The sequence below is a fragment of the Prolixibacter bellariivorans ATCC BAA-1284 genome (assembly GCF_000621705.1).
Classification (GTDB): domain Bacteria; phylum Bacteroidota; class Bacteroidia; order Bacteroidales; family Prolixibacteraceae; genus Prolixibacter; species Prolixibacter bellariivorans.
Genome location: NZ_KK211332.1, coordinates 465,666 through 523,336, shown reverse-complemented (window position 1 = coordinate 523,336; position 57,671 = coordinate 465,666). Strand labels below are relative to the sequence as shown.

Genomic DNA, 57,671 nt, shown 5'->3' with positions numbered 1-57,671 from the left:
GGATTACCGGAGATGATCCGAACAGCAAAATCGGGCAATACTGGTATACTCGTTATCGCGCTGAAGCAACTGTTTATTTGCAACAACTACTCGATGCCGGGATGAAAAAACAGGTATTTGAGAAAGTGAAATGTCCGGTCTTTCTGGGCTACTATTACAAAGACGAAGAGCACCAGGATCCAACCGTCGATGTGGGTGCTGAATTGAAAATGTTTTCCGAAATCGGGACACCATCCGGTGAGAAGGTTAAAAAAGCATTTCCGGAAGCAGGCGTACACACCATCGCATGTAAACTTACTTCCGGAGCTGTTCCGCAGGTTGAAAAAGCTACATGGCATTTTGCCGACGATGTACTACACATGACGCCGGCTCATCCATAACGTTTTTTCAGAGTTTTTCCAGTTCCAGTTTTAATTCATCGACAGCGGCGTTACATTGCTTGTCGAACTCCTTTACGTAATCGGCGTAAGTTTCTTCGCCTTTGCCGTCTAGCGTAAGAAGTTGGAGCGTTTTCAGATCCTTTGCCAGTTGTTCCATTCCGACAACCAAAACAGATGATTTGGCTTTGTGGGCCTCTTTCCCCAGTTCAAGAAATTTCTTTTCAGCCAAAAAGTTATTCATGTTTTCCGAAAACTCCGGAATCTGGCTGATGAACAATTCAATCATTTCACGTATAATTTCGGATTCGCCACCCGTCACATTGCGCAGGTAATTCAGGTCTGTATATGCCATGTTTTCTCTTTTAGGGGAATATTCTACCACATGTAAATTACAAAATCAAATATACAATCAAAAGAACCTTATGTCAAGTTGATAATTTTCAGCTTTCCCGGCAGGAAAAATGCTTAGCTTTGTCTACATCACAGCAAAATGATATTGTAAAAACAAAAATAGAAGTGCGATGCAAGGTTCACAAAATAAGTTCTTTCCATCGTTTCTTCGGGCAAATGTAAAATAGCAGCGAAATGAAAAGAACCGCATTTTTCGACATTCATAACAGCAACGGGGCTAAAATAGTTGAGTTTGCTGGTTTCGAAATGCCAATCGAATATTCCGGAATTAAGGATGAGCACATGACCGTGCGCAATGGTGTTGGTGTTTTTGATGTGTCGCACATGGGAGAGTTTTGGGTAACGGGTCCGCATGCTTTGGCCTTTATTCAGAAGGTAACTTCCAACGATGCGTCCAAGTTAGCACCCGGACAGGCACAGTACTCTTGCTTACCTAACGGGAAAGGCGGCATCGTGGACGATTTAATTGTTTATTGTTTCGAGCCGGAGAAATACCTGTTGGTGGTTAACGCTGCCAATATTGAAAAAGACTGGCAGTGGCTGGTTAGCCAAAACACGGAAGAGGCAGAGATGCTGAATGCTTCCGACGAAATTAGCCAATTGGCTATTCAGGGACCGAAAGCAACCGGTATTCTTCAGAAACTGACAAAAGTCGATTTATCATCCATCAAATTTTACACTTTCACGGTAGGCGAATTTGCCGGAGTTCCTGATGTGATTATTTCGGCAACCGGGTATACTGGGGCAGGAGGCTTTGAGCTTTATTTCAATAACAAGGATGCTGAAGCTATCTGGAGCGCTATTTTCGATGCTGGTAAAGAAGAAGGTATCAAACCCATTGGCCTGGGGGCACGCGACACGCTTCGTCTGGAAATGGGATATTGCTTGTACGGAAACGATATCGACGATACCACATCACCGATCGAAGCCGGCCTGGGTTGGATTACAAAATTCACCGACGAGAAAGATTTCATCGATAAGGATGTACTGGCCCGCCAGAAAGAAGAAGGCGTAACCCGCCGTTTGCGTGGTTTTGAAATGATTGACCGTGGCATTCCCAGACATGGTTACGAAATAGTGAATGAGAATGACGAAGTAATTGGTGAAGTGACTTCCGGAAGTATGTCACCGGTTCGTGGCATCGGAATTGGCATGGGCTACCTGAAAACTGGTTATACCAAATTGGGAACGGAAATATACATCCGCGTACGAAATAAGAAATTGAAAGCAAAAGTGGTCAAATTGCCATTTATTTAAATTGAATGGTTTAAAATACTGTAAATTTTAAGATCATTTATCCTGATAATTGTCAGGAAATTCATATTTGTTATAATTTTACAGTCTTTAATAAAAGTGACCTGAAATATACTGTTTGTAAACTTTTTAATCAGTTGAAAAACTGAAAGGTTATTCGATTTTAAGACAGGGAAAAGGTTACATTAACTTGAATGACTGTTCTCAAATTTTAGTTGTCTAAATACAATTCAATATTCCTCTACTATGAAAACGCATAATTTTTATGCAGGACCTTCTATCCTGCCCGAATTCACAAAGGAACGGACTGCCGAAGCCGTTATGAATTTTGCCGGAACCGGATTATCGGTAATGGAAGTTTCGCACCGGAGCAAAGAATTTGTTGCCGTAATGGATGAAGCAAGGGACCTCGTAAAAGAACTTTTGGAGGTACCTGCTGATTACGAAGTTCTGTTTCTTCAGGGAGGAGCCAGCACACAGTTTTATATGGTTCCATTCAACCTGATGAAAACAAAAGCAGCTTACCTGAATACGGGTACCTGGGCTTCCAAAGCGATTAAAGAAGCAAAACTTTACGGAGAGGTTATTGAAATAGCATCGTCAAAAGATAAGAATTTCAACTACATCCCGCGTGGATACGAAGTTCCGGCGGATGTCGATTATTTCCATATTACTACCAATAACACCATTTTCGGCACCGAAATACTGGAAGACCTCGATGTTCCGGCTCGTATCGTTGCCGATATGTCATCTGACATCTTCAGCCGTCCGATTGACATCAAGAAATATGATGTTATTTATGCTGGTGCACAGAAGAACCTGGCTCCGTCGGGAGTGACCCTGGTCATTATTAAGAAAGACATTTTGGGTAAAGTTGATCGTCCGATTCCTACCATGATTGATTATCGTACGCATATCGATAAGGAATCGATGTTCAACACACCTCCGACCGTACCGGTATTTGCTGCATTGATGACACTCCGTTGGCTGAAAGAGAATGGTGGCATCAAGGAAATGGAAAAGAAAAACATTGCGAAAGCCAAGTTGCTTTACGACGAATTGGATCGCAACAAGATGTTTGTTCCGAATATTCCGAATCCGGAAGATCGTTCACGGATGAATGTAACGTTTGTAATGGCATCGGGATACGAGGAATTTGAGAAGGAATTCCTTGAAATTGCAGCTGCACACGATATTGTTGGTATCAAAGGTCACCGAAGTGTTGGTGGATTCAGAGCTTCGATTTACAATGCCATGCCGATCGAAAGCGTGGGAGTATTGGTTGAGGCGATGAAGGAATTTGAAGCGAAACATTAATGAAATAACCGAAAAGGGCGTGATTCTTTCACGCCTTTTTCGTGATCTGAATCATTGATTTCAATCATTGATTCCCTCAGGCGGTAGCCGTACCTTTTTCGTGTGATTACAAAAAACTGACTCAAACATGAAAAAAGTATTGGTTGCAACCGTTAAACCTTTTGCCAGTGAGGCGATTGACCACATGAGAGATGTTGTTGAAGCGGCGGGGTATGAATTGCGGTTGTTAGAAAAATATTCGGATAAGGCAGAGCTTTTAGCGGCAGTGGCCGATGTGCACGCTTTGATTGTCAGAAGTGACCAGTGTGATGCAGAGGTGTTGAATGCTGCTTCCGAATTGGAGATTGTGGTTCGTGCCGGAGCCGGTTATGATAATGTCGATATTGATGCGGCGAGCAAAAAGGGCATTGTTGTTATGAATACGCCCGGACAAAATTCAAACGCTGTTGCCGAATTGACATTCGGTTTGCTGCTGCATCTGGTTCGAAACGGATTTAACGGAACTGCCGGAACCGAGTTGTTTGGCAAAACGTTTGGCATTATGGGGTACGGGAACATTGGAATGCATCTGGCCCGCATCGCCAAAGGTTTTGATATGGATGTCATGGGATGCAGCCCGACACTGGATGAGGAACTGGCGGCCGAAGCAGGTATTCGTTATGCGGATGGTCCTACAGTTTTGTTTTCTTCTTCCCGAATTATCTCGCTGAATATTCCAAGCAATCATGATACCCGGGGAATTATCAACCGGGAATTGATGATGATGATGCCGAAATGCCCTATTCTGGTCAATACTGCCCGGAAAGAGATTATCAACGAGGCTGATTTGGAGAAAGTTCTTGAGGAAAGAGAAGATTTTCGTTATGCTGCCGATGTGGCCCCTAACAATCGGGAAATACTGGAGAAGCGCTTCCCGGGAAGGGTAGTTTTCACTACCAAAAAAATGGGAGCCCAGACAGCTGAAGCGAACATTAACGCCGGCACAGCAGCTGCATCGCAGATTGTGGCATTTTTTCAAAAAGGAGATACAACTTTTCAGGTAAACTGACGATTGTTGCATCTAAGAGGGATAAATAATAGTTTGAATATAAAGAGATATGGCTGTTTTAAAACCTTTTAAAGGACTGCGTCCACCCCGGGAGCTGGCTCAAAAAGTAGCCTCCCGCCCATACGATGTGTTGAATTCAGAGGAAGCCCGCAAGGAAGCCGATGGTAATCCGCAATCGCTGTTACACATCATTAAACCTGAAATCGATTTCCCGTCAGGAACCGATGAACATTCGGAGCCTGTTTACGATAAGGCTGTTGAAAATTTCAACCTGTTCAGGGAAAAAGGTTGGCTGGTGCAGGATGAGCAGGAGAAGTTGTATATCTATGCTCAAACCATGAACGGCCGTACTCAGTATGGAATCGTTGGTGCCGCCTCGGTTGATGATTATATGAATGGTGTCATCAAAAAGCACGAGCTTACACGGAAAGATAAAGAGGAAGACCGGATGAAGCACGTTCGCAATACCAATGCCAACGTGGAACCGGTATTTTTTACGTTTCCTGCCGTTCAGGAATTAGATGATATCGTGGCAAAGATTGTCAAAGAGACCGAGCCGGTATATGATTTTGTGGCAGAAGACGGATTTGGTCACCACTTCTGGGTTATCGATGATGAAGCAACCATCAACCGGATTGTAGAGCTTTTCGCCAAAATTCCGGCAACTTATGTAGCTGACGGCCATCACCGGACTGCAGCTGCGGCACTGGTTGGAAACGAGAAGCGTCAGAATAATCCCAATCATACCGGTAACGAAGAGTACAACTACTTTTTGGCGGTTCATTTCCCCGACAATCAGCTTCAGATTATCGACTACAATCGGGTTGTAAAAGATCTGAATGGATTGACAGAAGCCGAGTTGCTGGCGAAACTGGAAGAAGATTTCGAGGTTACCGAAATGGGAACCGAAATTTTCAAACCGGCCGCACTACATACCTTCAGCATGTATTTAGGTGGAAAATGGTACAAGTTAGTAGCCCGTTCGGGACGTTATGATGACAACGATCCGATTGGTGTGCTGGATGTGACCATTCTGTCAAACCTGGTACTCGACAAAAATCTGGGAATTAAAGATCTGCGTACTGACAAACGTATCGATTTTGTTGGCGGAATTCGCGGATTAGGCGAGCTGAAACGCCGTGTAGATTCGGGTGAAATGAAAGCGGCATTTGCCCTTTATCCGGTTTCGATGCAGCAGTTGATTGACATAGCCGATACCGGAAATATCATGCCTCCGAAAACTACCTGGTTTGAGCCGAAGTTGCGTTCAGGTTTGGTGATTCACGAGCTGGATTAAACGAAACAAAAAACATATCATATAAAAAAAAAGGTGACCATTTTGGCCACCTTTTTTTTTATATGATTTTTAATCCTTCTTTTTCTTGTTTAATCGGAAGAGGTAAGCCATGGTAACTTCAATAGTTTGCAATTGCGATGAATCGTAGGTCGATTTTTTCGGGTCGAATAAACTGGGCAAACTGTAATACAGCCGGCTGTCGAGCATCAATCCGTTGCCATTCTTAAATCTCCATTCGAATCCGGCAGCACCGACAAATTGAAAATCGAAACCGGTATCGACGGGTTTTCCGTAGTAATCATTCGGCGTATAAGTTGCATCGGCAGCGGGGGTGAATATCTCTTTATCGGTATATAAATAGGAAACCGATGGGCCGAGATTAATAAAGAATCGAAAACCTTTGTTGCCAATGTTCACATGCGTCATTATGGGTAATACAAAATAATCAAGCTGTCGTTCGTAGTCCACACCCGCATCGGTATGCTCTTTCCATCCGCGCTGCGAATAATTTAGCTCGACCTGAAGACCAACATGAGGTTCTGAGATATCCCGAAACACAATTCCACCGGAATACCCCTCCAACATAACCTGTTTCACGGTAGGATGAAAGCGGACATGCGAAAAGGTGGAACCACCTTTTACACCAAGGTAAATTTCATTTGGGTAATTATTGGGTTGAGCCTGAAGTTGAAGTGCAAAAAAGGCACTTATAATCAGGAGAATCAGCTTTTTCATAAATTGCCTGCGGCTTTTAAATTATGCCCGATTTGGGTGTGGTAAAGTTAAAAAAAAATGTACACCTCAATTATGGTTAAACCATACAGGCAACGTAACCGGCGGATTTCGGGAAGATATCCCCAAAGGGACGATAATTTTTTCTTACTTTGGATGAAAAATTTGTTTGCATGAGTATTGCTGGGCATCTGACTGAAATTCGAAATTCATTACCGGAGAATGTCAAACTGGTCGCTGTTTCCAAGACTAAACCGAACGAGGATATTATGGAGGCGTACCAGACGGGACAACGGATATTTGGAGAGAACAAAGTACAGGAACTCGTCGGAAAATACGAATCACTTCCCAAAGATATTGAGTGGCATATGATAGGGCATCTGCAGCGTAACAAAGTCAAATATATTGCGCCTTTCGTTTCGCTAATTCATGGTGTCGACAGCTTCAGGTTATTGAAAGCCATCGATAAGGAAGGACGAAAACAGGAGCGTGTCCTTCGTGTCCTGCTGCAGTTTCACATTGCTGAAGAACAAACTAAATTCGGGTTGAGCCTGGAAGAAGCCGAGGAGATGTTAAACTCACAGGAGTTTAAAAATCTACAATTTGTGAGGATTGATGGCGTGATGGGAATGGCTACTTTTACTGATGTTATAGATCAGGTTCGAAGAGAATTTAAAAGCCTTTCGACTATCTTTGGCCAACTGAAAGAAACGTATTTCAGTGATGCACCAAATTTCAGTGAAATTTCGATGGGAATGTCGGGCGATTATAAATTAGCCGTTGAAGAGGGGAGTACCATGGTGCGCATTGGAAGCAATATTTTCGGCGAACGAAATTACCAGAATAACTGAATTTTAAACCAAAAAATCGATTTATAAAAATTTTCCGAATGGCAAATCTTACAACAACCTATTTAGGGCTAAACCTTAAGAATCCTTTGGTAGCCGGAAGTTCGGGGCTCACCAATTCCGTTGAGAAAATAGTTGAAATGGAAAAAAATGGTGTGGGAGCTGTAGTCCTGAAGTCTTTATTTGAGGAGCAAATTAATAACGAAGTAAACGTCTTGCTTAGCAAGGATTTGCAGAATACAGCTTATCCTGAGGCGGAGGATTATATCCGTACTTATTTGCATGACAATACGCTGAATCATTATATCGAGCTGGTAAAAGCAGCGAAAGAGGCAACTACTATCCCGATTATTGCCAGCATTAACTGCGTTTCCGGGAATGAATGGATCGGTTTTGCCCGCGAGATTGAAAAGGCCGGTGCCGATGCATTGGAGATTAATGCTTTTATCGTCCCGACCGACCGCAAAGTAAAATCGGAAGAGATTGAAGAGCGTTACCTCGAAATTTTGACTGAAGTCAAAAAGGTGGTCAATATTCCGATAGCTATGAAAATCGGGCCACAGTTCTCCAATCTGGTGAGCATGGTCGATCGGTTATATGCTCATGGTGCAGCCGGTGTAGTGATGTTTAATCGTTTTTACGAGCCGGATATCAACCTGGATAAACTGGCTATATCTGCCGCAGAGATATTCAGTACACCAGCTGATATACGGCAATCACTTCGTTGGGTTGGAATTATTTCCGGTACCCTGAAACGAATCGATATCGCTGCATCAACCGGTATTCATGATGGTGAAGGCCTTGTGAAACAGTTATTGGCCGGAGCTACGGTGGGACAGGTTTGTTCGACTATGTATGTAAACGGTATTCCGGTAGTGAAAGAGATGGTGGACTACCTGGAACAATTCATGAAAAAATGGAATTTCAAGAGTCTGGACGAATTCCGCGGACGGTTGAGTTATTCCAACCTGCCAAACCCGGTACTCTACGAGCGGGCTCAGTTCATGAAGTATTTCTCCAACAATATAAATGAATAATTGTCATCGAACATAAAACAAAAGAAGCTGTCCAATTCGGGCAGCTTCTTTTTATTTTGATGTTTTTCTTTTCTTAGAATTGTTGTTCTTTTTGTTCCGGTATTTCCGGAATAATTCTTTCCAGATCCTCCAGCAGCGACATCTTTTCTGTAGTTGCATTTTCCTTAGCCGCCTTTATTTTCTCTACCTGTTCGTTTTTGTATGAATCGTCAATTTTACCGACCATGTTTTCAATAACGGTAAAAGCTTCGAAAGCAACCATGAATTCCGACTCGATAACCAGGTCGACGAAAAGCGACAGGTACTGACTGAAATCAAGCCCGTTTTCCCAGCAAACGGATACCAATTCTTTTAATTCGGAGGCGTATTTCTTATCCTGGATGGCTTCCACAATACGTGGGATGGCATCACTGTATTTCAATTCAGCCAATAACCGGATAATCTTTTGTCTAATCTCCGGGTTATCGGTGGAATGAAGTAATTCAATCAGCACCGGAATATAACTACTGTTACCGGTTTCTCTCAACTCCTTAATCGTCTCAATAACCATTAATGAGTCTTCTGATTGCAGATTAGTCAATATCTTTTTTTTCTGTGGATCTTTTTCCATGATTGTCATCTCTTCTTCGTCGACAAAGATATAACTTTTACAAAAGGTGGAAACAGGTGTTGAATTGAAAGAGAAAATTCAATAACCGTATTTACTGGATATAATCCCTAAATTTGCGCTTTCAAAATTGGTCGTAATTCGAAATCAAACTAAAACCTGCAATTAAACCAATGCTCGAAAAAGCAACCAGAGATCTTGAACAACAAAAAGTTGGCCGTCTGATGTGGCAATACTTTGTGCCGGCATTCATTGGTGTGATGATGAATGCTTTGTACAATATTGTCGATCGGGTTTTTATCGGGCGGGGAGTAGGCGCTTTGGCACTTTCCGGACTATCGGTCATTTTTCCCATCATGATTTTGGTGGCTGCTTTCGGCATGCTCATTGGCGTAGGAGCAGGTGTCCGGATTTCCATTAATCTGGGGAAGAAAGACTATCGTCAGGCAGAAAAAGTGCTTGGAAATGGCCTTTCACTGATGGTCATCGTGTCGATACTGGTTACGGTGGTTGGTTTCATTGTGAAGAATCCATTGCTGCATTTATTTGGGGCAACCGGCGAAACCATCGGTTATGCCAACGATTATTTGAATATCATTCTGTTGGGTACCATCTTTCAGGTGGTCGGCTTTTCATTGAACAATATTATCCGATCCGAAGGAAATGCGAAAATTGCAATGCATTCCATGCTTCTGAGCGCCGGAACCAACTTAGTGCTTGATCCGATTTTTATTTTCGTTTTGAAGATGGGCGTGCAGGGAGCAGCAATTGCTACCGTTATATCGCAAGCTTTATTGACCTTTTGGGTCCTTCGTCATTTTACGAGCTCAAAATCTATTGTTAAGTTTCACCTTTTGAATCTGAAACTGGAACCAATCATTATTTTTCGGATTTTGTCTATCGGGATGGCACCGTTTGCCATGCAATTGGCCGCCAGTTTAGTTCAGGCTACTTTCAATACACAATTGATTCGGTTCGGTTCGGATGTGGCAGTGGGCGCAATGGGAATCATCAATTCTGTGGTCATTATGATTATTATGTCGATGATTGCCATTAACATGGCCCTGCAACCCATCGTTGGTTTTAACTACGGGGCAAGGAACTTTCACCGGGTGAAAGAGGCGTGGTTCCTGGCAATGAAGGCAGCCACATGGATTGCAGTAGTATCTTTCGTTGTCGTTCAGGTTTTCCCGGGTGAAATCGTTCGGTTGTTTAACAACGAGAACGAAGAACTTTTCAATATTGGTGTAAAGGGACTGCGCATCTTCACACTGATGCTTCCGGTGGTTGGTTACCAGGTAATTGTTTCCAGCTATTTCCAAAGTATTGGTAAAGCTGGCATAGCTATGTTCCTTACTTTATTGCGGCAGGTTATTGTACTCACGCCTTTACTCTTCATTTTACCTCAATTTTTTGCATTAACTGGCGTCTGGATGGCTGGTCCGGTTTCCGATTTTGTGTCAGCTTGTATCGTGCTGTTTGTCACCTTGCGGGAAGTGAAACATTTGAATAAGCTTCAGCAGCAGCAAGAGGAAAAGAAAAAACCGGTCAATGAAGTTGCTCACTGACCGGTTGTCTATTTTGTTACTTCAAATGAAGTTTCGGCTTCAAATATTGGCCGGTATACGATTCTTTGCAGCCAATTAATTTTTCGGGAGTTCCTTCAAAAATAATCTTTCCGCCTTTGTCTCCACCTTCCGGTCCCAAATCGATGATCCAATCAGCCGATTTAATGACATCCAGGTTGTGCTCGATAATAATAATGCTGTGTCCTCTTAATATCAGCGCATTGAAAGCATCAAGTAACTTGCGGATATCGTGAAAATGGAGCCCGGTAGTGGGTTCATCAAATACAAAAAGGGTAGGCGTATCTTTTTCCTTTGCCAGGAATGAAGCCAGTTTGATTCGCTGACTTTCACCTCCGGATAAGGTACTGGAAGATTGCCCTAGTTTCAGGTAGCCGAGTCCAACATCCTGAAGCGGGATTAGCTTCTTCACAATGCGTTTTTCGGTGGTTTTAGCCTTTTCGCTAAAAAAGTCGACCGCCTGGTTGACGGTCATTTCAAGGATATCGTAGATGTTTTTCTCGCGGTAGCGAACTTCCAGAATGTCCTGTTTGAAACGCTTTCCTCCGCAACTTTCACAGGTTAGCGAAATGTCGGCCATGAACTGCATTTCCACCTTAATAACACCTTCGCCCTGGCATTCTTCACATCGGCCGCCGTCGATGTTAAAAGAGAAGTGCGAGGCTTTGAATCCATTTATTTTGGAAGCCTGCTGGTCGGCGAAGAGTTTCCTGATTTCGTCGTAAGCCTTCAGGTAGGTCACCGGATTAGAACGGGACGATTTCCCGATAGGATTCTGATCGACAAATTCAATTCCGGTCAACAAATGCATGTCGCCATCTACCTTTTGGTGCGCTCCTGTTCTTTCACCATACCCACCGTAATATTTGACCAGGGCGGGGTATAGAATATTTTTTACCAAAGATGATTTTCCCGAACCACTAACGCCGGTCACAACGGTCATGGTATTCAACGGAAATTTCACATCGATGCTTTTCAGGTTATTTTCGCGGGCACCGGTTATTTCGATGAAATTATTCCACGAACGGCGCTTAGCAGGAATAGGAATTTCTTCTTCTCCGGTTAGGTATTTGGCCGTAAGACTGGTCCCTTCTTTTGCCAGTTTTTTGTGGTTTCCCTGGAATACAATCTCTCCTCCGTGCATTCCGGCCAACGGACCAATGTCAATGACTTCGTCAGCCGAACGAATAATTTCCTCGTCGTGCTCTACTACAATCACCGAATTACCAAGATCCTGAAGTTTTCTTAGAACATTGATGAGACGGCTGGTATCACGCGAATGCAATCCGATAGAGGGTTCATCCAGAATATACATCGAACCGACCAGACTGCTACCCAGCGAGGTTGCCAGATTAATTCGTTGCGATTCGCCACCGGAAAGTGTCGAAGACAATCGGTTCAACGTGAGATATCCCAGACCGACATCGCAAAGAAAATCTAAACGGTTGTTGATTTCAGTAAGTAACCGGCCGGCAATTTTCTGTTCGTGCTCAGTCAGTTGAATGTCGGCAAAATATTTTCTCAGCTCATTGGCGGGTGTTACGACCAACTCCTGGATGGATTTCCCAACCACTTTTACATAAGCTGCTTCCTTTTTTAGTCTGCTTCCGCGACAATCCGGGCAAATTGTTTTTCCGCGGTAGCGTGATAACATGACCCGGTACTGGATTTTGTAGGCTTTTTCTTCAAGATATTTAAAAAAACGGTTCAGTCCATGAAAATGTCGGTTTCCGGTCCAAAGCAGGTGTCGTTGCTCTTCGGTTAATTCGTAATAAGGCTTATGAATTGGGAAGTCGAATTTTTCGGCATTGAATAGCAATTGCTCTTTCCATTCACTCATTTTCTCACCTTTCCAACAGGCGATGGCATCGTTATAAATGGATAACGATTTGTTCGGAATCACCAAATCTTCGTCTATGCCGATAATTTTACCGTAGCCTTCGCAGGTTGGACAAGCACCAATGGGATTGTTGAAACTGAACATGTGCATAGTTGGCTCTTCGAACTCGATCCCATCTGCTTCGAACCGGTTAGAAAAGTGCTCGGTTATGATTTCATCGCCCATCACCTTGATGACACATTCCCCTTTTCCTTCGTAAAAGGCTGTTTGAACAGAATCTGCGGCACGGCTCTGTGTATCTTCATCTCGCGAAACAGCAATCCTGTCAATCACGATATGAACATCACTTTTGGTCTTGAGTTTCGTAGAATCGGCGAGCAGATCATCTATCCGATGAATTTCACCATCAATTTCGAGGCGGGTAAATCCCTGTTGCCGCAGCAAATCTGCTTCTGTTTCAAGCGAGCGATCCTTTTTTACATGGAGCGGCGATAAAACAAGTACACGCGTTTTTTCCGGGTGTGATAAAATAAAATCGACTACATCGGTTACCTGATATCGTGAAACTTCTTTCCCTGAAACGGGAGAAATTGTTTTTCCCACACGGGCAAAAAGCAACTTCAAATAATCGTATATCTCCGTAGAGGTTCCTACCGTCGATCTTGGGTTTCTCGTATTTACTTTCTGTTCAATGGCAATAGCTGGTGGTATTCCTTTAATGTAATCAACTTCGGGTTTGTCGATACGGCCAAGAAATTGACGTGCATAGCTTGAAAGACTCTCCACGTACCTTCTTTGTCCTTCGGCATAAAGCGTATCGAATGCCAGAGAAGACTTCCCGGAACCGGAAAGTCCGGTGATGACAATGAATCGGCTACGGGGAATTTTCAGATCAATGTTCTTTAAATTATGGACGCGAGCGCCTTTTATTTCGATGTATTCAGTAGGTTCTGAGAGCATTGGAATGAAAAAAAATGAATTTTTTTTGCGGAATGTTAATATTTGTAAAAAAATAATATATATTTGATGTCTGCAAAGTTAACAATTAGTCATTAACCACTTTAAAAAAGGAGACACGCCTATCGAAATATTTCTACCTTGAGAACCAACCCTATAGTATTATGGTAGAAATTAAGCACTTGGACGACTATGCGCTCGTTCAAAAATTTGTAGATGGCGAACACGAATGTCTCGAAATCCTGATTACACGTCACAAGAACCGGATTTACACGTACATTTTTATGATCGTGAAAAATCATGCGGTTGCTGAAGACATCTTCCAGGACACTTTCATCAAAGTTATTCAATCGCTGAAAAAAGGACGGTATACCGAAAACGGTAAGTTCGTATCCTGGGCTATCCGCATTGCTCACAATTTGATTATCGATCACTTCAGGAAAGAGAAGCACCTGAGTACGGTATCGAATGATGAGACAGAAGTGGACATTTTCAACAGCCCGAAATTCTCCGACATGAACATTGAGGACAACCTGGTCAGCGAACAAATTTTTCGCGAAGTCCGTCATTTAATTGACGAATTGCCTGACGATCAGCGGCAGGTTGTTATCATGCGTCACTATCTCGGATTCAGTTTCAGAGAAATCGCGGAGCACAGTGGAGTGTCGATTAACACGGCACTCGGAAGGATGCGCTACGCTTTAATTAACCTGAGAAAACTGATTGAAGAGCGTCAATTGAATTTGACACTGTCATAGTAATTGAAAAAAAAGAAGAAAAAAATAAAAGGGGATGACAATAAAATGTCATCCCCTTTCGTTTTAAAATCAAAGCAATCATAATATTAAATTCTCATAATTTGCCTATGAACCATATTTTTACTCTTTATTTTGATTTCCTTCTTGAAACAGATTTAAACGAGTCGAAGGACATGGCGGAAGCTGAGGGGCACATGGAAATGATACAAGAAACTCTTAAAAATAAGAAAGAATCTTGTATGTACAGCCCATCACAGGAAACCGTAGACAATATCTTAAGCTTTGCTAAGCAATACACCGTTTTAAGTTCAGGTGATACACAAGTAGAACTGAACCTTAATTAAATCTCGCTTTAAACGATTTATGAGTCCGCTTCGGCGGACTTTTTTTTGCTTTCATGATTATTAAAATGAAATAAAAGTGATATCTTTATGATATCATAAATCAAATCTTAAAATCATGGAAAAATCATTTAAGCCCATGTCAGGGTATCTTTATCTGTTCCTTGTTTTGGTCGTACTGGCTTTGTCAGTTTTTTCCTTCACAAGAGGAATGCTGATTCCCGGAATAATTGGGATCGTCTTATTCATCTTTTTAATCCCTGGTTTCCTTATCATCGCACCGAATGAGAGTGCTGTATTGGTATTATTTGGAGCTTACAAAGGAACAGCCAAAGCGAATGGTTTTTGGTGGGTGAATCCATTTTTAACCAAAGAGAAGATCTCGCTAAGGGCAAGAAACATTGATTCGGACCCTATAAAAGTGAACGATAAGATTGGTAATCCGGTCATGATTGGGGTCGTTGTTGTTTGGAAAGTATCCGACACATATAAAGCAGCCTTCGAAGTTGACAATTATGAGCAGTTTGTCGATATCCAAAGTGAAGCCGCCATCCGGAAGTTGGCCGGTTATTATCCGTATGACAACTTCGAAGATGAAGATGCTGAAATCACATTAAGAGGCGGAGGCGAAGAGGTTAACGAATTGCTGGAGAAGGAACTCACTGAGCGACTCTCGATTGCCGGTATCGAAATAATGGAAGCCCGGATTAATTATTTGGCGTATGCTTCGGAAATAGCCGGGGCCATGTTGCGCCGTCAACAAGCTACAGCGATTGTCGCGGCACGTACCAAAGTTGTGGAAGGTGCCGTTGGCATGGTCAAGCTGGCATTGGATGAATTAAAAGATAAAGATATTATTGAATTGGACGACGAGCGAAAGGCAAGCATGGTCAGTAACCTGATGGTTGTTTTGTGTTCGGATGAAGCAGCACAGCCGGTACTGAACGCAGGCTCGTTGTATTAAAAAATTTGTATGGCTAAGAAAAAATCATTCGTGCTCAGGATCGATCCGGAGACTTACGATGCGTTGGAAAAATGGGCATCGGATGAATTTCGCAGCACCAACGCACAAATTGAATACCTTTTACACCACGAACTTCGAAAGGCAGGCAGAGGTCCTGCAAAGAAGGACGATAAAACGATAACCGATAATCAGAAAAGTGATGAGCAGGAATAAATATGTATGCCCGAAATGTGGAAACCGTTCGTACGATGTAGGCGAAATTAGAGTAGCCGGCGGTTTCTGGTCAAAAATCTTTGATGTACAGGGCCGGAAATTTACTTCGGTCACCTGTAACAGGTGTTCTTACACCGAATTTTTTGCTGTTTCGAGTAGTAAACTAGGTAATGTCTTCGATTTCTTTACCAACTGATTTTCACGACACGAATAACTGATTTTAAGCAAGAGGTCCGTAACTGGCCTCTTGTTTTGTTTTTGTATGAAAACTAAACTTTAAATTTCCTATAAATCCGGCTCAGACTTTGGTGCCCTAGCGATAATCCGTTAATTTTACGCTGCTTTTTTGGATAGTTTTAACCTGTTACTAAATAATCAAGTAGGATGGCTATAAGTGCTTTACAATTTGAGCGATCAAAATACGCTCCCAAGTTACCCAAAGCTTTACAAGGACCAGTAAAAGTGGTCGTAGGAAAAGAAACCGAGTCGGTTGCCGATCAGGAAGAAATTCAGAAGCTCTTCCCGAATACCTATGGTATGCCGCTTATCACCTTTGAAGAGGGTGCTGATACTGGTTCTCTGCCGGTAATGAATGTCGGTGTAATTCTTTCCGGTGGCCAGGCGCCCGGAGGTCACAATGTTATTTCCGGTATTTATGACGGTTTGAAAAAACTGAACCCCGAAAACAAATTATACGGTTTTCTGGGTGGTCCCGGTGGTTTGGTTGATCACGAATACATGGAATTGACCGACGAAATTATTGACGAATATCGCAATACCGGTGGTTTCGACATTATCGGTTCCGGTCGCACCAAGCTCGAAGAAGAAGCTCAGTTCGACAAAGGCGTCGAGATATGCAAGGAGTTAAACATTAATGCTCTGGTGGTTATCGGTGGTGATGACTCAAACACCAATGCATGTGTATTGGCTGAGTACTATCTGCAGAAAGAAACCGGAATTCAGGTTATCGGTTGTCCCAAAACTATCGATGGTGACCTGAAAAATGAGATGATTGAAACCTCATTTGGTTTCGATACAGCCATCAAGGTATATTCCGAGCTCATCGGAAACATCATGCGTGATGCGAACTCAGCAAAAAAATACTGGCACTTCATTAAACTAATGGGACGTTCAGCGTCACACATTGCATTGGAGTGTGCATTGCAAACTCGGCCGAATGTTACCCTGATTTCGGAAGAAGTAGCTGAAAAAGAGCAAACGCTGGCCGAGATCGTAGACTATATAGCCAATGTTATTGCACGTCGTGCTGAAGATGACCATAATTTTGGTGTTATACTGGTACCGGAAGGATTGATTGAGTTTATTCCGGAAATGAAGACTTTGATTACCGAATTGAATGATTTGCTTGCCGAAGGTCAGCAGTCAGCCAATGAATTCAAAGCACTGGTGACCGATGCCGAAAAACGCACGTATGTTATTGGCAAGCTGAGTGAAACTTCTTCCAAGGTATTTGCATCACTTCCTGAAGGAATCGCCAAGCAGCTGACGCTCGATCGCGATCCGCACGGAAACGTACAGGTATCGAAAATCGAGACCGAGAAGTTATTGATTGAGATGGTTGATGTTCGTTTGGCTGAGATGACGGAAGAAGGTACTTACAAAGGTAGTTTCTCTGCTCAGAACCACTTCTTCGGTTACGAAGGTCGTTGCGCCGCTCCTTCTAATTTCGATGCTGATTACTGCTATTCACTGGGAGCAACGGCTTCGGTATTGATTGGAAATGGTAAAACTGGTTATATGTCTTCTGTCCGGAATACCACCAAACCAGCAGATAAATGGATTGCCGGAGGTGTTCCGATTACGATGATGATGAACATGGAGCGTCGTCACGGTCATATGAAACCGGTTATTCAGAAGGCGTTGGTTGAGCTGGATGCAGCACCGTTCCTTAAACTGGCTGAAAACCGTGAACAATGGGCTGTTGAAACCAGCTACGTTTATCCCGGACCGATCCAGTATTTTGGCCCGACTGAAGTCTGTGACGCGACTACCAAAACATTGGAGCTCGAGCAAGGTAAATAATCACAACCGCTATTATATGAAAGGCAGCTTGTATATCAGGTTGCCTTTTTTTGTGCTCGAAAAATGGGTAGCTTATTGATTAAGAGTGTGATGTTTTATTCCTCTTGCGCTTAATTCCGCCCAAAATGTAATTCCTGATGTTACTTTTCCTTAGCGTGTACGAAATCGAACATATCTTGTTCTTTACCGTTCAATTTTTTGACCCTCCACAATTCTGAAGAATAATAGATGGTTTTATAAGTATCACTAATACAGATAAATACAATCTTTGGCACATTTCCTGTTTTAAGCTGGTCAAACGGACAAAAAACAAAAGATTAAAAAAATAGGAGATAACGTCATGAAAACACAAACAACAAACTCAGCAAAAAAGGTAATCGTAACCTTCATGATAGTTCTGACAGTAAGTGTAATGAACATCGCTAATGCACAGGGAATCTCTGGTTTTGTAGCCATGCTTTCGCCGGTAAATGCAATGAACAGTACGAATGTTGAAAAGATGGCGGTCTTAGTAAACGAAGAACTGAACGACAGCGAATTGAAAGTAGAAAACTGGATGAGTAGCGATAGCTACTGGAGAATAAACGAACAGGACGAACAACTGGAAGTGGAAGATTGGATGAGTAATGAAAATTACTGGGGCGTGAAGGAACAGGCAGACTTTTCCGATAGCCCGTTAACCGTTGAAAACTGGATGTCATCTGATGCCTACTGGACCGGAAACAACCAGGAAAAAGACGATACGCTGGCAGTCGAGAACTGGATGGCTTCGAACGAATACTGGGGAGTTAAATAACGAGAAATTTCCAACGCAAATAGTTCATAATTAGGTTTAGTTGCATTATGCACAGTTTTTTCAGAGTGAAGGCTGCACCGCGAGGTTGCAGCCTTTCTTGTGTGTTAACTCAAATTTACCTTTCCATTGTCAACTTGGATGGGTGAGCTACAATCGCTATTTTTGTCGATTAATTAGATTAAATAAAAATAGAATCGATAGTTCACATAATGAATCATTTAATTATATATGCTCATCCCAATCCTGATTCACTAAGTCACGCATATTTGGAAGTGATGAAGGAGCAAACCAGGGCAAACGGCCACGACGTGGTTGTGAGAGATTTGTACCAAATGCATTTTAAACCGGTTGATTATGCTGCCGATTTTGAGAAATCGCGTAGAGGTGAGTACCCGGAAGAGATTTTAACCGAACAGGAATATTTGCGAAAAGCCGATCTTGTCAGTCTGATTTATCCGGTCTGGTGGGGCAGTATGCCTGCTATTTTGAAAGGTTATTTCGACCGTGTTTTTACTCGCGGGTTTGCATTTGATTATCATCCTGAAAAGGGATTGTTAAAGCTGCTCGAAGGCAAAAAAGCCCTGGTGGTAAATAATATGGGAGATTCGAGGAAACACGCCGATGCCAGTGGCATGACCGATTCGATTAAAAACTTTATTCGCTCTGGTGTTTTCGGATTTTGTGGAATTGAGACTGTTGAGCACTTGTTATTCGGAAATGCGACGACCCGCGACAAAACAGTACGAATCGGTTATATCGAAGAAGTACGAGAAAAAATATCTAAGCATTTGCCAATCGAAGCAACTGTTTAAATTTACTGCCAGGCCAAACGGTCTGGTTTTTTTATGGGTGGTCGAATACGTAGGAGATAATATTAGCGCCCATTTGTAAAGCTTTTTCCCGAAGTGACCACGGGTCGTGATGCACTGCAGGATTTTCCCACCCATCACCTAAATCACACTCGTACGTGTAGAAGAAAACCAGCCTTCCTTTATAGAAAATACCAAATCCCTGAGGCGGTTTCCCGTCGTGCTCGTGAATCTTAGGTAATCCGTTTGGGAAATCGTATTTCTGATGATATATGGGGTGCGTAAAGGGTAATTCCACCAATTTGCTTTCGGGGAAGACCTTTTTCATTTCTCTTCTGATATATTTATCAAGTCCATAGTTGTCATCGGCATGCAGAAAACCGCCCGATTCGAGATATTTACGTAGGTTCTTCACTTCAGCATCAGTAAAGAAAACATTCCCGTGACCAGTCATATCCAGGAACGGGTAATTGAAAATTTCCGGGCTTCCCACATCAACGGTAGCAGGCTCCGGATCGATGTTGGTGCCAATATTTTTATTGCAATACTGAATGAGATCACCCAACGAGGTTGGATTGGCATACCAGTCACCGCCGCCGCCATATTTCAACAGAGCAATCTTAACCGAAGTTTTCGATTGCGCATTGGCGGTGAAGGTCATGATAATAAAAGCCATGGCCCACAAAATATCCCGATATATCCTTTGCAACTTCATAACGCTATTTCAACTCGTTGATAAGGTTAACGGTATGGCAGGCCACCACCCCGGCAGTTTCGGTTCGTAATCTCGATTCGCCCAGCGAAACCGGTTGAAAACCATTATCAAATGCTAGCTGAATTTCTTCGGGTGAGAAGTCACCTTCGGGACCGATAAGGATCAACACATTTTTCCCTTTCGGGATAATATGACTGAAAAGTTTTCTTTCCGTTGGCTCAAGGTGAGCGATGTATTTCTCGCCGTCGAATTTCTGCGAAATGAACTCTTTGAAGCTGGTCATTTCATTCAGAACCGGGCGGTAGGCTTTCAGCGATTGCTTCATGGCCGATGTGATAATGTTCTCGAGCCTGACTGGCTTAATATTTTTCCGTTCGGAATAGCGGCACAAAAGCGGCGTGATTTCATCGATTCCGATTTCGGTTGATTTTTCCAGAAACCATTCAAACCGATCGATACTTTTGGTTGGACCGATGGCGATATGCAGCCTGAAATTGCGTTTGCCGACTTCGTGTTTTGCATCAGTAATTTCTACCTGACAGGCTTTGGGATGAGCGTGGCTGATGACTGCCTCGAAAAAGCTCCCTTTGCCATCAACCAACTGAATTTTATCGCCGTTGTTCAGTCGAAGAACCCTGACGCAATGCTTCGACTCGGTTTCATCTAAGGTATATTGATTCCCTTTTATATCGGGCGTATAGAAAAGGTGCATAATCACGCGGAATTGTTATTCTGCGACAAACTTAGCGAAACATTTTCGGATATTTATAGAAAGCCAGTTCTCCGCTGCGTGGTTCAATATCGGCCCATGCCTGTACCTCGAAACGAATAGCAACGGCTCCGGAAGTGGGGAGTATGCGGTCGAAATGGTTTAGCATCCGGTCGGCCAGTATCGTTTGCGTGGGATTATGGCCAAATACCAGGACACAGTCGGAATCTTCCGGTGTTTTTGCCAGCATTTCCAAAAAATCGGTTGTGGTGAGTCCATCATAGAGGTCCTCCTCTTCCCGGATGGAATCTTCGGGATAATCCAAAACCGAGGCAAAGAAGGTCGCAGTTTGCAGCGCCCTGTTGGCCGAACTCGAGATGAAATGGAGTGGTTGAGGGAGCATTGGTTTTATTTCTTCCGCTATTTTGGTGGCATCCACTTCGCCCCTGGTAGTTAAATCGCGCCGGAAATCAGGTTTTGGATCATCTGTATGCTCGGCTTTTCCGTGACGGACAAGAACAACGAGTTTCATAGGCTTTTTTTTAGATGAGAACAGATTCTTTTTATCCTACCGGGATATTTCCCGGCTGTTTCCCTCAATAATAAGAGAAAACAGGGAAGAATTCAAGTGTTAGCGAAGATTGTTGTCATCTTGCATGGCGCAATAGCAAATGGCTGTTTGTTCCCGTCACAGCGCGGCAGGTAATTGCCATTGGCGACGGTGCCTTTTTTCCTTGCGGGAAGCTTCTGCGAACGGCAGATGGTTCTTGTCCGGACGAATGAGAAAACGACAATCTGTAGTTCGTTCTCTCTACGTTACGGGGAACAACTACGATCTGTATTTCGTTCTCTTTTCGTTACGGGAAGTAACTACAATCTGTATTTCGTTCTCTTTTCGTTACGGGAAGCAACTACAAAATGTAGTTTGTTGCTGACGCCTTGCGGGAAGCAGCTACAAAATGTAGTTTATTCCCGGTAGGTAATAGCGAAACAACCTGGCAGCTATTTTTTCCGGAACGGATGTTCCAATATCAACCATGAAAAAAATTTCCCCGGCGGAACAAAAGGGTATCCAATTGTCCTCGTTTCGTGCACAATAGGTGGCGGAGAGCAATGGTAGCGGCTCGTCAAAAAGTTAACCTCCTGATAATTTGCCTGATGGAATTTTGCTGAAATTTCAATAATAAGTTAAATTAGTGAAAACCAAAGCTTGCAGCCAATTGATGCGTTTGCTAATCCTCTTTATCGTTATATGTGTTGCCTTCGCCTCCCCTTCAGATGCAACAACGCAAGCATCGCCGGGCGAAACAACAAAAGGATTTGCTCTGAGAGCTTCGGGAAATCTTGAAGATAGAATAGTCTACCGGATCCAGATTTGTGCCTTACGGAAACCGGTAAAGGATGCACGGATATTAAAACGGCGGACAAAAGTGCCGGGACCGTTTTATATTAGCCGCAGCGATGGATTTCACCGCTATGCAGTTGGCCGCTTTTTTAACTTCGAAGATGCCATGCGCTACCGGGCTTATCTCATCAATAAAGGTGTCGATAAATTCATTTTTGTGGTAGCATTCTATCAGGGAGAACAACTTACCGCCGGCCCCGATATAACGCCATCTTCATTTTCAAAGCCGTAAATCTCGCACTATCTTTACGCACAAATTTTTCTCATGAAGCGAATAGGCCTGTTATCGGATACGCACGGATATATGGACAATGCCATACTCAACTATCTTTCGGAATGCGACGAAATTTGGCACGCCGGCGACATCGGTAACCTGGAAGTGGTTGACCAATTGGCTGCCCTGAAGCCTCTGCGGGCAGTTTACGGAAATATCGATGGCGATAAAATCAGGCAGGAATATCCGTTACATCAACGATTTTTGTGCGAAGAAGTGGATGTTTGGATGACGCATATTGGCGGTTATCCCGGAAGGTATGAACGATATGTTACGCCGGAAATCTATCATAATCCACCCAAATTATTCATCTCCGGTCATTCCCATATTTTGAAAGTGGTGAATGATCAAAAGCTCGGGTTGCTGCATATTAATCCCGGAGCAGCAGGCGTGCAGGGCTTTCATCAAGTCAGAACCCTGATCCGCTTTTCAATCGATGGTTCGCGCATTTTCGATTTGGAAGTGGTGGAAATGGGACGTCGCGGTTCGTTTACCGAATGAAGCGTGCCGCTACCCAGTTGTTCCGTTCCTGGTAGCCGGCAGGTTTTAATCCTACTTCTTCCGCTTTCGCGGAAATGGTTGGCAAATCTTCGAGATAGAATCCACTCATGATAATTTCCGCCTCCTTGCACATGACGGAAGCATATATCGGCAAATCCTGAAGCAAAATATTCCGGTGGATGTTCGCGTAAATCACATCGAATTTATGTTTCCCCAAAAAGTTGGCATCGCCCAGAAAAACATCGATGTTGGTAATGTTATTGATTTCGGCATTTTCGAGTGTGTTGTTGTAGGCCCATTCATCAATATCGATGGCTTTCACCGTTTCGGCTCCCCGCATGGAAGCCAAGATGCCGAGAATACCGGTTCCACAACCCATATCGAGAACCTGTTTGCCTTGTAAATCCTGAGATAAGATGGCTGAAATCATCAGGTAAGTGGTCTCATGATTTCCGGTTCCGAAAGCCATCCGTGGATCAATCACAATTTCATACTCGGCTTTCGGAGTATCGGTATGGAACGGTGCCCTGATAAGACATCGGTTTTCTACCAGCAATGGTTTAAAATAGTTCTTTTCCCATACTTCGTTCCAGTTTTGGTCGGGAATAACTTCCGTCTGAAACCGTACTTTGAATAGTGGATTGTCTTTCAGGCTTTCACTTTGTAATACATCTTCTGTAAAAGCAGACGACGGGATGAAGGCTTCAACGGTTTTGTCTGTTTCACTAAAGCTGTCGAAGCCCAGTTCCCCCATTTGAGCAGTTAATATTTCACGGTTTATTTCGGAATCAGGTTCCAGAAAACAACTGACTTTCGTGTATTCCATTGCGATAAAATTTGGCTGGTAAAGATGCGAATTTCGATCGAATATAAACACTAATAAATGCGAATCACCAGGTTCATTCCTACACGGCTGTAGTGCCAGTCGTCAAATCCCGCAAACACACCAATATTCCCATTAAATAGTACCTCGATTAACGAATAACCGATTTCGGTGTACTGCGGGTAACTAGGCATGGAGTAGTAGCCAGCCCAAACCAATTCACGCCACAGCGTATTACTGATTCCCGGTAGGTATTTCAGTAGAATGTATGGCGCTTTGTAAGAAACGTGGCCTTCGATAAACCGGTTATCGGTCCGTAGTTCGTAATACCCCGGAATGAAAAATCCATGCCTGAATTCCTTGAATAATACAGGAGATGGCTGACTGTTAGTTTGGGAGAAGTCACTGAAGTGGATTTGTTTTCGATTTGGAAACCATCCCCCCCTTATTTCATACGTGAAGCTGGTCGCTGAATTGATCCGAATCCCTTGCTTCAGTCCTGCTTCCAGGTAATCGAAATCGGCCGTGCTGTTGAAAAGTCCTTTGATACCTTTATTGTACTGGAACCAGAATGTTGGAAAATCGGAATGGGCCATCTTTTTCACTCCATCTTTAACCCGGTAATAATAGCGCGGCGTGTATTCTATTTTCAATTTCAGCACCGTGTTGATTTGGCTATTCAGATTTGCATCGGTTACCACATGATTGTGCGGAAGATTGTTCAGGTAGTCAACATCCGTTCTGAAAAAGGAATAGTTGGTCGAGTTTTCCAGGCGGCGCCGGTCGTTCCAGCTGAATCCGCCGTAAAAAACCAATCCATTGGCCAGATCAATCCGGTTACGAAAATCGATGTAACGGTTTTCGTAGTAACGGGCATAGTTCTCTTTGAAAAAAAGCGAGGCTACCGCGTTGATAAAAGGATCGATAGCGTAGAGGCTGTTAAAGTCACTGGTTTTTCGTCCAAAATCGAGATTGGCTATACCGCGGTGCATGGGAGCGTAAGTCAGGGCAGTCTTGCCACCCCATAAAACGGCTTTCCGGTTAATCGCCCAGGTTCCCCATGGAGTAAACCAGAAGGCATGGCCAGGCCGGCCTGTTTTATTGAAAGTAATCTCCTGATGAACTTTCCAGCCATCAACGGCATTAAAACCAAAGGATTTTAGGTTGATAATCCCCGGATAGGAAACATGAAAAGTGGTATCGCGGTTGGTCCATTTCTTACCGGTGAAAAGTGGTCCGAAATATCGCGTTAAGAAATCACTCCGTTTTTGGGATGAGGTAAATATGTTGCTCTTTGGAGCCACGGTTTTCAACGAGTCGCGTTTCTCAAAACTTTCTATTTCGTTTTTAGTCAATGGAATTGGGCGAATTTCATTCCAGTAGGCACTGTCTTTGTTTTCCGCACCCGAAACAACCACCTGTTGATTTTTGTCTTTCAGCTCAAGCGATTGTTCTCCTTCATCTTCAGCAATTTTCGACTCACGCGACACCAGGCGCGAAAGCTTGTTCATGTCGCGGTTGGTGATATTTTCCTTGTTCAGGATTTTAGCAACTTTGGCGATACGTTTGCCATCTTCCACTTCGTGTCCCATCGGCTCGCTCTTATTTTCTTTGACTGAATCCTGATTCTCAGTTTGGGGCTCGGTTTTATCCGCAAACTGAGGCATCGTATTTATGGGATTGACAGCGATGAGCCTCGGATTTAAAACAACGTCCCGATATTTTACAGAGCCGCCGAAATGGACACTTCCTTTTACACCCAGAATACCACCTTCGAAGGCATAGTTGTGTCCCACCGGCATCCAAATACCAGGTTTCACTTCATCGAAAACCTGCCGGACGTTTACTTCACCGAAAGGTGTATCGAAGTTCAGGTCGGCACTGTGAAGGCACCATAAGCCATCGATGATGTATAAATACCCTGAAAAAAGCTGTTTACTGCGCCGTCGGGGAATAACTTTGATTTTGTCGATGGTATAATCGCCTTCGTAACTAAATCCTTCGTAAACGTATTTGTAGTGGTTAAAGGCGTTGCGCCCCAATGGCGAAATCAGGATATCGATGTTATCATCGTACAGACTGGCAGCAAAAAATTTCATTACCGGGAAGTCGACAATATCCGGGAAAGTAGAATTAACCGACTTGATCACCTGTTTATAATGGTCAGGAGCGTCGAAAGTAATGGTACTGTAGGTTTCGTCGACGAAAGTATCACCCGACTTGACTTCCACTTTTTGTTTACGCAACTGATTGCGGATAATCCTCGATACTTTTTTAAAATGAACGGTACCTCTCAGATAAACATCCGCTTTATATGATTCGATCTGGTTTTTATGGAAATTAGATAGACCGATAACGTGTCGCATAATCGGATAGGCCGGATCTTCGCCATTGCCATACACCCTGATTTCGCTAAGTTGATGAACCTGGTCGACCATGGTGATATTTTGGGAGACCGGCTTTTTATTGACCTTAACGGTAATGGATTGCGGAGCGTATCCCAGACTTCGGTATATAACGGTATAAGTTCCTTCCGGTACATCGATGCCATATTTCCCGTCAACATTGCTGGTGGTTCCCTGCGCAAGTTCCTTGATAAAAACGGTAGCATACGGAATCGGATCTCCTTTTTGGTCGGTGATTGTTCCATTTAATGCTTGCGACCTAACTAATTGCGGGAATAAAACAGCAGCAGTAAATAAAAGCAGACGGATATAGATTGGTATGGAAACAGGTTTGCTCATAAGTTCATTTATCTACTTAGATGCAATTTAGCAGCTATTCGTTGAATAATAACAATTGTTTATCCGAAATGCTCATAGAAAATAAAAAAGGTGACTGAACACAATGCTTCAGTCACCTTTATCTTGAAAAAATTACAGTTGCGAGTTTAATCGCAGCAGATATTTTTTAGTAAGCGTTGATAATTCCCAGGAATTCTTCAGCTTTCAATGATGCACCGCCAATCAGACCACCGTCGATGTCAGGCTGAGAGAATAATTCGGGAGCGTTGCTGGCTTTGCAGGAACCACCGTAAAGAATGGAAATTTCCTCGGCAACATCTTTACCGAATTTATCGGCAATCAGGCTGCGGATGAAGGCCAACATATCCTGTGCTTGTTGAGTTGATGCAGTTTTACCGGTTCCGATAGCCCAAATGGGTTCGTAAGCAATAACCAGTTTTTTGAATTCATCAACCGGAAGTTGGAAGACCGTTTCGTCGAGTTGTTTTTTGACGAAATCATTCTGTGTCTCAGCTTCGCGAATTTCCAATGGCTCACCACAGCAATAAATGGGAGTCAATCCGTTTTCCAGCGTCAAAGCCACTTTTTTGTTGAGGATCTCGCTGGTTTCGTTGTAATATTCGCGACGCTCGGAGTGACCAAGAATCACATAAGTTGCGCCGGTGGACTTAACCATTTCAGCAGAAACTTCACCGGTGAAGGCACCTTTGGCTTCTGCTCCACAGTTTTGAGCCGAAACACCAATACGGTTGTTGTCAACGCTTTCAACCACTTTTGTGAGGTGAGTGAAAGGCGTACCCAGTACTACCACAACATCTTTATCGCCTTTGGCAACGACCAGTTCGTTTACCGCTTTGGCCAGTTCAACACCTTCCTGCAGGTTTGTATTACATTTCCAGTTTCCGGCTACAATCTTCTTTCTCATTATGGTTTGATTTTAAAATGATGAATGGTTGCTATTCAAGTTCTTAAACTACCGACAAAGATAGAAACATCCCGCCGAAGTTGAAAATACCCGAAAGCCCTTAATCCTTATTTAACTTTTTATTCATTTCCGGCAGTATTTCTTGCCGGAAGGAAGTAGAATCGGGGATGTCGTTGTTATGCCACTTGGCCAAAATCGTTCCTTTGTAGGTTAAAATAAGACCCGGATTGGAGCGAATCATGGTTTTGAGGGTGATTTCGTCAGTGGACAGAAAAGGGTAGGGGACATTATTGTCTTCAGTAAATGCCTGTTGTTCATTTTCGAGCGATGCTGTGAGACAAATAAAGTTGTATCCTTGCGCTTCAGCCCATTTGGCCAGTGCGTTAATCCGCTCCTGATTTTTCGTGGATGATTGCTGTAAATCGTAGGCCACCAACATGAAGGTGTAGTTGTCATCCTTCAGGAAATAGTCCGTTACGTCGTCTCCCTGTGGTGTTAGTATCGAAAAATCGTGAATGGGTGGAACGTATCCTCGCTTAACCAGTACCGGCTGGTCCATGGACTGAAATTCCCACGTAAGTGAATCCCGCCAGGGAATATTTTCTTCCGAGAATTTCTTTACCTCACCGGTCTTCATGTTTTTATAGTAGAAGTTGTTTTTGTAAACGTCGGGTTGGGCATCCGGCGGAATTTCCATGGCCCTGGTAATATTTACACCCACTTTGTAGGGCCTGAAATCGATGATTGGTAGGTGATTGTACGACCAGGTAACTAACACAACATAAGTCAGAATGAGGCCGGAGAAAAGAAACCTGCCTGATTTTCCTTTCAGCGGATGATCCGCTTTGCGCCTTTCGGCGAAAAGGATAATGGCCAACAGGATGATGGCGATGTTTTTATAAAAAGTTTGCCAGTTGGTAATCACCAGCGCATCGCCGAAACAACCGCAATCGGTTACCGGATTGTTTAATGCGAGATAAAGTGTTAGCGGAGTGAAAAAGCTCATGAAAATGAGCGCCAGCCAGGAGAAAAAGCGGAGAAATGTTCCACTTAAGAGCCCTACACCTATCGCAAATTCGGCGAAGGAAAGGATAAATGAGAGTGGCAGTGCGATGGGAACCAGGAAATCGAGATGAAAGGCATAGAAGTAGTCGGTGATTTTATAAGTACCGCCCCACGGATCAATTCCTTTCACAAAGCCCGAAAAAATAAAAACCAGGCCGACCAGTACTCTGCTGATATTCCGGAGCCACTTCATCATTCTTCGCCAAACTCAAGTTTTACCATCGCAAAAATGGCGTAGTTGATAATGTCAAGATAGTTGGCTTCAATTCCTTCCGATACCAATGTTTTTCCCTGGTTATCTTCAATCTGCTTGGTGCGTTTCAGTTTCATCAAAATCAGATCGGTAAACGAACTGATGCGCATTTGCCGCCAGGCTTCACCATAGTCGTGGTTTTTGTCGAGCATCAAGGTTTTGGCCTTCTCCAGATTTTCCAAAAACATCCTTTCCGTGATGTCAGCCGGTAATTCTTCTTCCGAAGGTTTCAGCTCAAGCTGGATGATCGCCATGGAGCAGTAGTTGATAATACCGATGAACTCAGCACGTGCATCTTCATCAATTTTGGAAACTCCTTTTTCCTCAATGCTGCGGATTCGTTGTGCTTTGATGTATATCTGGTCGGTCATCGAACTGGGACGCAAGATACGCCACGCGGTTCCGTAATCGCGCATCTTCTTGACGAACAAATCGTGGCAAATGCTGATGATATGATCGAATTGCTGAGCTGTCTTCTCCATTGTCTTCTCTTGAATTGAACCATAAAAGTATAAAAATATGAAAATCGCCGAGTCAATTAATTATTACTTTTGTAGAAAGGCACTCCGAAATTGCTTTGACGGTGCTATTTGAAAAATATTCCTATGCTGTTTACGCGTAAAAAAGAACCGTTTTATGCCCGGAAGAAGACCATGACGCTCGATGGTCGTTTAATCGAAATCGATCATCCGATGGTGATGGGTATTTTAAACGTAACGCCCGATTCCTTCTTTGATGGCGGGAAATATGTGAGTCACAAGGCTATCCTGAAAAGGGCGGAGAAGATACTGGCAGAAGGAGGCGAAATCATCGATATTGGCGCTTATTCTACGCGTCCAGGTGCGATGGATGTGCCGGCCCCTGAAGAGACCAGCAAGTTAAAATCAGCCGTCGGCCTGGTTCGCAAAGAATTTCCCGAGGCCATTATTTCCATTGATACGTTCCGGGCTTCGGTGGCCCGTGAAGTCATCAATGAAGAAGGGCCATGCATTATCAACGATATTTCGGGGGGAACCATGGATGACCAGATGTTTAAAACGATAGCCGAACTGGGCGTTCCGTACATCATGATGCATATTCAGGGCACACCGCAAACCATGCAGCAAAATCCGCATTACGACGATGTGGTACAGGAAATTTTAATGTTTTTTGCCGAAAGGGTTCAACAACTAAAACTACTGGGAGTAAAAGACGTTATATTAGATCCCGGATTTGGATTTGGTAAATCGATCGACCATAATTTCGACCTGATGAACCGGCTCGATTCCTTCGGATTGTTTCAATTCCCGCTTCTGGCGGGTGTTTCCCGCAAATCGATGATTTGGAAATTTTTGGGAACATCGGCAGAGGATAGCCTAAACGGAACTACCGTGTTGAATACGGTAGCCCTGATGGGCGGAGCAGATATCCTGCGGGTACACGATGTGAAGGAAGCCGTGGAAACCATTAAAATATACAGCAAGCTGAAAAGCGTTGTCAAATGACGGAACTATTCATTACCATACGATTTCTCGATTTTTTGGATGTATTGCTGGTCGCTTTCCTTTTATACGAGCTATATATGCTGATAAAAGGAACGGTAGCCTTCAATATATTCATGGGAATATTTATTGTCTACCTCGTTTGGCTGGTGGTGAAGGCGCTGAACATGGAGTTGGTCAGCACCATCCTGGGGCAGTTGTTCGGCGTCGGAGTTTTGGCTTTGATTGTGGTTTTCCAGCAGGAGATCCGGAAGTTTCTGCTCTTGTTGGGAAGTCGTTACCAGGCCAACAATAAATTTTCGTTCGAGAATCTTTTCCCGCAGCATTTCAAATCGACGACAGAATCGAGCTTGCGGGCGATAGTTGATGCCTGCCAAGATATGGCGCGTACCAAGACCGGTGCATTGATTGTCATTGCGCGCAGTACCGAGTTGAGGGAGTTTGCTGAAACCGGTGAAATTATCGATGCGGGTATAACGTCAGAATTGCTGAAAAGTATTTTTTATAAAAATGCTCCGTTGCACGATGGAGCTGTCATAATAGTTGGAAACCGAGTCAGAGCAGCTCGATGTATTTTGCCTGTTTCGGCCAAGAAAAATCTGAGGCCTTCGTTAGGATTACGGCATCGTGCAGCACTTGGGATGTCGGAACAAACCGATGCTTATGTTGTTACGGTAAGTGAGGAGACCGGACGTATTTCGGTAGCTCACAACGGACAGCTTGATGAAAATCTGACTGTGGAAAATCTTTTTAAGAAACTGGAAGAAAACCATGCAGCCTGACCAAAAAATGAATTTATGGGAGTTGCTTAATTACTCTCTCTTCACCTATGGCGACTTGAAAATATCGATTCTTCGGGTTGCTCTTGTCGCATTAATATTGGTGGGCGCTTATTTTATCTTCCATTTCTTCCGTAAGTGGATGATGCATTTATCTATTGCGGAAAAGCTTGGATTGAAACGGTGGCGCTCTTTCATCCGCATTATCCGGTTATTCTTCTTTTTGGGAGCCGGTCTGGGCTCACTAAGTATGCTGGGGTTAAAAGCCACGCAAGTATTAGCCTTTCAGCTTTTCGAGACAGAAAAGATAAAATTTACCGTTACCCATCTTCTGGTTGTACTTACTATTCTGTTTATTACCCGGTTTATTCTGAACCTGATAGAGTACCATTTCGATAACAAAATTAACCAGAAGCGATTCGATCGAGGCCGGGGAAGGTCCATCTATACCATTATTCAATACCTGATTTGGTTTACGGCCATCGTGTTGTCCCTGCAGGCACTTGGGCTGCAATTGACATGGATAGTAGCTTCTTCAGCAGCCTTTCTGGCAGGTATTGGGTTTGGTTTGCAAAACCTCTTTAACGATTTTATTTCCGGTTTAATTATCCTGTTCGACCGTTCGCTCGAAGTATATGATATCGTCGAATTGAATGACGGAACGGTTGGGCGTGTGCTCGAAATTAATTTGCGGTCCTCGAAGATTCTGACGCGGAATAACCAAGTGCTGATTGTGCCCAATTCGAAGTTTACCCGCGATACCATTGTCAACTGGAGCCATAACGAAGAAAATACCCGCTTCCATGTGAGTGTAGGAGTTGCGTATGGCTCTGATGTGCGTTTGGTCGAAAAACTCCTCCTGGAGGCAGCCAACGGGCACGAGGACATCAGTACCAACCCCAGGCCTTTTGTGCGCTTCAACGATTTTGGCAACTCTTCGCTCGATTTTCAGCTTTACTTTTGGACGGCTAACAGTTTTTATGTGGAGAATTTAAAGAGTGAACTACGCTTTGCTATTGACGATTTGTTTCGTCAGAATAAAGTTGAAATTCCTTTCCCGCAGCGCGACATAAATTTCAAAAATCCGATCGTTATCCAGAAGGATCCATCTTGATCGCTTATTCTATCAACTTTTTTATCATTCCTTTCACAAACTTTTGGAGATATGGGCAGTTCTTGAATATTTTAGGAACCGTAAACCAAATATCAGAAGAATGAAGAATCGTCGCGAATTTGTAAAAACCGCTGGAGCTATTGGTGTTGGACTAACAGCCGCACCTTCTGTGTCCTTTGGAAATACAGCTGTCGCTGAATATCCATCGAAACGTCCGGCACCGGCTGAGCGGAATTTCACCAGCGAAGCAGTGGAAAAGGTAATAGGGGAGATGAAGCAGAAAATCAAGGATCCGAAACTGGCCTGGATGTTCTCCAACTGTTTTCCCAACACAATTGATACTACGGTTACCTACCGGGAAAAAGACGGAAAGCCCGACACATTTGTTATTACCGGCGATATACACGCCATGTGGCTGCGCGATTCGTCGGCGCAGGTGTGGCCCTATCTTCCGTTAATAAACGAAGACAAGAAGCTGAAAAACATGGTAGCCGGATTGATTAACCGACAGGCCGAGTGCATTCTGATTGACCCGTATGCTAATGCTTTTAACGATGGCAAAGGACACAGTGAGTGGTTGAGCGATAAAACCGATATGAAACCCGAGCTGCACGAGCGGAAATGGGAAATCGATTCACTCTGTTATCCCATCCGACTCAGTTATCATTACTGGAAGAATTCAGGCGATACTTCGCCGTTTGGAGATGAGTGGAAGAAGGCGATGGAGCTGGTGGTAAAGACTTTTCGGGTTCAGCAGCGCAAAGAAGGACGTGGTCCTTACTATTTCATGCGGAAAACATTTATTTCCACCGATACCATGCCCGGACGCGGATGGGGAAATCCTATTCGTCCCAACGGCCTTATCTGTTCTGGTTTCCGTCCGTCTGACGATGCGACCACCTACCTTTTCCTGGTACCTTCTAATTATTTCGCTTTGGTTTCGCTTCGCCAGCTGGCCGAAATGAGTAAGGCTATTTATCATGATAACGCTTTCGCTGAAAAGTGTAATGCTTTTGCGGATGAGGTAGAACAGGCATTGAAGCAATATGCCGTATTCGAGCACGAAAAACATGGCAAAATATTATCGTTCGAAGTGGATGGCTTCGGTAATACCAATTTCATGGACGATGCCAACGTGCCTAGTTTGCTGGCGCTTCCTTACCTGGAAGCTTTCAAGCCGGATGATCCATTGTATCACCGTACCCGGAATTTCGTGCTGAGCGAAGACAATCCGTGGTTCTGGAAGGGGAAAGCTGCCGAAGGCATTGGCGGACCACACGTGGGGTTGCACTATGTCTGGCCGATGGCGATCATTATGCGGGCCATGACCAGCAATGATAAGGAAGAGATTGCCTATTGCATTAAAATGTTGCGGAATACCGATGCCGGTACCGGTTTTATGCATGAGAGTTTTAATAAAGATAATCCGGAAGATTTCACACGAAAGTGGTTTGCCTGGGCCAACACCCTGTTCGGCGAACTGCTGATGAAAGTCGATAAAGAACATCCGGAGTTGCTCCAACGAAATTATGCCTGATTAAAGGCTTAATGGAAGACTTTTAAAAGGATGTCATCCGGTGACCGGGCGGCATCTTTTTTTATTCTGAAAAGTATAGCGCTGCACCGAAATGTTGCGTGAATTTTCCTTCCCCTGGGAGCCGGGCACCAAAATGTTGCATGACTTTTCTTTCCCCTGGGAGCCGGGCATCAAAATGTTGCATGACTTTTCCTTCCCCCGGGAGCAGGGCATTAAAATGTTGCGTGGTTTTTTCATCCTCTGAAGCGGCGACATGAGAAATACACACGTATTTTTGTTGACCTGAAGCCCGGTCATGAGAAATACCTGCGTATTTTTGTTCCCCCGGAGCCAAGGCACGAGAAATACGCCTGCATTTTTGTTCCCCTGAAGCCAGGGCATGAGAGATACACGCGTATTTTCCTTTCCGCTGTGCTGGAATAGCTTTAATTTTTCTTGCGGAAAGCGTTTCGGATTTTTTCCCAAATGCTGGAATGTTTCTTCTTCTGGTCGCCGGGCGACTGCGTACTGTCTTCCTGTTGTTGCAGTTGTTTCTTATCTTTTTCAGCCTTGTCTTTATGGCGACCGAATAACCAACCAAAGTCGATGAATTTCTTATGCGGGAGTTCATCACGGTAGTGGGGAATATCCAGCGATGCGAGTAATCGTTGGTCGTCTCCCATATCAAAGCTGTGATATCGCATTGACGCGAAAGAGCGGTCGCGGTAGAGTTTGTGGAAGAAATCTCCCACAATGGGTAATGCCATTCGTGCCCCTTGTCCGTAATACAATGTGCGAAAATGAACGGCCGGATCTTCGGCACCCACCCAGCAACCGGTCACCAAATCAGGCGAGTAACCAATAAACCAACCATCGGCATGGTTTTGCGTGGTTCCGGTCTTTCCGGCAAAGTCGCCGCGGATGCCAAACCGGGTACGAATAGCGCGGCCGGTACCACTGTCCACTACGGCTTCCAGGTAATGGGTCATAATGTGAGCCGTTTGTGCGGAAATGACCTGTTCTTCATCGGAATCTTCATCCTGATGGAATGTTTTCAGCACATGACCTTTGGAATCTTCAACGCGAAGGAGATAATACGGTTTTACGCTTTTTCCGCCATTGGCAAAAGGGGCATACGCCGTTACCATCTCTTTGAGCGGGATGTCGGCCACGCCTAATGCGAGAGAAGGTACTTCCGGTAGATCGACATCGATGCCCATTTGGTGTGCCAGCCTCACAGCATTCGACATGCCTGCGTCGAGCAGCACCTGCACCGAAACGGTATTGATGGATTCGCTGAGTGCTCCTTCAAGGGAATAGTAACCTCCGTATTCATCTTCTGCATTATGCGGGGTCCAGTCGTCGTATTCCGGATAAGTGACTTCTTCGTTCGCGTAGTATTTATCCGGATCAACACCGTTTTCCAATGCCGCAGCATACACAATTGGCTTGAAGGTGGAACCTACTTGCCGGCTGGCCATTACATGGTCGTATTGATAAAACCGGAAATCATTTCCGCCAATCCAAACCTTTACCGCACCATTTTTCGGCGAAAGCGCCAGGAAACCACATCGCAGGGTGCGGAGGGAATGTTTTACGGAGTCGATCGGAGTCATATTTACCGTCTCGATATCACCCCAGCTAAAAACCTTCATCGGAATTTTTTCATGAAATGCCGCGCTAATTTCTTTTTCCGTTTTTCCGGCATCTTTCATTCGTATGTAGCGGTCGGAACGCTGTACAGCCCTTTTAAAAACCTCCTCATCGTGTCCCCATGGCTGTCTGTTACTCCAGTGTTTATCGAATACGTTCTGCAGATTCTTCATTTGCTCCTGCATGGCTTCTTCTGCATAATGCTGCATTTTGTAGTCGATAGTGGTGTAAATTTTCAGTCCATCGGTATATAAATTATATGGGTTGCCGTTGGGTTTCGTTACATGGCTGCACCAATCCTCCATCTCCAACCGGATGCGTTCGCGCAAATAGGCAGCCGGACCAGTGTTGTATACCAGGTAATTGTAATGCAGCGTAAGTGGCGTTTTCTTGTATTTTTCACCTTCAGCTTCGGAAAGGTAATTGTTCTTTACCATGAGGCTAATGACCAGATCGCGACGGTCTTTCGAGCGTTTGGGGTGCAAACGCGGATTATAGGCATTGCTGGCTTTCAGTGTTCCAACCAGTGTTGCAGCTTCTGGAACGGTTAAATCGCCCGGTTTCTTATCGAAGAAACGCTCCGAAGCCGTTTCAATACCAAAGGTGTTTTCACTAAAAGGGACAGTATTCAGGTAAAGGGTCAAAATTTCGTTTTTTGTATAAATTTTCTCCAAACGGTAAGCAATGATCGCTTCCCTCAGTTTGTTGACCGGCATGGAAAGTGGTCCGTAATTATCACGGCCAAAAATATTCTTGGCAATTTGTTGTGAAAGGGTCGAGCCTCCTCCAGAGCTCCGCTCCCGTAGCAGAATGGATTTAACGAATACACGAAGCAAGGCCCATTCGTCAATTCCACGATGTTCATAAAAGCGGGAATCTTCGGTTGCTACCAGCGCATGAATGACGTTGGGGGATATTTGGTCGAAGGTTACATTGCTTCGGTTTTGGATGTAATAGCGTCCTAAAAGGTGCCCATCGGACGAATAAACTTCCGAAGCGACCGGGTTTTTGACATCTTTCAATTCCTGTGTAGTAGGCAGTGGGCCGAAGGCCCCGATGTATACCAGAACAAAGAGCGCTCCCAGCAGAAAGATGCCAAACAATGAAATATTAAGTACCCAACGCCAAACTCTTTGCTTCGTGATTTGTTTGGAATTATGATGCTTACCGTTCTTTTTGGCAGGTGTACGTTTTCCTTTTCCGCGTGTGGAAGATGTATTTTTTTTGTTTACCATGAATCTGTCTTTGTCCGATACAAAATAAAACTGTTTTAACGAAAACAGGTAATTTTATTGTAAAGAGTTTTCCATATGCCCGGACAGAGTTTAAATGACGCTATTCTTTCCGGTTCCTGGAAGAATTGAATTCGGACCTCTTCAGAATTCCATAGTACTATCCGCTCGGTTGGGAGAGTATTACGACAAGACAAGGATCAGAAATCTTAACAGAAAAATACGGCAAAATGAAAATTGCAATATCAGGAAGTACAGGATTTATTGGTGGCGCTCTACGCGAGGCATTTGTGAGTTCCGGCATTGAAGTAGTACCGTTACTACGAGCTGATTTTAAGCGCGGAGAAAACTATCTTGTGCAGCTTTTAACCGGCGTTGACGGGATTATCAACCTGGCTGGTGCGCCCATTGTGAAGCGTTGGACACCTGTATATAAACAGCAGATAATGGAAAGCCGGATTCAGGTTACCCGTCAGTTGGTGAATGCGCTGAAGGCGATGTCGACCGACGACAGACCGGAGATGTTTTTGTCGGCATCGGCTATCGGTATCTATGCCAATTCGGGAACGCATGACGAAGAAGTATTTGAGTATGGGCATGATTTTCTTGGTGAAGTAGCCACACGATGGGAAGGCGCTGCCGCGGAAGTGAAAAACCTGGGCGTACGGATGGTGATTATGCGGATTGGGCTGGTGCTTGGGAAGGAGGGAGGAATGTTTGGTCGTTTATTGCCCGTATTCAGGATGGGACTTGGTGGCACCGTGGCCGGCGGAAAGCAAGGATTCTCATTTATCCATTTGGATGATGTTGTGGGAGCGGTTCAATTTCTTCTGGCCAAGAAAGAGTTAAGTGGTGTATTTAATTTTACGGCTCCATATCCGGTGAATAATGAAACGTTTACCCGAAAACTGGCTCATAAACTGGGAAGACCTTCTTTTATGGCTGTTCCTGCGTTTGCTCTAAAATTGTTGTTCTCCGAAGGTGCTACAGCTCTTATTCATGGTCCAACTGTTTTGCCACGAAAATTAACAGAGGCAGGATACAAGTTTCAATTCCCCGATATTGATTCTGCGCTTGACGATTTAATTAAGTCATAAAAAAATCCCGGGAGACAGTCCCGGGATTCATATGTAAAGGGCTTTTAAAAAGCCAATTAGTCAAGTTGAGGTCCGGCAGCAACCAATGCTTTACCTTCGTCGTTATCGGTATATTTCTCGAAGTTTTTAATGAAACGTCCGGCCAGGTCTTTGGCTTTGGCATCCCATTCGGCTGCGTCAGTGTAGGTATTACGCGGGTCGAGGATATTGGTATCAACACCGTCGAGTGCAGTCGGTACTTCCAGATTGAAGATCGGTATCATTTTGGTTTCTGCTTTTTCAATCGAACCATCCAAAATACGGTCGATAATACCGCGGGTATCTTTAATGGAGATACGTTTTCCGGTTCCATTCCATCCTGTATTTACCAGGTAAGCTTCAGCACCGGCAGATTCCATCCGTTTAACCAGTTCCTGACCGTATTTGGTCGGGTGGAGAGAAAGGAATGCAGCACCGAAACAAGCGGAGAATGTAGGCTGTGGTGAAGTTACACCACGCTCGGTTCCAGCCAGTTTTGCGGTAAATCCTGAAAGGAAGTGATATTTAGTCTGCTCCGGAGTCAGTTTAGAAACGGGAGGCAATACACCAAAAGCATCAGCTGTCAGGAAGATAACTTTCTTTGCGTGACCTGCTTTCGATACCGGTTTTACGATATTATCGATGTGATAAATCGGGTAAGAAACACGTGTGTTTTCTGTTACCGAACCATCGTTGAAATCGATTTTACCATTTTCATCAACCGTAACATTCTCCAAAAGAGCATCACGTTTGATGGCATTGAAAATATCGGGTTCGCTATCTTTATCCAGGCGGATTGTTTTTGCATAACAACCACCTTCGAAGTTGAACACACCCTGATCGTCCCAACCGTGCTCGTCATCACCAATCAACTGGCGTTTCGGATCGGTTGACAAAGTGGTTTTACCAGTTCCGGAAAGGCCGAAGAAAATCGCTGTATCACCATCTTTACCTACGTTAGCAGAGCAGTGCATGGCAGCAATTCCGCGAAGAGGCAGGTAATAATTCATCATGGCGAACATACCTTTCTTCATTTCACCACCATACCAGGTTCCGCCAATTACCTGCATTTTTTCAGTCAGGTTAAATACGGTGAAAACATCAGAATTCAGACCCTGCTCTTTCCAGTTGGGGTTGGTTGTTTTTGAACCATTCAGTACCACGAAATCAGGTTCGCCATAGTTGGCCAGTTCTTCTTCTGTGGGGCGGATGAACATATTTTTTACAAAGTGAGCCTGCCAGGCAACTTCTGTAATGAAACGAATCTTCATGCGGGTATCTTCATTGGCACCACTGAAGGTATCCATAACATAAAGGCGTTTGCCGGAAAGCTGGTCGGTCACAACACCCTTCAGTTGTTTCCAAACACTTGGTGAAATGGGTTTATTGTCGTTAGGAGAATGAGGAGTAGTCCACCACATGGTATTCTCAGTTGTTTCGTCCTTAACGATATACTTATCCTTGGGCGAACGTCCGGTGAAAACACCTGTCATTACATTCACAGCACCCAACTCAGTCACAACACCTTTTTCATAACCGTCTAAACCGGGTTTCGTTTCTTCTTCGAAAAGCTGCTCGTAAGAGGGGTTGTAGAGAATCTCTGCTACATTTTCAATCCCGTAAACAGACAAATCTAAATTTTTCATAATGAGATAATTTGATAAAGGTTTAATGCTCGTAGTTTCGCAGTGGTCAAAGATAAATGAATAATTGAAAATACTATGCTCTAAAACATATTATTGCTGTAAAGCATATTCATTCTAAAAAGCTGTTTTGCAGTTGTCTTAGCCTGGGTGAAAGGGTAGGAAACAGTGAGGAAACAAACTATAATAAATGAAAAGAAGACAGTAACAAATCATAGAATTTGTCTGTCTTCTTTATAAATATTGTTATTTAATTTAAATAAATAGTTTCTTGTCAGGATCTGGGATGATGACGGTTAACGGTATCCTTCAAATAGTCTTTGTCGAGATGCGTATAAATCTCTGTTGTGAGAATTGATTCGTGTCCCAGCATTTCCTGAACGGCCCTTAAATCGGCTCCTCCATCAATCAATTGCGAAGCAAATGAATGGCGGAATGTATGAGGACTAATGTTCTTCTTGAGATTGATTTTTTGTGCCAGGTTTTTAATAATGGTAAAAATCATCACACGGCTGAGTTGTTTACCCCGACGGTTCAGGAAAAGAATATTTTCGCTGTCCTTGTCCACTTTCAGACGTTTGCGGTAACCAATCAGATATTTGTTAATATCTTCGATTGCTTGCTTGCTGATTGGAACCAGACGTTCTTTATCGCCTTTTCCTTCAATTTTTATGAATTCCTGATCGAAGTGCAGGTTGCTCAATTTCAGGTTAACAAGCTCAGAAACACGAAGGCCACAACTGTAAAGAGTTTCAATCATCGCTTTATTTCGCTGTCCTTCCGGTTTGCTTAAATCAATGGCATTGATTAAGTCGTTGATTTCCTGGTCGCTGAGTATATCCGGCAACTTTCTTCCGATTTTGGGAGATTCGAGCAAAGTTGTCGGGTCATTTTCAATCACACCTTCCATGAGTAAGTACTTGTAGAACGACTTTATGCCGGAAATGGTCCGGGCCTGCGTACGCGGACTTACACCCTTTTGGTTCATCCATTCAACAAATTCACGAAGATGTTGGAGTTTTACCATATCTGGCGGAAGTTCTTTAAATTTGCCTTCCAAAAACGAAATCAATTTATTGATATCGTTAATGTACGCGCTAATTGAGTTTTGAGAAAGCGATTTCTCAAGTCTCAAAAACGATTCGTATCCCTTTTTGCTCTCAACCCAATTCATAATGAAGCAATTTTAGTTTTAACTTGTAACAATTTTAGATAAATTTGGTTTAAGAAAACATTTATTATTGTTAATAAACAAGGGGGGATGCAAGAAAAGGTTTTTGAAATAATATGATGTTTTCTTTTTGACATCTAGTTAAATATAAGAATTATCTGAGTTAAATGAAAATTATTTTAATAAATGGCCCAAACCTTAATCTTTTGGGCGTTAGAGAGAAGACCATCTATGGTAATCAGTCCTTTGATGAATATTACGTAAAGTTGAAGGAACGGTTTCCTCAGGTTGAGTTTGACTACTTTCAATCGAATGTGGAAGGGGATATTGTGAACAAATTGCATGAATATGGTTTTTCATCTGATGGTATTATCATCAATGCAGGAGCTTATACGCATACATCAATTGCCATTCGCGATGCCATTTCCGGAATTAATACGACGGTAGTCGAAGTTCACATTTCCAATATTCTGACCCGGGAGAATTTTCGGCACGAGTCGGTTATCGGGCCGGTTTGCAAGGGGAGTATTATGGGATTTGGTCTCGACTCGTATCGCCTGGCAGTAGAAAGTTTTTTGGGTTGAGGGAATGTAATTTTAACGTTATGCCAGTGTATCGCTCCTGGTTTATTTAATAGACAAAAAATCAATTTGTTACGCTATTGAGGGGATGAGGTAATATTAAACAAATCTTATTTCCTGTTGTTAGAAGGATGAAAAGAGCGACTGTTACGCGAAATCGCTTAATTTCGCAGCTCAAATTACCATATTAAAATATCTTTCTATCAAGATGAATCGAAACAAGCATACCAAGATTGTCGCTACACTTTCCGACAAAACCAGTAATCCGGAATTTATTTCAAAATTGTATGAAGCAGGGATGAATGTTGTCCGAATCAACACGGCACACCAGACTCCCGAGACTGCCTTGCAACTGGTAAATGATGTCCGGGCTGTATCCGATTCTCTGGCTATATTACTCGATACCAAAGGACCTGAAGTCAGGACTAAAAATATTGCTGAGCCCATTCCCGTGAAGAAGGGAGATCGTCTTTTGATTAAAGGCGGTGACGGAGAATCCAATAAGGATGTATTTTACGTCGATTATCCCGGATTTGCGAATGATGTTACCGTTGATCGCTCTGTACTAATTGATGACGGTGAGCTGGAGCTGAAAGTCGAAGCTGTAAGAGATGATGCACTGGAAGTGATTGTCGTCAACGACGGTGAAATAAAGAACCGAAAAAGCATCAATGTTCCCGGTGTTTCATTTGCCTTGCCGGCCATTTCGCCCAAAGACGAGATGTTCATCGAATGGGCTGTCGATAACGATTTGGATTTCATCGCCCATTCATTCGTCCGTAACAAAGAGGATGTGTTGGCCGTTCAGGAGATTCTTGACCGCAAGGGAAGCAAAATCAAAATCATTGCAAAAATCGAAAACCTGGATGGCGTAAATAACGTCGACGAGATTTTGGACTATGCATATGGTATTATGGTCGCTCGCGGTGACTTGGGAATTGAAATTCCCGCCGAAAAAATTCCCGGGGTTCAGCGGCATATTATTCGCCGGTGTGTTAAACGGAAAAAGCCTGTTATCATTGCTACGCAGATGTTGCATACAATGATTCAGAATCCGAGACCAACCCGTGCAGAGGTTAGCGATGTGGCCAATGCAATTTATGCCCGGACCGATGCGATTATGCTTTCCGGTGAAACTGCTTACGGAAGTTATCCGGTTGAAGCTGTTGAAACCATGACCCGGATTGCGATGGAAGTTGAAAAGAGCAAGGATAGACGTAATGACCTGCCAGTACCGCGTCTCGACGGTGAAGTACCCGCATTCTTATCGGAAGCTGCTGTGATGGCTGCAGAGGAGCTGGATGTAAGAGCGATTGTTACCGACACCCTAACGGGAAGAACTGCCCGCTATCTGGCTGCATTCCGTAGTGGCCGTCCGGTATATGCGAAGTGTCACACCGGAAAAGTGAAAAGAGAACTTGCTCTTTCATACGGTATTCACGCCAGTGAAATTATCGTGAAAAAGAATAAAGATAAGCTGGTAAAACATGCACTTCGCGGTCTGGTTGAAGAAGGTTGCCTGGCCGAGGAAGACAAAGTGGTTTATGTGGGAGGAAGCTTTGGTGTAGGAGGTGGAACCTCTTTTATGGAAATTGCTGAAGTAGGACAATTGACCCGGAAGAATAAATCGGATCAGGGTGCCAACAATAAATGAGAATAAGTAATTGACAGAAAATATAAAAGGAGGCCGATTAGGTCTCCTTTTTTTTGTCTTGTTTGTTATCTATTTTGCTTATCGCATATCATTCACTTCAACATCGGGATGTTTTGACGGGTCAAATGTGAAATAACTGTCAGGCAAATCCTGATTGGTTTTCATATTTTTCAGTGCGACAGTATAGGTGTTACCATCTTTACTGTATGTTATGGCTTTAATGATGTGGTAGTTGGCAGCATCAATGTAAAGTTTAACCCGGGTGAAATCTTTATTCAGATCTTTCGGATAAAGGTCGATGACATAAGCATTTTTGTCACCTATCTTTTTTTCACCAATGTACCGGTATTTGAAACCCTTTTCGTAGATAGTGAAAAGATTGGCCGGATTAAGTGAATTATCCTGTCCTGGTGTGTTGTCTGTTACATTGACTTCGCCTGCATCGGGCAGATAACTCCAATTGGTTTTACCATTAGAATAAACATCCATCCCCAATGCCGGCATATGTAACCGGTATTTTTCTCCTTTCAAAGCTACCCAGCCACTGTTCGTTTCTTTGATGTCTTCCTGCTGGTTTTCCAGGGTGAAGGAAAAATCGATTTGAATGGTTTTATAACTTTTGGTTGTCGCCGAAAGCTTATCGAGAATTTCTTTCGCTTTGTTGTCCTGCTGAGCGAACAGCAGGCTGGTTGTCAAGACGAGCAAGACGGTTAATGTAAAATTTTTCATTCTACTCATGTTAGTACTCCCACTTAAAAAGTGGTTTTGTTTTTTAAAGGTTATTCAATAATTGTTCCAAAGAATATTCATCCTGTAATAATACCTGTCGGGCCTTGCTTCCTTCGTTCGGTCCCACAATACCAGCTGCTTCCAGTTGGTCCATTATCCGGCCGGCACGATTGTACCCAATCGAAAACTTCCGTTGAATGGCCGATGTGGAGCCAGTCTGGTTCATTACAACTAATTTTGCTGCCTCATCGAACAAGTCATCCCGGTTTTTCAAATCGACAGCACCTGGTTCATCAGAATTTCCATCGATGTATTCAGGTAATAAGAAAGCGGTAGGATACCCCGGCTGCTCGCCAATAAAATGCACAATCGATTCCACTTCGGGTGTGTCGACAAAGGCACATTGTACACGAGTAAGGCTGCTTCCGGTAGAAACCAGCATATCACCCTTACCGATCAACTGGTTGGCTCCCGGTGAATCAAGAATCGTTCTCGAGTCGACCATTGAAGCCACCCGGAAAGCGATCCTTGCCGGGAAGTTGGCTTTGATAACGCCGGTAATAATGTTGATTGAGGGACGCTGAGTGGCAATGATCATATGAATTCCAACGGCCCTGGCCAACTGAGCGATGCGGGCAATCGGTAATTCAATCTCTTTACCGGCTGTCATAATCAGGTCAGCAAATTCATCAATGATGACCACAATATAGGGCAGGTAACGGAAACCTTTTTCCGGATTTAATCTTCGCGAAATAAATTTCTGGTTGTACTCTTTAATGTTACGTGCGTGGGCTTTCTTTAGCAAATCATACCGATCGTCCATTTCCATATTCAGAGAACTCAGGGTATTTTTCACCTTTTGAACGTCCGTGATAATCGGATCATCATCGCCCGGCATTTTGGCCAGGAAATGTTTTTCTATCACAGAATAAAGGTTCAGCTCCACTTTCTTCGGATCGACGAAGACGAACTTCAGCTGCGACGGATGTTTTTTGTACAACAGCGACGTAATGATGGCGTTCAGACCAACCGACTTACCCTGACCCGTGGCTCCGGCAACCAGAATATGCGGCATCTTGGTCAAATCGACTGCGTATGTTTCGTTCGAAATGGTTTTCCCCAAGGCAATGGGCAGCTCAAACTCGGATTCCTGAAATGTCCGCGAAGCGATGATTGAACGCATGGAAACAATTTCCGGCTTCCGGTTCGGCACTTCAATACCTACTGTTCCTTTTCCGGGAATAGGCGCAATGATACGGATTCCGAGAGCTGCCAGACTCAGGGCAATGTCATCTTCCAGATTTTTAATTTTTGAAATACGGATTCCCGGTGCCGGGACAATTTCATATAAAGTAATCGTAGGACCGGAAGTTGCTTTGATTTTAACAATCTCGATGTTGTAGTTCTTCAGTGTCTCAACAATCCGGTTCTTGTTGGCAATTAACTCCTCATTGGTAACTTGCGGATTTCCCGTAGACCACTCCTTCAACAGATCGAGTGCCGGGAACTCATACCGGGAAAGATCGAGGGTGGGGTCGTAGTCTTCCAGCACATCCTGTTGAATGGACGCGACCACGTCGTCTTCGACTCGTTTCTCCACTTCCAGTTCCGGATCTTTGGGACCATCGTCCTTTTTGTCCTCGGCTTTTTTCTTAGGAGAAATATCATCAAACTCTGGTTCCAGTTCCAGCTCTATTTCTTCTTTGTTGTTATCGTCTGCATAAACCACTTCCACTTCATCATCCTCTTTAACGACTTTGGCGAAGGAATCATCTTTTTCATTAATAACAGGAGCTTTGGGCGTATTATAGACTTCCTCGTCAGAAAGCGTGGTATCGGTTGCCGGCTGTTTTTTCGGACGACTCATCCATTTACGCATTACCGGCCAGGCGTTCTCAAAGGCGATGATGATGCAGATTAGCATGGTCGCCATCAGCAGGAAGAAGGTTCCCACATTGCCGATAACGGAATTAAACCACTGGCTAACGAAAAAGCCGTAAGCACCACCAGGATAGAGATATGATTGTTCGTATAGTGGAGCCATGAAATACCCAAGTGCAACCGAAGACCAGATAATGAGGAATATTCCGAAGCCAAAGTTTCTCGACAACGACACCTTATGGATGCGGCCCAGCTTGACAGCCATTATAAATAGCAGATACACCACTCCAAATGAAGCAAGGCCGATGCCCCGGTTAATGAACCAGTCGGCCATTGTGGCTCCCCACTTTCCACCTACATTATCAATTTTCAAATTGGGATTGGTCAAAATCTCGCGCGCTGTGAGACTAAGCTGACTTTGGTCGGCACCTCCCGACAAGAGAAAGGAGATGAGTGATATGAGCAAATAAAGTGCAAAGAAGAATAACCCGATGGAGAGAATCCCACCGACTCGTTCCCAGTTACTGAGTTTGCTCAGACGGTTCCTGAAGTTGGATTTTTGATTGTTTTTTCTGGAAGTATTTGAGGTCTTTTTCTTGGCCATTTACCTGATAAAGGTTTAAATCTGAATGAAAAATATGCTAATGCTCTGCAAATTTAACCAAATTTTTAACGCGTGATGTGCTTTGAGGTGTACATCAAATATGGAGTGTGATGAAAATCATCTTTTGCATATGTTCAAATTTCTTTCTTTTTGCAACCATTAACAGTATCGAATGTTGTGATTTGTAGTTTGCCCGATTCTTTATAGGCCAAACTGTCAGATGTTGCTGCAAAGCATGATTATTATGAGTGAACAGGCGTTCCAACTCATTAATTTAGGGCAAAATTCAAAAAAATAAATAACATAAAACTATGAATAAACTGGCAGTGGTGGCCCTCGGTGGCAATGCCTTACTTCGCGGAGATGAAAAAGGTACCATCGAACAGCAGGAAAGCAATACGATGGATACGCTGGAAAATCTTGTTTTCCTGTTAGAAGAAGGGTACGATCTGGTAATTAGCCATGGCAATGGGCCTCAGGTGGGAAATATTTTGCTGCGAAATGATGCAGGCGAGCAAATGTACGGTGTTGCTCCCATGCCTTTGGATGTGTGCGTCGCTGACTCGCAAGGGGGGATTGGTTACATGATAGAACGGATGTTCCGGAACTTACTGAACAAGCACGGAATTCAGCGAAATATTATTTCCATGATTAGCATGGTGGAAGTTGATAAGGACGACCCGGCTTTCGAGAATCCCACCAAGCGTGTTGGAATGATTTACAGTGAAGAGCAGGCAAAAAAGTTGCAGGAAGAAAAAGGATGGGCATTTAAACCCAGTCCGAAAAAAGATGGAGGATGGCGTAGGGTGGTATCATCGCCTTTCCCTAAGCAGGTGATGAATAAAGAGGTGATCGAATCACTGGCCCGGCAGGGAAATATTGTGATCGCAGCAGGGGGTGGTGGTATTCCGGTTTATTTCGACGAAAATAAGGATTACCGTACCGTGGATGCCGTGGTGGACAAAGATTTGGCGTCGGCAACACTGGCATCAAGTATTGGTGCTGATGAGCTGTATATTCTCACGGATATTTCATTCATCTATAAGGATTTCGGTTTACCCACACAGGAAAAACTGGAGTTTCTGGATTATGCTGATACGGTAAAATATCTGGACGCAGGCACATTTGGAGAAGGAAATATGGCTCCGAAAATTCGGGCAGCTTTAAATTTCGTGGAAAATGGTGGGAAGAAATCGGTAATTACCGAAGCCAAAAAATTAGCTGATAGATCGTACGGTTCCAAAATAACCATGCACTACGACCAATAACCTTTCCGGGTGACCGAAAAAAATAAACGTTAGGTTGCCCGGCAAAGAATTATCAATTTTGTGAATCATTAATATCATCATAAAAACATTAAGAATATGGCATTCAATTTACGTAACCGGAATTTCCTGAAACTCCTCGATTTCACTCCGGAAGAAATAAAATATCTGTTGAAATTGTCGGCTGATTTGAAAGCGGCAAAATATGCAGGTACCGAACAACCCCGTATGACAGGGAAAAATATTGCGCTCATTTTTGAAAAATCGTCAACCCGTACACGTTGTGCTTTTGAGGTGGCAGCACATGATCAGGGGGCAAATGTGACCTATCTTGGTCCAAGTGGATCGCAAATCGGACACAAAGAATCGATGAAAGATACTGCCCGCGTATTGGGACGTATGTACGACGGAATTGAATACCGTGGTTTTGGACAGGATATTGTTGAGGAACTGGGTAAATATGCCGGTGTTCCGGTCTGGAACGGTTTAACCAACGAATTCCATCCAACCCAGATTTTGGCCGATTTCCTTACAATGATGGAGCACACGGATAAGCCACTTTCAGAAGTGAAATTCGCTTATATGGGTGATGCCCGGAATAACATGGGTAACTCACTAATGGTGGGAGCTGCCAAAATGGGAATGGATTTTCGTGCAGCAGCGCCGGCAGCAAGTCAGCCGTCTGAGGAACTGCAAAATGTTTGTCGTGAGATTGCCAAAGAAACGGGCGCGAAAATTACTGTAACCGACAATGTGGCTGAAGCAGTAAAAGATTGTGACTTCCTGTACACCGATGTTTGGGTATCGATGGGTGAACCGGAAGAAGTTTGGGCGGAGCGGATTGAATTGCTGAAACCTTACCAGATAAACAGCGAAGTACTGACGATGACTGGTAACCCAAATGTGAAGTTCCTGCACTGTTTGCCGGCATTCCATAATCGCGAAACCAAAGTAGGTGAGGATATTTTTCAGAAATTCGGATTAGACGCAATGGAAGTAACCGAGGAAGTCTTTGAAAGTCCTGCGTCCATTGTATTTGATGAGGCTGAAAACCGGATGCATACCATAAAAGCCATTATGGTTGCAACGCTGGGTCAGTAATATGCTTGTGGAAAGCTAAAAGTAAAGCCGGGATGCCCCGGCTTTTTTTATTCTTTAGATACAAATCCTACTCCACTTACGTTTTTTTCAACCACCGGATCGCCTTTGTATCGGACCCATCCAACGCCGTCGAGATCTACTTTCAGGTGATTTTTTACATTGACTGATGCATAACCGGCTCCGTTAATCGAAATTTCCGCCCGGTCGACTTTCAGATCATATGCCGAAATCTTGCCGGCACCTTCAATATGACTTGAAAGAAAACGTGCCTGACCGCCCAGTTCCATGCTTACACCACCTTCGACGCCGATTCGGAGCTTTTCGGCTACCAAATCCATTTTGAGTCGGCCTCCACCTTCCATCTCAATGTCCAGGTTATCCGTCATCAACGGCTCCTTTGTTTTTAGACTCACGTAGCCACTGATTCTTAAACTTTCAAGGCTTTTTATGGTGATGTTGAGATGGATTCTTCTGGCCATATTTTCCCAGTCGTCGTGATGTTCTCCTCGCTCAAAACGGGTGTCGACAATTTTTAATTCTCCATTATCAACCGATACTCTTAATTCGTTCATCAGTGCATTGGATGCTTCAATCGAGATTCCCGGTTTATCACCCTGTGAAAGGCTCACCGTAAATCCACCTCTAAGTGAAATGGAGTTGAATTCCTGTACGTTGTAAGTTTTCTTGTCTTCCGAATTTTTGTTGCTTTTTCCCGCACTGCACGATGTGGTAAAGGCAACCGAGAAAAGAAGGAAAAGAAAAAACTGTAGTTCCTTTTTCATTGGTTTAGATTTTAAAGGTTCCGTATTTCGAAATTAATCAGTTATCAAAAATTCTTCCGGTCAACCGAAAAATCTGCTTTATCTTACATTGAACGAAGTCGCCGGGTTAACTGCCAAATATTGATGGACGTGAATAACACGAGCCCAATAATCACAACAATAACCAGTATCTCCATGTAGCCTAACTTGTCAAGTTCCGACCAGAAATGATAAATGCTGTAGAGTGCGGTTAAGGTTGACACGATGACTAATTTTATGGCATCAGCTGGTTTTTCCGTCTTTGAGGTTCGGTAAGCAAAGTACAATGTGATAGCTCCAAGGATTGCACCTTTTGCTGCCATCAGGTAATCGCCCGAGGCAATATCAACTCCACCGTACAAAAAGGGAATTAAGGAGAAAACGTACATAATCAGTATCAAACTGGATAAAATTCCTTTCGCCTGCTTTTGGCTTTCTGCCCGAACAAATAATCCGAACCGTTTAAACGGAATCGGGTTAAACTCCTCCTTTTCCAGATCAGCTTCGCTCTTTATGATTTCGCGCTTTATACCCTCATTGATTGCTGCTTTGGCTGCTTTGGGATGATAATTATTCCTCTTCCGCAGCGCAATGAGCAAATCATCATCGGATAGTTCGGCCATTTTTTCGGCAAAATCAATTTTTTCAGGATCAAATACTTTATCTGTTTTCAGCATAAACTTTCTTTACGGTGTAATGTTTTTTTGATGTCGTATGACAATGCATTCTGTTTTGCAATTTACATCAAAATCACTGCAATGCACCGAATCAGTCAGTCTTCTTTCGTCAGACTTTTGCAAAGTGATGCAGTTTCAATGTTTATAAGGCAATCATTACTTTTGTGTTGCGCTTACGCGAATCAGTAAATAAGTATATCGAATACTAAATAAATTACTATGAACAACTTTGAATTCCATAATCCGGTGCGGATTGTTTTTGGGAAAGGTGAAATAGCTAAGCTGAAAGGTTTAATTCCCCGGGACGTAAAGGTGATGCTCACCTACGGTGGCGGAAGTATTATGAAAAATGGTGTGTACGACCAGGTAAAGGAAGCTCTTCAGGGAGTAGATGTGATCGAGTTTGGCGGAATTGAGCCTAATCCACACTATGAAACGTTGATGAAAGCCATTGATTTGGTACAAAAGGAGAAAGTAGGCTTCCTGCTTTCAGTTGGGGGCGGTTCTGTTCTCGACGGCACCAAATTTATTGCTGCCGGAGCGCTTTGGCCAGGTGAAGACCCGTGGGAAATTTTAACTGGTAAAACCGAATTTCCTTTGCTGAAAGCATTACCACTTGGAGCTGTTCTTACATTGCCGGCAACGGGATCAGAAATGAACGGAAACTCTGTAGTTACACGGGTTGAAACTCAGGAAAAACTGGCTTTTGGTTCGCCCCTGGTGATGCCGAAGTTCTCCATCCTCGATCCGACGGTTGTTTTTTCATTGCCTGACAGGCAAGTGGCTAATGGAGTTGTTGATGCCTTTGTACACGTGATGGAGCAATATCTTACTTATCCGGTTGATGCGCCAATTCAGGATCGCTTTGCTGAATCTATTCTGATCACGCTAATTGAAGAAGGTCCGAAAGTGTTGGCGAACCGGAACGATTACAATGCAGCGGCCAACTTTATGTGGGCGGCAACCATGGCGCTGAACGGATTGATAGGTGTTGGTGTTCCTCAGGATTGGTCGACACATACCATAGGACACGAGATTACCGCTTTCCATGGTGTCGATCATGCGCGTACACTGGCAGTTGTTCTACCGGGAATGATGCATATCAAACGAAGTAACAAGAAGGATAAGATCCTTCAGTATGGTGCCCGTGTCTGGAACATTACCGAAGGCACCGAAGACGAGCGAATTGATCAGATCATTGCTGCAACGGTTAAGTTCTTCGAGTCAGTAGGCATTCAAACGCATCTGAGTGATTATGATATCGATGAAAGCTTCATCACGAAAGTGAAGAACCGTTTCCTTCATCGTGGAATGATGGGGATTGGTGAACAGGGAGACATTTCACCCGATCAGGTTGCTGAAATTCTGGAGCACCAATTGTAAGAGAGCAATTTCTTCTTTTTATATTTTGAGCCGGAAGCAGGAATGTTTCCGGCTCTATTTTTTCTTCGATGTTTCGGAAGATGTCTTCTTGTTGTGTCCAGAATGGGGAAATTCAGTAATGGGACAGGTATTGCAGGAACCGCTACATCCCCGGCAAGGTGCTGGTTTCCGGAAATAGCGGATGGTTTCAATTGCCTTTTTAATGATGAAATAAGCTGCAATTGCAATAATGACGATGGTTATCAGTGTTTGAGCCATACGTTTTTTATCCAATAATTAACGTTCCCACCTGATATGCAAGAAATGCCATAAACCATGCCACACCGGTTGTGTAAACAACGGTAAGCAGCGCCCACTTCCAGCTTCCCGATTCTCTTCGGATAGTGGCAATCACGGCGATACACGGGAAATAGATAAGTACAAAAATAAGGAAAGAAAGCGCAACGAGTGGTGTAAAAAGTGGCTTCCCGGTATTGGGACCGGAGGTATACCGCTCGGTTTGCAGTTTTTCCTGTAAAAGGTGCGAATTCTCCGGATCGTCGTTTACCTGGAACAGAATAGCCATGGTACTAACCACAATCTCTTTAGCGGGAAGTCCGGCCAGCAAACTTACGCCCATTCGCCAATCAAAACCCAAAGGTCGGATAGCTGGCTCAATAGCTTTTCCCATTCGTCCAATGTAGGAGTTCTCGATACGCGACGATTCTTCAGCCATTGTCAGGTGATGCAGAACAGAATCACGTTCAGCTATTAACAATTCAGCATGTTCAGGGTGTGCATTGATTTTTGACTGGAATAAAGTGCTGGTTTCTTGTTTCTGTTGAATAAAGTGTTCTGCCTGGGGGCTTGTACGTGGAAAATATTCCAACGCCCAGATAGCGATTACCGCTACCAGGATGGTACCACCGATTTTTCTCAGGTATTGACTCCCTTTTTCCCACATGTGCAACAACGTATTTTTCAACGTAGGCATCCGGTAGGGGGGAAGCTCCATGACAAAAGGTGTTTCCTTTTGTTTGAATATGGTCCGGTTGAAAAGCTTGGCTGTTCCAACCGCCAGCAGAATCCCCAGCAGATAGAGGCCCATGAGTACCAATCCCGGATATTTTCCAAAAAAGGCGGAAATCAATACAATATATACCGGCAGTCGAGCTGAACAGGACATGAACGGAATGATCAGCATGGTCAGCAGTCGGTCATTCCGGTTACGTAAAGTACGGGTAGCCATAATGGCCGGAACATTGCAGCCAAATCCCATTACCATGGGAATGAAGGAACGTCCGTGAAGGCCAATTTTGTGCATTAGCTTGTCCATGATAAATGCGGCCCGTGCCATGTAGCCCGTATCTTCCATGAAGGAAAGAAAGAAGAACAGAATGAGGATGTTCGGTAGAAAGACAATTACGCTGCCCACACCATTGATGATTCCGTTAATGAGCAAGTCTTTCAGCATTCCGTTGGGCATTCCGTTACGGATCAGGTCTCCAATCCAGGATATGCCGGCGTTAATCCAGTCCATGGGATAAGCACCCAGGGTGAACGTGGCCGAAAATGTGGCCAGCATGAACAGCAGAAAAAGAGGAAAACCATAAATTTTATGGGTGACCAGTTTGTCTATTTGTTCCGTAATCGCGTGTCGCCTTCGTACTCCTTTACTGTAACTCTCTTTGAGTGCACCGGCGATAAAGCCATATTTGGCATCGGTGATCAGATGTGAGCTGTCGTCATCCAGGCGCTCTTCTAGTCGCTCAATTTCTTTCTTTGCGGTAGCGTTGATTTGCGCTGCATTAGGAAAATCGTCGATGATTTTGGTGGTTTCCGGATCTTTATCGAGAAGCCGCAGCGATAGGTAACGGGACGACGCCCTGGCCGGCGCTGGTTTTCCCTCACGGATGACTTTCTGCAACGCTTTGATGGATTTCTCCATCTCTGCACCGTAATTAATATGGATGTGCCGTACAATCGGATCGCGTTCTTCGTAGACGTCAATTACTTTGTTAAGCAATTTGTCAATACCAATACCTTTATTGGCCATGGTGGGAATAATGGGAATTCCCAACAGCTTTCCCAACTTTTCAATGTCGAGCTTAGCGCCACCAGCGACCAGTTCGTCGTACATGTTCAGTGCCAGTACGACCTTAATATCCATATCGATGAGCTGAGTTGTCAGGTAGAGGTTGCGCTCCAGGTTGGAGGCATCCACTACATTAACTACGATATCCGGCGTTTCATCGATGATGTATTTTCGCGAATAAAGTTCTTCAGGCGTATAAGCGGTCAATGAGTATGTTCCCGGAAGGTCAATGAGTGTCAATGAATAACCTTTCCAGTGCAGATTAGCTTTGGTTGCGTCAATGGTAACACCGCTGTAATTTCCGACATGCTCCTTAGCCCCGGAAGCGCGATTAAAAAGCGAAGTTTTGCCGCAATTCGGATTTCCGGCTAACGCAATGTTTATTTCCTTCCCTTTGACACCCGCCGATGTTTTTAGGGTTTCCAGATCAATGGTGCCGTCGTAGGTTGGTTCAATATAATGGAGTGCTTCTTCGGGCGATACCACTTCAATCAATCGTGCTTCTTCACGCCGTAGCGAAACATGATATCCCATGACTTGGTATTCAACCGGATCGCGTAAAGGAGCATTTTTTAGAACTTTTACTTCTTTTCCACGCACAAAACCCATTTCCGTTATCCTGCGACGAAAGGCTCCGTGGCCCATCACCTTGGAAATAACGACAGTATGGTTTTCATTGACTTCGGAAAGACGCATGTAAGATGCTAATTTTTACGTGGTTACTTTGTAATTAGAACAAATAAAAATAATGGCAAAGATATTTCTTATTTGTTAAAAAGCTGAATGAGAACGGGAATATTCGACGTGTGTATGCGAATATTTTGCAACTTCGCGCCGAACCTGAATCGTTGACTAATGGAATTTGAGAGTTTTTATGAGAAAATTCAGGATGCACTCCACCAGGTTCCGGATAATATCCGGATTTTAGAGAAGCAGATTGATATAGAACTTCAGACGGAATATTTCCGTCAATCGCGGGAAATGAAGGAGGGGCTTGATGCAGCTGAAGTGTTGGGACAGGCAGAAAATCTTTTCAATGATACCATTCCGCTTGACCAGAAGCAAAAACTATTGGTGCAGCTGGCCTCACTTGAGCGAATTGAAGCTTTACGACTAATCGAGCGTTTTAAGGAAGAAAACAAATCCGATTTGACTGATTGGACGGAGATGGCATTTCAGGAGAGTCGTATCAGGCTTGAGAGCTCATTGCTTGGAGAACGTCCCTTGTTTATTTCTTCCGGTCTGGGGGGACGAGGGCATAAGTTCCGGTATTTTGGAGCCCTGTTTGCGCTGGAGGACGAACCTTTTACCGACTGGCAGAAAGATTTGCTCGAAAAGGAAATTCTGTTTGCGCTTGAACGCTATGACTCTGAATTGGAATCCATCGAATTTCACGAAGGATTTGTTGCCCTGACCGCAATGATTCCTATCCGTGAGCCTTTGCGGAACATCTTTCGTGATATTATTTTGGAGTGTAATCAAATTGGCGGTTTCCTCAGGACCGATATGCTCATCACCAATGTAAAGCAATTCAACGCCGACGAATTGAGAGATATTTTGGTGAATAAAATCCTTAAAGAAGAAAATAACAATGAACAAGCAGATTAATTTGGCTTTGCAGGTATTACCGCGGGCAAAGGATAAAAATACGTACGATCTGGTTGATGAAGCCATCCGGATTATTAAAGAATCGGGTGTGAAATACCGGGTTTGTCCGTTCGAAACCGTTATGGAGGGTGAATTCGACGAGTTGATGAACGTTGTCAAAAAAGTGCATGAGGCTTGTTATGCTGCTGGTGCGGAAAATATGCTTGCCTATGTAAAAATTCAGAGCAATGGCGAAACACCGGTTACGATAGAAGACAAAATGGCCAAATACGACGGCGCATAAAGTTTTGAGTCTCGGAAGGCTACCGAAAATTGCATGTTTTTTTTCGAAAAAAGCCTGCCGAAAGTGACGGTGTTTATTGAAAACTCTTTATATTTGCACCGCTTTCAAAAACAAATGGACCCGTAGCTTAACTGGATAGAGCACTTGACTACGGATCAGGAGGTTGGGGGTTCGAATCCCTCCGGGTTCACAAAGAAGTTTCTTGCAGTGAGGAACTTCTATTTTTTTGAAAGGTTTTTATCACTGCGTTATCTGGACCCGTAGCTTAACTGGATAGAGCACTTGACTACGGATCAGGAGGTTGGGGGTTCGAATCCCTCCGGGTTCACAGAGGAGTCTCTTTTAGAAGAGGCTCCTTTTTTTGTGCTTCAAAATCTCAATCGGGCACGCCGTTTTTTTAACCAATTTGTTAAGTGTAGAAAGGGGATTCATCGACTTGGAGTAATCATAAGACCCTTTACTTTTATTAAGGTTTTTTAGATAAATCTTTACAATTTTTAACAGAAATAATTCGTCGAACCCCTGGTGCGGCGGTTATCTTTGTGGTACATTTTTTTTCATAAGTTTAGGTTTAGTTAGGTTAGTTAGTTTGGTTAGTTTTAGTAAAAGGATGGACCGCCCGGTCTGTCCTTTTCTTTTTTACTTTAAAAAGGACGAATGGAATCTTTGAGCGTAAGAAGTCTTGAAATGAAGAAAACGTTTATTTAATCTTTAGATAATATCAATTGAAGTGTCGCGGACTATTTTTGCGACGATTTCATAAGTTTAGGTTTAGTTAGGTTAGTTAGTTTGGTTAGTTTAGTAAAAGGATGGACCGCCCGGTCTGTCCTTTTCTTTTTTAATCTTCGAAAAGATGCATAAGTTCATCTTTGGAAACAGACTGGAACGGATTGTTGGTATTGATGAATTTTTCGGCCAGCGAAGACTTCTTTTCTTTTAGTTTTTGAATCTTCTCTTCGATGGTTCCTTCGGTGATAAACCGGTAAACAAATACATTTTTATCCTGCCCAATTCGGTGTGCCCGGTTGACCGCCTGCATTTCGGCTGCCGGGTTCCACCATGGATCGATAATAAAGACATAATCGGCTGATGTTAGATTTAAACCAACTCCGCCCGCTTTAAGCGAAATAAGAAATATACTGTTGTCCGGATTCTGCTGAAAATCGTCGATAACCGTTTTGCGATCGCGTGTTTGCCCGGTTAACAAACTGTAGTTCCAGCTATTCTTTTCAAATTCCTTGGCCAGCAGTTTCAATTGTCTGACGAAGGAAGAGAATATGAGGATTTTGTGCTTTTCGGCAACCAAAATGCTCAGCATGCGCAAAATTTCGTTGAATTTCCCCGATTCCATGTGTTGATTTTCCTCAATCATGGCCGGGTGATTGGCCAGTTGCCGGAGTCGTATAAGCCCTTGCAAAACAACAAAAGTCGATTTTTCCAGTCCGATTTCTTCAATATTCGAAAGAATGTTATTCCGGATGGAAGACTTTTCCGCTTCATAGGCTTTTTTCTGCTCTGGAGCCATATCAACATACCGGACGAGTTCGCTTAATGGCGGAAGATCGCGGGCTACTTGTTCCTTTGTCCGGCGCAGAATGAAAGGTTGGATGAGCTGTTGCAGTTTCTTTTGCGCTTCTTCATCGTTTTTCCGTTCGATAGGAGAGATGAATTCCCGTTTAAACCAGGCGAGACTGCCGAGTAAGCCGCGGTTCAGAAAATTGATTTGCGACCATAAATCGGAAAGTGAATTCTCTATAGGCGTACCGGTCAGTACCAACCGATGCGAAGCGTTCTGGTCGTTTATGGCCCGGTAGGTTTTTGAACCCGAATTTTTAATGTACTGCCCTTCGTCGAGTATGAGGTAATAAAACTGGTATTGCTTCAGAAATTCCCGGTCATTGCGCACTGTTCCGTATGTCGTGAGAATCACATCATGCTGATGAATAATATCCTGCATGTTGATTTTATGCCGTCGGCGTGCTCCTATATATTTATAGTATTTCAGCGTAGGTGCGAATTTCAGTATTTCATCTTCCCAGTTATGAACCAGCGAAGTAGGGAGCACAATTAAGCTGGCCGGCTGATGGTTTTTTGCAAATTGTCTGTTTTGAGCACTGTTTTTTTCATCTACTTTATCAAACAGTGTAGGGTATCCGTTGATTTTGCGTTGAGTCTTTACCAGTAAAGCCAAGGTTTGCACGGTCTTTCCCAGCCCCATGTCATCGGCCAGGCATCCGCCGAAATGATGCTGGTGAAGATGATACATCCACCCAAAACCTTCTTCCTGGTAAGCGCGCAACATGGCATTCAGTTTTTGGGGTACTTCAGGAGCTTCGGGTTGTTCCGTTGTCAGTTGTTCAAACTTTTGCAGGTATTTTTTATTGATTCCCTTCAGGTTGTTTTCCAGTACAGGGAAATGGTGTTTCCGGAGTTTTAGATGCTCTGCCTCAGTTTCCGAGAGTGTGAAAATATCGCGGTAGCGGGCAAACCACTCTTCCGGGAGAATAGCAATTTCGCCGTTAGGCAACTGAAATTCACGAACTCCATTGAGGATATTCTTCTTCAGTCGGACAAACGGAAAGCGGTAGTCTCCAAAATGTACATAGGCGTAAATATCGAACCAGTCGCTTTCGTCGCTGATTTCAATGTCGAGCATGTGACCACCGGTGTAATAT

Annotated in this window: 53 protein-coding genes and 2 tRNA genes (2 of these 55 cut by a window edge); 32 read left to right on the top strand and 23 right to left on the bottom strand. The window is 43.7% G+C overall.

Going from position 1 to position 57,671, the window contains the following annotated elements:
- On the top strand, window positions 1-380 hold the 3' end of the coding sequence (locus T426_RS0121505; RefSeq protein ID WP_025863630.1) for an alpha/beta hydrolase. Its footprint begins 631 nt before the window's first position; only the last 380 of its 1,011 coding nucleotides appear in the window; the start codon falls outside the window, past its left edge; it ends in the stop codon at window positions 378-380.
- 7 nt (window positions 381-387) lie between these two features.
- On the opposite strand, the gene T426_RS24710 is transcribed toward T426_RS0121505, so the two are convergent.
- Window positions 388-732: an Hpt domain-containing protein gene (locus T426_RS24710; protein ID WP_025863631.1), complete on the bottom strand. Its 345-nt coding sequence runs from the start codon at window positions 730-732 to the stop codon at window positions 388-390.
- A 233-nt stretch (window positions 733-965) separates the two neighbouring features.
- On the opposite strand from T426_RS24710, the gene gcvT reads away from it, so the two are divergent.
- The 4 genes from gcvT (at window position 966) to T426_RS0121480 (ending at window position 5,707) form a co-directional block, all read left to right on the top strand.
- Entirely contained in the window at window positions 966-2,048 is a 1,083-nt protein-coding gene (gene gcvT / locus T426_RS0121495; RefSeq protein ID WP_025863632.1) for a glycine cleavage system aminomethyltransferase GcvT, read from the top strand.
- Between the two features lie 243 nt (window positions 2,049-2,291).
- On the top strand, window positions 2,292-3,362 hold the full coding sequence (gene serC, locus T426_RS0121490) for a 3-phosphoserine/phosphohydroxythreonine transaminase (RefSeq protein WP_025863633.1): 1,071 nt from the start codon (window positions 2,292-2,294) through the stop codon (window positions 3,360-3,362).
- A 127-nt stretch (window positions 3,363-3,489) separates the two neighbouring features.
- Complete coding sequence (locus T426_RS0121485; RefSeq protein WP_025863634.1) at window positions 3,490-4,410, top strand: NAD(P)-dependent oxidoreductase; 921 nt, start codon at window positions 3,490-3,492, stop codon at window positions 4,408-4,410.
- 49 nt (window positions 4,411-4,459) lie between these two features.
- Window positions 4,460-5,707 carry a DUF1015 domain-containing protein gene (locus T426_RS0121480; RefSeq protein WP_025863635.1) on the top strand — a complete coding sequence of 416 codons (1,248 nt, stop codon included), beginning with the start codon at window positions 4,460-4,462 and terminating at the stop codon, window positions 5,705-5,707.
- 69 nt (window positions 5,708-5,776) lie between these two features.
- Here T426_RS0121480 and T426_RS0121475 read toward each other — a convergent pair whose 3' ends face one another.
- A complete protein-coding gene (locus T426_RS0121475) occupies window positions 5,777-6,442 on the bottom strand; it encodes a porin family protein (RefSeq protein ID WP_027586265.1) in 666 nt (221 codons plus the stop codon).
- A gap of 170 nt (window positions 6,443-6,612) precedes the next feature.
- Here T426_RS0121475 and T426_RS0121470 point away from each other — a divergent pair, with 170 nt between their 5' ends.
- Window positions 6,613-7,290, top strand: a complete 678-nt coding sequence (locus tag T426_RS0121470) for a YggS family pyridoxal phosphate-dependent enzyme (protein WP_025863637.1) — start codon at window positions 6,613-6,615, stop codon at window positions 7,288-7,290.
- 38 nt (window positions 7,291-7,328) lie between these two features.
- The gene (locus T426_RS0121465; RefSeq protein WP_025863638.1) at window positions 7,329-8,324 is read left to right on the top strand and encodes a dihydroorotate dehydrogenase-like protein; all 996 of its coding nucleotides are present in this window, start codon (window positions 7,329-7,331) and stop codon (window positions 8,322-8,324) included.
- Between the two features lie 73 nt (window positions 8,325-8,397).
- Here T426_RS0121465 and T426_RS0121460 read toward each other — a convergent pair whose 3' ends face one another.
- Window positions 8,398-8,934, bottom strand: coding sequence for a HEAT repeat domain-containing protein (locus T426_RS0121460; RefSeq protein WP_027586264.1), 537 nt, complete (start codon window positions 8,932-8,934; stop codon window positions 8,398-8,400).
- A gap of 170 nt (window positions 8,935-9,104) precedes the next feature.
- Here T426_RS0121460 and T426_RS24705 point away from each other — a divergent pair, with 170 nt between their 5' ends.
- Window positions 9,105-10,499: an MATE family efflux transporter gene (locus tag T426_RS24705; protein WP_025863640.1), complete on the top strand. Its 1,395-nt coding sequence runs from the start codon at window positions 9,105-9,107 to the stop codon at window positions 10,497-10,499.
- Between the two features lie 16 nt (window positions 10,500-10,515).
- Here the strand turns inward: T426_RS24705 and uvrA are convergent, their stop codons facing one another.
- Complete coding sequence (gene uvrA, locus T426_RS0121450; RefSeq protein ID WP_027586263.1) at window positions 10,516-13,317, bottom strand: excinuclease ABC subunit UvrA; 2,802 nt, start codon at window positions 13,315-13,317, stop codon at window positions 10,516-10,518.
- Between the two features lie 161 nt (window positions 13,318-13,478).
- Between uvrA and T426_RS0121445 the strand changes: the two genes are divergently transcribed.
- From T426_RS0121445 to T426_RS0121410, 8 genes are all read left to right on the top strand, one after another.
- Entirely contained in the window at window positions 13,479-14,072 is a 594-nt protein-coding gene (locus T426_RS0121445) for an RNA polymerase sigma factor (protein WP_025863641.1), read from the top strand.
- A gap of 107 nt (window positions 14,073-14,179) precedes the next feature.
- Window positions 14,180-14,416 (top strand): hypothetical protein, encoded by a 237-nt coding sequence (locus T426_RS0121440; protein WP_025863642.1) that lies wholly within the window; start codon window positions 14,180-14,182, stop codon window positions 14,414-14,416.
- A gap of 115 nt (window positions 14,417-14,531) precedes the next feature.
- The gene (locus T426_RS0121435) at window positions 14,532-15,377 is read left to right on the top strand and encodes an SPFH domain-containing protein (RefSeq protein WP_025863643.1); all 846 of its coding nucleotides are present in this window, start codon (window positions 14,532-14,534) and stop codon (window positions 15,375-15,377) included.
- Between the two features lie 9 nt (window positions 15,378-15,386).
- Complete coding sequence (locus tag T426_RS0121430) at window positions 15,387-15,590, top strand: type II toxin-antitoxin system antitoxin (RefSeq protein WP_025863644.1); 204 nt, start codon at window positions 15,387-15,389, stop codon at window positions 15,588-15,590.
- On the top strand, window positions 15,577-15,786 hold the full coding sequence (locus T426_RS26350; RefSeq protein ID WP_027586262.1) for a zinc ribbon domain-containing protein: 210 nt from the start codon (window positions 15,577-15,579) through the stop codon (window positions 15,784-15,786). The genes T426_RS0121430 and T426_RS26350 overlap by 14 nt, the downstream gene beginning before the upstream one ends.
- Window positions 15,787-15,974: 188 nt before the next feature.
- On the top strand, window positions 15,975-17,633 hold the full coding sequence (locus tag T426_RS0121420) for a diphosphate--fructose-6-phosphate 1-phosphotransferase (RefSeq protein WP_025863645.1): 1,659 nt from the start codon (window positions 15,975-15,977) through the stop codon (window positions 17,631-17,633).
- 340 nt (window positions 17,634-17,973) lie between these two features.
- Complete coding sequence (locus tag T426_RS0121415) at window positions 17,974-18,429, top strand: hypothetical protein (protein WP_025863646.1); 456 nt, start codon at window positions 17,974-17,976, stop codon at window positions 18,427-18,429.
- A 209-nt stretch (window positions 18,430-18,638) separates the two neighbouring features.
- Complete coding sequence (locus tag T426_RS0121410) at window positions 18,639-19,241, top strand: NAD(P)H-dependent oxidoreductase (RefSeq protein WP_025863647.1); 603 nt, start codon at window positions 18,639-18,641, stop codon at window positions 19,239-19,241.
- Between the two features lie 31 nt (window positions 19,242-19,272).
- On the opposite strand, the gene T426_RS0121405 is transcribed toward T426_RS0121410, so the two are convergent.
- The 3 genes from T426_RS0121405 to T426_RS0121395 are packed head-to-tail and all read right to left on the bottom strand — an operon-like array spanning window position 19,273 to window position 21,194.
- Window positions 19,273-19,953, bottom strand: coding sequence for a DUF4159 domain-containing protein (locus tag T426_RS0121405; protein WP_027586261.1), 681 nt, complete (start codon window positions 19,951-19,953; stop codon window positions 19,273-19,275).
- 4 nt (window positions 19,954-19,957) lie between these two features.
- Window positions 19,958-20,665 (bottom strand): 16S rRNA (uracil(1498)-N(3))-methyltransferase, encoded by a 708-nt coding sequence (locus T426_RS0121400; RefSeq protein WP_025863648.1) that lies wholly within the window; start codon window positions 20,663-20,665, stop codon window positions 19,958-19,960.
- Between the two features lie 31 nt (window positions 20,666-20,696).
- Window positions 20,697-21,194, bottom strand: a complete 498-nt coding sequence (locus T426_RS0121395; RefSeq protein ID WP_025863649.1) for a SixA phosphatase family protein — start codon at window positions 21,192-21,194, stop codon at window positions 20,697-20,699.
- A gap of 691 nt (window positions 21,195-21,885) precedes the next feature.
- Here T426_RS0121395 and T426_RS0121390 point away from each other — a divergent pair.
- Window positions 21,886-22,299, top strand: coding sequence for a hypothetical protein (locus tag T426_RS0121390; protein WP_027586260.1), 414 nt, complete (start codon window positions 21,886-21,888; stop codon window positions 22,297-22,299).
- 33 nt (window positions 22,300-22,332) lie between these two features.
- Window positions 22,333-22,842, top strand: a complete 510-nt coding sequence (locus T426_RS0121385; protein WP_025863651.1) for a metallophosphoesterase family protein — start codon at window positions 22,333-22,335, stop codon at window positions 22,840-22,842.
- Here the strand turns inward: T426_RS0121385 and prmA are convergent.
- The 5 genes from prmA to T426_RS0121360 form a co-directional block, all read right to left on the bottom strand.
- Window positions 22,832-23,668: a 50S ribosomal protein L11 methyltransferase gene (prmA, locus tag T426_RS0121380; protein WP_027586259.1), complete on the bottom strand. Its 837-nt coding sequence runs from the start codon at window positions 23,666-23,668 to the stop codon at window positions 22,832-22,834. The two genes, T426_RS0121385 and prmA, sit on opposite strands and share 11 nt — an antisense overlap.
- A 50-nt stretch (window positions 23,669-23,718) precedes the next feature.
- The gene (locus tag T426_RS0121375) at window positions 23,719-26,409 is read right to left on the bottom strand and encodes a DUF5686 and carboxypeptidase regulatory-like domain-containing protein (protein ID WP_025863652.1); all 2,691 of its coding nucleotides are present in this window, start codon (window positions 26,407-26,409) and stop codon (window positions 23,719-23,721) included.
- Window positions 26,410-26,575: 166 nt separating this feature from the next.
- Window positions 26,576-27,334, bottom strand: coding sequence for a triose-phosphate isomerase (gene tpiA / locus T426_RS0121370; RefSeq protein WP_025863653.1), 759 nt, complete (start codon window positions 27,332-27,334; stop codon window positions 26,576-26,578).
- A 100-nt stretch (window positions 27,335-27,434) separates the two neighbouring features.
- The gene (locus tag T426_RS24700) at window positions 27,435-28,595 is read right to left on the bottom strand and encodes a BT_3928 family protein (RefSeq protein WP_051569064.1); all 1,161 of its coding nucleotides are present in this window, start codon (window positions 28,593-28,595) and stop codon (window positions 27,435-27,437) included.
- Window positions 28,592-29,134 carry a DUF1599 domain-containing protein gene (locus tag T426_RS0121360; RefSeq protein WP_025863654.1) on the bottom strand — a complete coding sequence of 181 codons (543 nt, stop codon included), beginning with the start codon at window positions 29,132-29,134 and terminating at the stop codon, window positions 28,592-28,594. The genes T426_RS24700 and T426_RS0121360 overlap by 4 nt, the downstream gene beginning before the upstream one ends.
- A 123-nt stretch (window positions 29,135-29,257) precedes the next feature.
- Here T426_RS0121360 and folP point away from each other — a divergent pair, with 123 nt between their 5' ends.
- From folP to T426_RS0121340, 4 genes are all read left to right on the top strand, one after another.
- The gene (gene folP / locus T426_RS0121355; RefSeq protein WP_025863655.1) at window positions 29,258-30,136 is read left to right on the top strand and encodes a dihydropteroate synthase; all 879 of its coding nucleotides are present in this window, start codon (window positions 29,258-29,260) and stop codon (window positions 30,134-30,136) included.
- Window positions 30,133-30,915, top strand: a complete 783-nt coding sequence (gene cdaA / locus T426_RS0121350) for a diadenylate cyclase CdaA (protein WP_025863656.1) — start codon at window positions 30,133-30,135, stop codon at window positions 30,913-30,915. The genes folP and cdaA overlap by 4 nt, the downstream gene beginning before the upstream one ends.
- Window positions 30,905-32,026: a mechanosensitive ion channel family protein gene (locus T426_RS24695; RefSeq protein WP_051569062.1), complete on the top strand. Its 1,122-nt coding sequence runs from the start codon at window positions 30,905-30,907 to the stop codon at window positions 32,024-32,026. Before cdaA ends, T426_RS24695 begins: the two co-directional genes overlap by 11 nt.
- 100 nt (window positions 32,027-32,126) lie before the next feature.
- Window positions 32,127-33,563 carry a glycoside hydrolase family 125 protein gene (locus T426_RS0121340; protein WP_025863657.1) on the top strand — a complete coding sequence of 479 codons (1,437 nt, stop codon included), beginning with the start codon at window positions 32,127-32,129 and terminating at the stop codon, window positions 33,561-33,563.
- 61 nt (window positions 33,564-33,624) lie between these two features.
- Here T426_RS0121340 and T426_RS25895 read toward each other — a convergent pair whose 3' ends face one another.
- Together T426_RS25895 and T426_RS24690 are read right to left on the bottom strand one after the other, a co-directional pair.
- The gene (locus T426_RS25895) at window positions 33,625-33,897 is read right to left on the bottom strand and encodes a hypothetical protein (protein WP_153637563.1); all 273 of its coding nucleotides are present in this window, start codon (window positions 33,895-33,897) and stop codon (window positions 33,625-33,627) included.
- Window positions 33,898-33,988: 91 nt separating this feature from the next.
- Window positions 33,989-36,430, bottom strand: coding sequence for a penicillin-binding protein 1A (locus tag T426_RS24690; protein WP_025863659.1), 2,442 nt, complete (start codon window positions 36,428-36,430; stop codon window positions 33,989-33,991).
- Between the two features lie 227 nt (window positions 36,431-36,657).
- On the opposite strand from T426_RS24690, the gene T426_RS0121325 reads away from it, so the two are divergent.
- Entirely contained in the window at window positions 36,658-37,524 is an 867-nt protein-coding gene (locus T426_RS0121325; RefSeq protein WP_025863660.1) for a TIGR01777 family oxidoreductase, read from the top strand.
- A gap of 56 nt (window positions 37,525-37,580) precedes the next feature.
- On the opposite strand, the gene pckA is transcribed toward T426_RS0121325, so the two are convergent.
- Window positions 37,581-39,188, bottom strand: coding sequence for a phosphoenolpyruvate carboxykinase (ATP) (gene pckA / locus T426_RS0121320; RefSeq protein WP_027586257.1), 1,608 nt, complete (start codon window positions 39,186-39,188; stop codon window positions 37,581-37,583).
- Window positions 39,189-39,459: 271 nt separating this feature from the next.
- Entirely contained in the window at window positions 39,460-40,359 is a 900-nt protein-coding gene (gene xerD / locus T426_RS0121315; protein WP_025863661.1) for a site-specific tyrosine recombinase XerD, read from the bottom strand.
- 164 nt (window positions 40,360-40,523) lie between these two features.
- Between xerD and aroQ the strand changes: the two genes are divergently transcribed.
- Complete coding sequence (aroQ, locus tag T426_RS0121310) at window positions 40,524-40,940, top strand: type II 3-dehydroquinate dehydratase (RefSeq protein ID WP_025863662.1); 417 nt, start codon at window positions 40,524-40,526, stop codon at window positions 40,938-40,940.
- 205 nt (window positions 40,941-41,145) lie between these two features.
- Window positions 41,146-42,591 carry a pyruvate kinase gene (pyk, locus tag T426_RS0121305; protein ID WP_025863663.1) on the top strand — a complete coding sequence of 482 codons (1,446 nt, stop codon included), beginning with the start codon at window positions 41,146-41,148 and terminating at the stop codon, window positions 42,589-42,591.
- Between the two features lie 78 nt (window positions 42,592-42,669).
- Here pyk and lolA1 read toward each other — a convergent pair whose 3' ends face one another.
- Both lolA1 and T426_RS0121295 read right to left on the bottom strand, forming a co-directional pair.
- Complete coding sequence (lolA1, locus tag T426_RS0121300) at window positions 42,670-43,320, bottom strand: outer membrane lipoprotein periplasmic chaperone LolA1 (RefSeq protein ID WP_025863664.1); 651 nt, start codon at window positions 43,318-43,320, stop codon at window positions 42,670-42,672.
- A 43-nt stretch (window positions 43,321-43,363) separates the two neighbouring features.
- Complete coding sequence (locus T426_RS0121295; protein WP_027586255.1) at window positions 43,364-45,805, bottom strand: FtsK/SpoIIIE family DNA translocase; 2,442 nt, start codon at window positions 45,803-45,805, stop codon at window positions 43,364-43,366.
- A 311-nt stretch (window positions 45,806-46,116) separates the two neighbouring features.
- Between T426_RS0121295 and T426_RS0121290 the strand changes: the two genes are divergently transcribed.
- Together T426_RS0121290 and T426_RS0121285 are read left to right on the top strand one after the other, a co-directional pair.
- Window positions 46,117-47,073: a carbamate kinase gene (locus tag T426_RS0121290; protein ID WP_025863667.1), complete on the top strand. Its 957-nt coding sequence runs from the start codon at window positions 46,117-46,119 to the stop codon at window positions 47,071-47,073.
- A 96-nt stretch (window positions 47,074-47,169) separates the two neighbouring features.
- On the top strand, window positions 47,170-48,171 hold the full coding sequence (locus T426_RS0121285; protein ID WP_025863668.1) for an ornithine carbamoyltransferase: 1,002 nt from the start codon (window positions 47,170-47,172) through the stop codon (window positions 48,169-48,171).
- 47 nt (window positions 48,172-48,218) lie between these two features.
- Here T426_RS0121285 and T426_RS0121280 read toward each other — a convergent pair whose 3' ends face one another.
- Entirely contained in the window at window positions 48,219-48,953 is a 735-nt protein-coding gene (locus T426_RS0121280; protein WP_025863669.1) for a head GIN domain-containing protein, read from the bottom strand.
- 83 nt (window positions 48,954-49,036) lie between these two features.
- Window positions 49,037-49,648 carry a hypothetical protein gene (locus T426_RS0121275; RefSeq protein WP_025863670.1) on the bottom strand — a complete coding sequence of 204 codons (612 nt, stop codon included), beginning with the start codon at window positions 49,646-49,648 and terminating at the stop codon, window positions 49,037-49,039.
- Between the two features lie 219 nt (window positions 49,649-49,867).
- Here T426_RS0121275 and T426_RS0121270 point away from each other — a divergent pair, with 219 nt between their 5' ends.
- Window positions 49,868-51,031 (top strand): iron-containing alcohol dehydrogenase, encoded by a 1,164-nt coding sequence (locus tag T426_RS0121270; RefSeq protein WP_025863671.1) that lies wholly within the window; start codon window positions 49,868-49,870, stop codon window positions 51,029-51,031.
- Between the two features lie 54 nt (window positions 51,032-51,085).
- Here the strand turns inward: T426_RS0121270 and T426_RS0121265 are convergent, their stop codons facing one another.
- Both T426_RS0121265 and feoB read right to left on the bottom strand, forming a co-directional pair.
- On the bottom strand, window positions 51,086-51,289 hold the full coding sequence (locus T426_RS0121265) for a hypothetical protein (protein ID WP_027586254.1): 204 nt from the start codon (window positions 51,287-51,289) through the stop codon (window positions 51,086-51,088).
- 7 nt (window positions 51,290-51,296) lie between these two features.
- Window positions 51,297-53,801, bottom strand: coding sequence for a ferrous iron transport protein B (feoB, locus tag T426_RS0121260; RefSeq protein WP_027586253.1), 2,505 nt, complete (start codon window positions 53,799-53,801; stop codon window positions 51,297-51,299).
- A gap of 159 nt (window positions 53,802-53,960) precedes the next feature.
- Here feoB and T426_RS0121255 point away from each other — a divergent pair, with 159 nt between their 5' ends.
- The 4 genes from T426_RS0121255 (at window position 53,961) to T426_RS0121235 (ending at window position 55,324) form a co-directional block, all read left to right on the top strand.
- Entirely contained in the window at window positions 53,961-54,713 is a 753-nt protein-coding gene (locus T426_RS0121255) for a hypothetical protein (RefSeq protein WP_025863673.1), read from the top strand.
- On the top strand, window positions 54,697-54,996 hold the full coding sequence (locus T426_RS0121250; protein ID WP_025863674.1) for an MTH1187 family thiamine-binding protein: 300 nt from the start codon (window positions 54,697-54,699) through the stop codon (window positions 54,994-54,996). The genes T426_RS0121255 and T426_RS0121250 overlap by 17 nt, the downstream gene beginning before the upstream one ends.
- Window positions 54,997-55,112: 116 nt before the next feature.
- A tRNA-Arg gene (locus tag T426_RS0121240) sits at window positions 55,113-55,186 on the top strand.
- Window positions 55,187-55,250: 64 nt separating this feature from the next.
- A tRNA-Arg gene (locus T426_RS0121235) sits at window positions 55,251-55,324 on the top strand.
- Window positions 55,325-55,834: 510 nt separating this feature from the next.
- Here T426_RS0121235 and T426_RS0121230 read toward each other — a convergent pair.
- Window positions 55,835-57,671, bottom strand: partial view of a DEAD/DEAH box helicase gene (locus T426_RS0121230; RefSeq protein ID WP_025863675.1) — the 3' portion only. Its footprint extends 1,103 nt past the window's final position; only the last 1,837 of its 2,940 coding nucleotides appear in the window; the start codon falls outside the window, past its right edge; it ends in the stop codon at window positions 55,835-55,837.

What these genes read in the sequence shown, in the direction of transcription:
- T426_RS0121295 (WP_027586255.1), bottom strand. Translation starts at nt 45,805, where the DNA reads ATGGCCAAGAAAAAGACCTCAAATACTTCCAGAAAAAACAATCAAAAA.
- T426_RS0121410 (WP_025863647.1), top strand. Translation starts at nt 18,639, where the DNA reads ATGAATCATTTAATTATATATGCTCATCCCAATCCTGATTCACTAAGT.
- aroQ (WP_025863662.1), top strand. Translation starts at nt 40,524, where the DNA reads ATGAAAATTATTTTAATAAATGGCCCAAACCTTAATCTTTTGGGCGTT.
- T426_RS0121270 (WP_025863671.1), top strand. Translation starts at nt 49,868, where the DNA reads ATGAACAACTTTGAATTCCATAATCCGGTGCGGATTGTTTTTGGGAAA.
- T426_RS0121285 (WP_025863668.1), top strand. Translation starts at nt 47,170, where the DNA reads ATGGCATTCAATTTACGTAACCGGAATTTCCTGAAACTCCTCGATTTC.
- uvrA (WP_027586263.1), bottom strand. Translation starts at nt 13,317, where the DNA reads ATGCTCTCAGAACCTACTGAATACATCGAAATAAAAGGCGCTCGCGTC.
- T426_RS24695 (WP_051569062.1), top strand. Translation starts at nt 30,905, where the DNA reads ATGCAGCCTGACCAAAAAATGAATTTATGGGAGTTGCTTAATTACTCT.
- T426_RS24700 (WP_051569064.1), bottom strand. Translation starts at nt 28,595, where the DNA reads ATGATGAAGTGGCTCCGGAATATCAGCAGAGTACTGGTCGGCCTGGTT.
- T426_RS0121475 (WP_027586265.1), bottom strand. Translation starts at nt 6,442, where the DNA reads ATGAAAAAGCTGATTCTCCTGATTATAAGTGCCTTTTTTGCACTTCAA.
- serC (WP_025863633.1), top strand. Translation starts at nt 2,292, where the DNA reads ATGAAAACGCATAATTTTTATGCAGGACCTTCTATCCTGCCCGAATTC.
- T426_RS0121485 (WP_025863634.1), top strand. Translation starts at nt 3,490, where the DNA reads ATGAAAAAAGTATTGGTTGCAACCGTTAAACCTTTTGCCAGTGAGGCG.
- T426_RS0121400 (WP_025863648.1), bottom strand. Translation starts at nt 20,665, where the DNA reads ATGCACCTTTTCTATACGCCCGATATAAAAGGGAATCAATATACCTTA.
- T426_RS0121280 (WP_025863669.1), bottom strand. Translation starts at nt 48,953, where the DNA reads ATGAAAAAGGAACTACAGTTTTTTCTTTTCCTTCTTTTCTCGGTTGCC.
- T426_RS24710 (WP_025863631.1), bottom strand. Translation starts at nt 732, where the DNA reads ATGGCATATACAGACCTGAATTACCTGCGCAATGTGACGGGTGGCGAA.
- T426_RS0121250 (WP_025863674.1), top strand. Translation starts at nt 54,697, where the DNA reads ATGAACAAGCAGATTAATTTGGCTTTGCAGGTATTACCGCGGGCAAAG.
- folP (WP_025863655.1), top strand. Translation starts at nt 29,258, where the DNA reads ATGCTGTTTACGCGTAAAAAAGAACCGTTTTATGCCCGGAAGAAGACC.
- T426_RS0121415 (WP_025863646.1), top strand. Translation starts at nt 17,974, where the DNA reads ATGAAAACACAAACAACAAACTCAGCAAAAAAGGTAATCGTAACCTTC.
- T426_RS0121465 (WP_025863638.1), top strand. Translation starts at nt 7,329, where the DNA reads ATGGCAAATCTTACAACAACCTATTTAGGGCTAAACCTTAAGAATCCT.
- T426_RS0121460 (WP_027586264.1), bottom strand. Translation starts at nt 8,934, where the DNA reads ATGGAAAAAGATCCACAGAAAAAAAAGATATTGACTAATCTGCAATCA.
- T426_RS0121390 (WP_027586260.1), top strand. Translation starts at nt 21,886, where the DNA reads ATGCGTTTGCTAATCCTCTTTATCGTTATATGTGTTGCCTTCGCCTCC.
- cdaA (WP_025863656.1), top strand. Translation starts at nt 30,133, where the DNA reads ATGACGGAACTATTCATTACCATACGATTTCTCGATTTTTTGGATGTA.
- T426_RS0121275 (WP_025863670.1), bottom strand. Translation starts at nt 49,648, where the DNA reads ATGCTGAAAACAGATAAAGTATTTGATCCTGAAAAAATTGATTTTGCC.
- T426_RS0121405 (WP_027586261.1), bottom strand. Translation starts at nt 19,953, where the DNA reads ATGAAGTTGCAAAGGATATATCGGGATATTTTGTGGGCCATGGCTTTT.
- T426_RS0121440 (WP_025863642.1), top strand. Translation starts at nt 14,180, where the DNA reads ATGAACCATATTTTTACTCTTTATTTTGATTTCCTTCTTGAAACAGAT.
- T426_RS0121375 (WP_025863652.1), bottom strand. Translation starts at nt 26,409, where the DNA reads ATGAGCAAACCTGTTTCCATACCAATCTATATCCGTCTGCTTTTATTT.
- tpiA (WP_025863653.1), bottom strand. Translation starts at nt 27,334, where the DNA reads ATGAGAAAGAAGATTGTAGCCGGAAACTGGAAATGTAATACAAACCTG.
- T426_RS0121395 (WP_025863649.1), bottom strand. Translation starts at nt 21,194, where the DNA reads ATGAAACTCGTTGTTCTTGTCCGTCACGGAAAAGCCGAGCATACAGAT.
- T426_RS0121340 (WP_025863657.1), top strand. Translation starts at nt 32,127, where the DNA reads ATGAAGAATCGTCGCGAATTTGTAAAAACCGCTGGAGCTATTGGTGTT.
- T426_RS0121385 (WP_025863651.1), top strand. Translation starts at nt 22,333, where the DNA reads ATGAAGCGAATAGGCCTGTTATCGGATACGCACGGATATATGGACAAT.
- pyk (WP_025863663.1), top strand. Translation starts at nt 41,146, where the DNA reads ATGAATCGAAACAAGCATACCAAGATTGTCGCTACACTTTCCGACAAA.
- T426_RS0121470 (WP_025863637.1), top strand. Translation starts at nt 6,613, where the DNA reads ATGAGTATTGCTGGGCATCTGACTGAAATTCGAAATTCATTACCGGAG.
- T426_RS24690 (WP_025863659.1), bottom strand. Translation starts at nt 36,430, where the DNA reads ATGGTAAACAAAAAAAATACATCTTCCACACGCGGAAAAGGAAAACGT.
- prmA (WP_027586259.1), bottom strand. Translation starts at nt 23,668, where the DNA reads ATGGAATACACGAAAGTCAGTTGTTTTCTGGAACCTGATTCCGAAATA.
- T426_RS0121430 (WP_025863644.1), top strand. Translation starts at nt 15,387, where the DNA reads ATGGCTAAGAAAAAATCATTCGTGCTCAGGATCGATCCGGAGACTTAC.
- gcvT (WP_025863632.1), top strand. Translation starts at nt 966, where the DNA reads ATGAAAAGAACCGCATTTTTCGACATTCATAACAGCAACGGGGCTAAA.
- lolA1 (WP_025863664.1), bottom strand. Translation starts at nt 43,320, where the DNA reads ATGAAAAATTTTACATTAACCGTCTTGCTCGTCTTGACAACCAGCCTG.
- T426_RS0121325 (WP_025863660.1), top strand. Translation starts at nt 36,658, where the DNA reads ATGAAAATTGCAATATCAGGAAGTACAGGATTTATTGGTGGCGCTCTA.
- pckA (WP_027586257.1), bottom strand. Translation starts at nt 39,188, where the DNA reads ATGAAAAATTTAGATTTGTCTGTTTACGGGATTGAAAATGTAGCAGAG.
- T426_RS0121290 (WP_025863667.1), top strand. Translation starts at nt 46,117, where the DNA reads ATGAATAAACTGGCAGTGGTGGCCCTCGGTGGCAATGCCTTACTTCGC.
- T426_RS0121265 (WP_027586254.1), bottom strand. Translation starts at nt 51,289, where the DNA reads ATGGCTCAAACACTGATAACCATCGTCATTATTGCAATTGCAGCTTAT.
- xerD (WP_025863661.1), bottom strand. Translation starts at nt 40,359, where the DNA reads ATGAATTGGGTTGAGAGCAAAAAGGGATACGAATCGTTTTTGAGACTT.
- T426_RS0121435 (WP_025863643.1), top strand. Translation starts at nt 14,532, where the DNA reads ATGGAAAAATCATTTAAGCCCATGTCAGGGTATCTTTATCTGTTCCTT.
- T426_RS24705 (WP_025863640.1), top strand. Translation starts at nt 9,105, where the DNA reads ATGCTCGAAAAAGCAACCAGAGATCTTGAACAACAAAAAGTTGGCCGT.
- T426_RS0121445 (WP_025863641.1), top strand. Translation starts at nt 13,479, where the DNA reads ATGGTAGAAATTAAGCACTTGGACGACTATGCGCTCGTTCAAAAATTT.
- T426_RS0121255 (WP_025863673.1), top strand. Translation starts at nt 53,961, where the DNA reads ATGGAATTTGAGAGTTTTTATGAGAAAATTCAGGATGCACTCCACCAG.
- T426_RS0121360 (WP_025863654.1), bottom strand. Translation starts at nt 29,134, where the DNA reads ATGGAGAAGACAGCTCAGCAATTCGATCATATCATCAGCATTTGCCAC.
- T426_RS0121420 (WP_025863645.1), top strand. Translation starts at nt 15,975, where the DNA reads ATGGCTATAAGTGCTTTACAATTTGAGCGATCAAAATACGCTCCCAAG.
- T426_RS26350 (WP_027586262.1), top strand. Translation starts at nt 15,577, where the DNA reads ATGAGCAGGAATAAATATGTATGCCCGAAATGTGGAAACCGTTCGTAC.
- T426_RS0121480 (WP_025863635.1), top strand. Translation starts at nt 4,460, where the DNA reads ATGGCTGTTTTAAAACCTTTTAAAGGACTGCGTCCACCCCGGGAGCTG.
- feoB (WP_027586253.1), bottom strand. Translation starts at nt 53,801, where the DNA reads ATGCGTCTTTCCGAAGTCAATGAAAACCATACTGTCGTTATTTCCAAG.